Origin of the sequence: Mycobacterium sp. ITM-2016-00318 (assembly GCF_002968285.2) — a bacterium.
Lineage (GTDB): Bacteria > Actinomycetota > Actinomycetes > Mycobacteriales > Mycobacteriaceae > Mycobacterium.
In genome coordinates, this window is record NZ_CP134400.1 from 3357904 (window position 1) to 3415232 (window position 57329).

The 57329-nt window shown below is 65.4% G+C and carries 49 protein-coding genes and 2 pseudogenes (1 of these 51 running past the window's edge); 24 read left to right on the top strand and 27 right to left on the bottom strand.

All coding sequences use genetic code 11. The features are described 5' to 3' along the window. The 4 genes from kasA to C6A82_RS16520 all read left to right on the top strand — a co-directional run. On the top strand, positions 1 to 476 hold the 3' end of the coding sequence (kasA, locus tag C6A82_RS16505) for a 3-oxoacyl-ACP synthase KasA (protein ID WP_105344886.1). 775 nt of this gene lie to the left of the window's left edge; 476 of the gene's 1251 nt are visible here — the last part of the coding sequence; its start codon lies off the left edge, out of view; it ends in the stop codon at positions 474 to 476. A gap of 32 nt (positions 477 to 508) precedes the next feature. Continuing rightward, positions 509 to 1762, top strand: a complete 1254-nt coding sequence (gene kasB / locus C6A82_RS16510) for a 3-oxoacyl-ACP synthase KasB (RefSeq protein WP_105344888.1) — start codon at positions 509 to 511, stop codon at positions 1760 to 1762. A 44-nt stretch (positions 1763 to 1806) separates the two neighbouring features. Then, positions 1807 to 3231: an acyl-CoA carboxylase subunit beta gene (locus C6A82_RS16515; RefSeq protein ID WP_105344889.1), complete on the top strand. Its 1425-nt coding sequence runs from the start codon at positions 1807 to 1809 to the stop codon at positions 3229 to 3231. Positions 3232 to 3334: 103 nt separating this feature from the next. Further along, positions 3335 to 3724: a hemophore-related protein gene (locus C6A82_RS16520; RefSeq protein WP_105344891.1), complete on the top strand. Its 390-nt coding sequence runs from the start codon at positions 3335 to 3337 to the stop codon at positions 3722 to 3724. A gap of 386 nt (positions 3725 to 4110) precedes the next feature. On the opposite strand, the gene C6A82_RS16525 is transcribed toward C6A82_RS16520, so the two are convergent. Then, positions 4111 to 5673 carry a glycerol-3-phosphate dehydrogenase/oxidase gene (locus C6A82_RS16525; RefSeq protein ID WP_105344893.1) on the bottom strand — a complete coding sequence of 521 codons (1563 nt, stop codon included), beginning with the start codon at positions 5671 to 5673 and terminating at the stop codon, positions 4111 to 4113. Then, positions 5670 to 6251 carry a TetR/AcrR family transcriptional regulator gene (locus tag C6A82_RS16530; protein WP_105344894.1) on the bottom strand — a complete coding sequence of 194 codons (582 nt, stop codon included), beginning with the start codon at positions 6249 to 6251 and terminating at the stop codon, positions 5670 to 5672. Before C6A82_RS16530 ends, C6A82_RS16525 begins: the two co-directional genes overlap by 4 nt. 20 nt (positions 6252 to 6271) lie before the next feature. On the opposite strand from C6A82_RS16530, the gene C6A82_RS16535 reads away from it, so the two are divergent. Continuing rightward, a complete protein-coding gene (locus tag C6A82_RS16535; protein WP_311101898.1) occupies positions 6272 to 7852 on the top strand; it encodes an FAD-binding oxidoreductase in 1581 nt (526 codons plus the stop codon). Beyond that, a complete protein-coding gene (locus C6A82_RS16540) occupies positions 7849 to 8778 on the top strand; it encodes a diacylglycerol kinase (RefSeq protein ID WP_255419263.1) in 930 nt (309 codons plus the stop codon). Before C6A82_RS16535 ends, C6A82_RS16540 begins: the two co-directional genes overlap by 4 nt. Before the next feature lie 73 nt (positions 8779 to 8851). On the opposite strand, the gene C6A82_RS16545 is transcribed toward C6A82_RS16540, so the two are convergent. The 5 genes and pseudogenes from C6A82_RS16545 to C6A82_RS16565 form a co-directional block, all read right to left on the bottom strand. Next, on the bottom strand, positions 8852 to 9364 hold the full coding sequence (locus C6A82_RS16545; RefSeq protein ID WP_105347868.1) for a DUF3145 domain-containing protein: 513 nt from the start codon (positions 9362 to 9364) through the stop codon (positions 8852 to 8854). Positions 9365 to 9489: 125 nt separating this feature from the next. Continuing rightward, positions 9490 to 10311, bottom strand: a complete 822-nt coding sequence (locus tag C6A82_RS16550; protein WP_105347860.1) for a serine hydrolase — start codon at positions 10309 to 10311, stop codon at positions 9490 to 9492. Positions 10312 to 10321: 10 nt separating this feature from the next. Beyond that, positions 10322 to 10483, bottom strand: coding sequence for a hypothetical protein (locus tag C6A82_RS16555; protein WP_199193911.1), 162 nt, complete (start codon positions 10481 to 10483; stop codon positions 10322 to 10324). Beyond that, positions 10480 to 11193, bottom strand: coding sequence for a chemotaxis protein CheY (locus tag C6A82_RS16560; RefSeq protein WP_105347858.1), 714 nt, complete (start codon positions 11191 to 11193; stop codon positions 10480 to 10482). The genes C6A82_RS16555 and C6A82_RS16560 overlap by 4 nt, the downstream gene beginning before the upstream one ends. Before the next feature lie 68 nt (positions 11194 to 11261). Beyond that, a pseudogene (locus C6A82_RS16565) lies at positions 11262 to 11534 on the bottom strand (dioxygenase); the annotation flags it as partial. A gap of 53 nt (positions 11535 to 11587) precedes the next feature. Between C6A82_RS16565 and C6A82_RS16570 the strand changes: the two are divergent. Beyond that, a complete protein-coding gene (locus C6A82_RS16570) occupies positions 11588 to 12676 on the top strand; it encodes an S-(hydroxymethyl)mycothiol dehydrogenase (RefSeq protein WP_105347857.1) in 1089 nt (362 codons plus the stop codon). After that, positions 12673 to 13302, top strand: coding sequence for an MBL fold metallo-hydrolase (locus tag C6A82_RS16575; RefSeq protein ID WP_105347855.1), 630 nt, complete (start codon positions 12673 to 12675; stop codon positions 13300 to 13302). Before C6A82_RS16570 ends, C6A82_RS16575 begins: the two co-directional genes overlap by 4 nt. A gap of 44 nt (positions 13303 to 13346) precedes the next feature. Here C6A82_RS16575 and C6A82_RS16580 read toward each other — a convergent pair whose 3' ends face one another. After that, on the bottom strand, positions 13347 to 14081 hold the full coding sequence (locus C6A82_RS16580; protein ID WP_105347854.1) for an SHOCT domain-containing protein: 735 nt from the start codon (positions 14079 to 14081) through the stop codon (positions 13347 to 13349). Positions 14082 to 14129: 48 nt separating this feature from the next. Between C6A82_RS16580 and C6A82_RS16585 the strand changes: the two genes are divergently transcribed. Beyond that, positions 14130 to 15239 (top strand): SAM-dependent methyltransferase, encoded by a 1110-nt coding sequence (locus C6A82_RS16585; RefSeq protein ID WP_396836189.1) that lies wholly within the window; start codon positions 14130 to 14132, stop codon positions 15237 to 15239. 28 nt (positions 15240 to 15267) lie between these two features. Here C6A82_RS16585 and C6A82_RS16590 read toward each other — a convergent pair whose 3' ends face one another. From C6A82_RS16590 to C6A82_RS16605, 4 genes are read right to left on the bottom strand one after another with little or no spacing between them, the layout of a single operon-like run. Next, on the bottom strand, positions 15268 to 17031 hold the full coding sequence (locus tag C6A82_RS16590; protein ID WP_105347852.1) for an acyl-CoA dehydrogenase family protein: 1764 nt from the start codon (positions 17029 to 17031) through the stop codon (positions 15268 to 15270). A gap of 10 nt (positions 17032 to 17041) precedes the next feature. Further along, the gene (locus tag C6A82_RS16595) at positions 17042 to 18802 is read right to left on the bottom strand and encodes an Hsp70 family protein (RefSeq protein WP_105347850.1); all 1761 of its coding nucleotides are present in this window, start codon (positions 18800 to 18802) and stop codon (positions 17042 to 17044) included. Positions 18803 to 18861: 59 nt separating this feature from the next. Next, on the bottom strand, positions 18862 to 19932 hold the full coding sequence (locus tag C6A82_RS16600) for a dihydrodipicolinate reductase (RefSeq protein WP_105347848.1): 1071 nt from the start codon (positions 19930 to 19932) through the stop codon (positions 18862 to 18864). Beyond that, positions 19929 to 20681 carry a potassium channel family protein gene (locus C6A82_RS16605; RefSeq protein WP_105347846.1) on the bottom strand — a complete coding sequence of 251 codons (753 nt, stop codon included), beginning with the start codon at positions 20679 to 20681 and terminating at the stop codon, positions 19929 to 19931. Before C6A82_RS16605 ends, C6A82_RS16600 begins: the two co-directional genes overlap by 4 nt. Positions 20682 to 20739: 58 nt before the next feature. Between C6A82_RS16605 and C6A82_RS16610 the strand changes: the two genes are divergently transcribed. Next, on the top strand, positions 20740 to 21480 hold the full coding sequence (locus C6A82_RS16610) for a 3-oxoacyl-ACP reductase family protein (RefSeq protein WP_105347844.1): 741 nt from the start codon (positions 20740 to 20742) through the stop codon (positions 21478 to 21480). A gap of 6 nt (positions 21481 to 21486) precedes the next feature. On the opposite strand, the gene C6A82_RS16615 is transcribed toward C6A82_RS16610, so the two are convergent. After that, a complete protein-coding gene (locus C6A82_RS16615) occupies positions 21487 to 22041 on the bottom strand; it encodes a hypothetical protein (protein ID WP_105347842.1) in 555 nt (184 codons plus the stop codon). 114 nt (positions 22042 to 22155) lie between these two features. Between C6A82_RS16615 and C6A82_RS16620 the strand changes: the two genes are divergently transcribed. Together C6A82_RS16620 and C6A82_RS16625 are read left to right on the top strand one after the other, a co-directional pair. Beyond that, positions 22156 to 22857 (top strand): sensor domain-containing protein, encoded by a 702-nt coding sequence (locus tag C6A82_RS16620; protein WP_105347840.1) that lies wholly within the window; start codon positions 22156 to 22158, stop codon positions 22855 to 22857. Beyond that, positions 22841 to 23380 (top strand): septum formation family protein, encoded by a 540-nt coding sequence (locus C6A82_RS16625; RefSeq protein WP_233217102.1) that lies wholly within the window; start codon positions 22841 to 22843, stop codon positions 23378 to 23380. The genes C6A82_RS16620 and C6A82_RS16625 overlap by 17 nt, the downstream gene beginning before the upstream one ends. Here the strand turns inward: C6A82_RS16625 and C6A82_RS16630 are convergent. Beyond that, positions 23377 to 24000 (bottom strand): TetR/AcrR family transcriptional regulator, encoded by a 624-nt coding sequence (locus C6A82_RS16630; RefSeq protein ID WP_105347838.1) that lies wholly within the window; start codon positions 23998 to 24000, stop codon positions 23377 to 23379. The genes C6A82_RS16625 and C6A82_RS16630 overlap by 4 nt on opposite strands. Continuing rightward, positions 23997 to 24548, bottom strand: a complete 552-nt coding sequence (locus C6A82_RS16635; protein WP_105347836.1) for a TetR/AcrR family transcriptional regulator — start codon at positions 24546 to 24548, stop codon at positions 23997 to 23999. The genes C6A82_RS16630 and C6A82_RS16635 overlap by 4 nt, the downstream gene beginning before the upstream one ends. A 164-nt stretch (positions 24549 to 24712) precedes the next feature. Here C6A82_RS16635 and C6A82_RS16640 point away from each other — a divergent pair, with 164 nt between their 5' ends. Then, positions 24713 to 25930 (top strand): cytochrome P450, encoded by a 1218-nt coding sequence (locus C6A82_RS16640; protein ID WP_105347835.1) that lies wholly within the window; start codon positions 24713 to 24715, stop codon positions 25928 to 25930. Between the two features lie 6 nt (positions 25931 to 25936). Here the strand turns inward: C6A82_RS16640 and C6A82_RS16645 are convergent, their stop codons facing one another. Together C6A82_RS16645 and C6A82_RS16650 are read right to left on the bottom strand one after the other, a co-directional pair. Then, positions 25937 to 27025: a dihydrodipicolinate reductase gene (locus C6A82_RS16645; RefSeq protein ID WP_105347833.1), complete on the bottom strand. Its 1089-nt coding sequence runs from the start codon at positions 27023 to 27025 to the stop codon at positions 25937 to 25939. Continuing rightward, complete coding sequence (locus tag C6A82_RS16650) at positions 27022 to 28077, bottom strand: Rieske 2Fe-2S domain-containing protein (protein WP_105347831.1); 1056 nt, start codon at positions 28075 to 28077, stop codon at positions 27022 to 27024. The genes C6A82_RS16645 and C6A82_RS16650 overlap by 4 nt, the downstream gene beginning before the upstream one ends. 187 nt (positions 28078 to 28264) lie before the next feature. On the opposite strand from C6A82_RS16650, the gene C6A82_RS16655 reads away from it, so the two are divergent. The 4 genes from C6A82_RS16655 to C6A82_RS16670 are packed head-to-tail and all read left to right on the top strand — an operon-like array spanning position 28265 to position 33279. Beyond that, entirely contained in the window at positions 28265 to 29800 is a 1536-nt protein-coding gene (locus C6A82_RS16655) for an ABC transporter substrate-binding protein (protein ID WP_396836818.1), read from the top strand. After that, positions 29797 to 30756 (top strand): ABC transporter permease, encoded by a 960-nt coding sequence (locus tag C6A82_RS16660; protein WP_105347828.1) that lies wholly within the window; start codon positions 29797 to 29799, stop codon positions 30754 to 30756. Before C6A82_RS16655 ends, C6A82_RS16660 begins: the two co-directional genes overlap by 4 nt. Then, positions 30753 to 31658, top strand: a complete 906-nt coding sequence (locus tag C6A82_RS16665) for an ABC transporter permease (RefSeq protein WP_105347826.1) — start codon at positions 30753 to 30755, stop codon at positions 31656 to 31658. The genes C6A82_RS16660 and C6A82_RS16665 overlap by 4 nt, the downstream gene beginning before the upstream one ends. A gap of 7 nt (positions 31659 to 31665) precedes the next feature. Then, the gene (locus C6A82_RS16670) at positions 31666 to 33279 is read left to right on the top strand and encodes an ABC transporter ATP-binding protein (RefSeq protein WP_105347862.1); all 1614 of its coding nucleotides are present in this window, start codon (positions 31666 to 31668) and stop codon (positions 33277 to 33279) included. A 45-nt stretch (positions 33280 to 33324) separates the two neighbouring features. Here the strand turns inward: C6A82_RS16670 and C6A82_RS16675 are convergent, their stop codons facing one another. Both C6A82_RS16675 and C6A82_RS16680 read right to left on the bottom strand, forming a co-directional pair. After that, positions 33325 to 33825 (bottom strand): DUF427 domain-containing protein, encoded by a 501-nt coding sequence (locus tag C6A82_RS16675; protein ID WP_105347825.1) that lies wholly within the window; start codon positions 33823 to 33825, stop codon positions 33325 to 33327. Then, positions 33809 to 34690, bottom strand: a complete 882-nt coding sequence (locus tag C6A82_RS16680) for an oxygenase MpaB family protein (RefSeq protein ID WP_105347823.1) — start codon at positions 34688 to 34690, stop codon at positions 33809 to 33811. The genes C6A82_RS16675 and C6A82_RS16680 overlap by 17 nt, the downstream gene beginning before the upstream one ends. 45 nt (positions 34691 to 34735) lie before the next feature. Between C6A82_RS16680 and C6A82_RS16685 the strand changes: the two genes are divergently transcribed. From C6A82_RS16685 to C6A82_RS16695, 3 genes are all read left to right on the top strand, one after another. Then, positions 34736 to 35086, top strand: coding sequence for a sigma factor (locus tag C6A82_RS16685; protein WP_233217101.1), 351 nt, complete (start codon positions 34736 to 34738; stop codon positions 35084 to 35086). Further along, positions 35086 to 35625, top strand: a complete 540-nt coding sequence (locus C6A82_RS16690; RefSeq protein ID WP_233217100.1) for a sigma factor-like helix-turn-helix DNA-binding protein — start codon at positions 35086 to 35088, stop codon at positions 35623 to 35625. The genes C6A82_RS16685 and C6A82_RS16690 overlap by 1 nt, the downstream gene beginning before the upstream one ends. 112 nt (positions 35626 to 35737) lie before the next feature. After that, positions 35738 to 35959 (top strand): hypothetical protein, encoded by a 222-nt coding sequence (locus tag C6A82_RS16695; protein ID WP_105347821.1) that lies wholly within the window; start codon positions 35738 to 35740, stop codon positions 35957 to 35959. Here C6A82_RS16695 and C6A82_RS16700 read toward each other — a convergent pair whose 3' ends face one another. Together C6A82_RS16700 and C6A82_RS16705 are read right to left on the bottom strand one after the other, a co-directional pair. Beyond that, the gene (locus C6A82_RS16700; RefSeq protein WP_105347820.1) at positions 35960 to 36970 is read right to left on the bottom strand and encodes a prenyltransferase; all 1011 of its coding nucleotides are present in this window, start codon (positions 36968 to 36970) and stop codon (positions 35960 to 35962) included. Next, complete coding sequence (locus C6A82_RS16705) at positions 36967 to 37263, bottom strand: WhiB family transcriptional regulator (RefSeq protein ID WP_105347818.1); 297 nt, start codon at positions 37261 to 37263, stop codon at positions 36967 to 36969. The genes C6A82_RS16700 and C6A82_RS16705 overlap by 4 nt, the downstream gene beginning before the upstream one ends. Positions 37264 to 37385: 122 nt before the next feature. Between C6A82_RS16705 and C6A82_RS16710 the strand changes: the two genes are divergently transcribed. The 3 genes and pseudogenes from C6A82_RS16710 to C6A82_RS16720 all read left to right on the top strand — a co-directional run bounded on the left by C6A82_RS16710 (position 37386) and on the right by C6A82_RS16720 (position 51511). Continuing rightward, positions 37386 to 48128, top strand: coding sequence for a BTAD domain-containing putative transcriptional regulator (locus C6A82_RS16710; RefSeq protein WP_311101901.1), 10743 nt, complete (start codon positions 37386 to 37388; stop codon positions 48126 to 48128). 603 nt (positions 48129 to 48731) lie between these two features. Then, positions 48732 to 49262, top strand: a pseudogene (locus C6A82_RS16715) (ABC transporter permease); the annotation flags it as partial. 149 nt (positions 49263 to 49411) lie between these two features. Continuing rightward, a complete protein-coding gene (locus C6A82_RS16720) occupies positions 49412 to 51511 on the top strand; it encodes an alkaline phosphatase family protein (RefSeq protein ID WP_105344065.1) in 2100 nt (699 codons plus the stop codon). Here the strand turns inward: C6A82_RS16720 and C6A82_RS16725 are convergent. From C6A82_RS16725 to C6A82_RS16750, 6 genes are all read right to left on the bottom strand, one after another. Further along, the gene (locus tag C6A82_RS16725) at positions 51508 to 52173 is read right to left on the bottom strand and encodes a class I SAM-dependent methyltransferase (protein WP_105344067.1); all 666 of its coding nucleotides are present in this window, start codon (positions 52171 to 52173) and stop codon (positions 51508 to 51510) included. The two genes, C6A82_RS16720 and C6A82_RS16725, sit on opposite strands and share 4 nt — an antisense overlap. 79 nt (positions 52174 to 52252) lie before the next feature. Beyond that, entirely contained in the window at positions 52253 to 53293 is a 1041-nt protein-coding gene (locus C6A82_RS16730) for an alpha/beta fold hydrolase (protein ID WP_105344077.1), read from the bottom strand. Positions 53294 to 53421: 128 nt separating this feature from the next. Next, entirely contained in the window at positions 53422 to 54066 is a 645-nt protein-coding gene (locus tag C6A82_RS16735; RefSeq protein ID WP_105344069.1) for a dihydrofolate reductase family protein, read from the bottom strand. Positions 54067 to 54154: 88 nt separating this feature from the next. Next, positions 54155 to 54901 carry an SDR family oxidoreductase gene (locus C6A82_RS16740; RefSeq protein ID WP_105344072.1) on the bottom strand — a complete coding sequence of 249 codons (747 nt, stop codon included), beginning with the start codon at positions 54899 to 54901 and terminating at the stop codon, positions 54155 to 54157. 161 nt (positions 54902 to 55062) lie between these two features. Further along, complete coding sequence (locus C6A82_RS16745; RefSeq protein WP_105344074.1) at positions 55063 to 55530, bottom strand: glucose-6-phosphate dehydrogenase; 468 nt, start codon at positions 55528 to 55530, stop codon at positions 55063 to 55065. 81 nt (positions 55531 to 55611) lie between these two features. Continuing rightward, positions 55612 to 56520 carry an SPFH domain-containing protein gene (locus C6A82_RS16750; RefSeq protein ID WP_311101388.1) on the bottom strand — a complete coding sequence of 303 codons (909 nt, stop codon included), beginning with the start codon at positions 56518 to 56520 and terminating at the stop codon, positions 55612 to 55614. A 413-nt stretch (positions 56521 to 56933) separates the two neighbouring features. On the opposite strand from C6A82_RS16750, the gene C6A82_RS16755 reads away from it, so the two are divergent. Continuing rightward, complete coding sequence (locus C6A82_RS16755; protein WP_105345224.1) at positions 56934 to 57173, top strand: DUF1918 domain-containing protein; 240 nt, start codon at positions 56934 to 56936, stop codon at positions 57171 to 57173. Positions 57174 to 57329 lie beyond the last annotated feature (156 nt).

Sequence of the window (57329 nt, forward strand, 5' to 3'; positions counted from 1 at the left end):
CCACCATCCTGGCACGATTGATGGGTGCAGGCATCACGTCCGACGCCTTCCACATGGTGGCTCCGGCTTCCGACGGCATGCGCGCCGGCCGGGCGATGTCGCGGGCGATGGAGCTCGCGGGCCTTGAACCCAAGGACATCGACCACATCAATGCGCACGCCACGGCAACTTCGATCGGTGACGTCGCGGAGGCCAACGCTATCCGCGTCGCCGGATGCGCAGACTCCGCGGTGTACGCGCCCAAGTCGGCGCTCGGCCACTCCATCGGGGCAGTGGGTGCGCTCGAGTCGGTGCTGACCGTGCTGTCGCTGCGCGACGGCGTCATCCCGCCGACACTGAATTACGAAACTCCGGATCCTGAGATCGATTTGGATGTCGTCGCGGGCGAGCCGCGGTACGGCGACTACAAGTACGCGATCAACAACTCATTCGGATTCGGCGGACACAACGTGGCACTTGCCTTCGGCAAGTACTGAGTGTTCGGGGGGAAAGGAACGATCTCGGCGAAATGACAGGGTTGGCTACGGGGAGCGGACTCCCCAATGTTGTCGTCACAGGCGTTGCCATGACGACTGCCCTGGCGACCGATGCGACAACCACGTGGCAGAAGCTGCTCGACGGGCACAGCGGCATCCGTAAACTCGACGATCCCTTCGTCGAGGAGTACGACCTCCCCGTGCGCATCGGTGGGCATCTCCTCGAGGACTTCGAGGACGAGCTGACGCGTATCGAGCTCCGGAGGCTGTCGTATCTGCAGAGGATGTCGACGGTGTTGAGCCGGCGGGTCTGGAAGGACGCGGGCGACCCGGAGGTGGATCCGAAGCGGCTGATGGTGTCGATCGGCACCGGTATGGGTTCCAGCGAGGAACTCCTCTTCGCCTATGACGGCATGCGGCAGAAGGGCCTGCGCGCGGTTTCGCCGCTCGCGGTCCAGATGTACATGCCCAACGCGGCGGCAGCCGCAGTCGGTTTGGAGCGCAAGGCGAGGGCCGGGGTCATCACCCCCGTCTCGGCCTGCGCCTCCGGCTCAGAAGGCATTGCACACGCGTGGCGCAACATCGTGCTCGGCGAGGCCGACATGGCGATCTGCGGCGGCGTCGAGACGAAGATCGAGGCGGTGCCGATCGCAGGATTCGCTCAGATGCGAATCGTGTTGTCCACCACCAACGATGATCCGGCCGGGGCATGCCGCCCGTTCGACAAGGACCGCAACGGGTTCGTGTTCGGCGAGGCGGGTGCGCTCATCGTCATCGAGACCGAGGAGCACGCAAAGGCGCGCGGCGCCACCATCTTGGCACGGTTGATGGGTGCCAGCATCACCTCGGACGGCTTCCACATCGTGGCGCCCGACCCCAACGGTGAGCAGGCCGGCCATGCGATGACGCGGGCCATCCAGCTCGCGGGACTCAAGCCCACCGACATCGACCACATCAACGCGCACGCCACCGGCACCAGCGTCGGCGACGTGGCCGAGGGTCAGGCGATCAACAACACGATGGGCGGGCACAAGCCTGCGGTGTACGCACCCAAGTCCGCGCTCGGCCACTCGGTAGGCGCGGTAGGTGCCGTCGAATCGATCCTGACGGTGCTGGCACTGAAGAACGGCGTCATCCCGCCGACGCTGAACCTGAAGAATCTGGACCCGGACATCGACCTCGACGTCGTGTCCGGCTCGCCGAGACCCGGCAACTACAACTACGCGATCAACAACTCGTTCGGATTCGGTGGGCACAACGTGGCGCTCGCCTTCGGGAAGTACTAAAGGTACTGCGCGCCCCGATAATCCGGCCGTATCAGGAGGTTTCGATGACAATCACGGCCCCCGAAGCAGTCGGCGAATCAACCGATCCCCGCGACCCGCTTCTGCGCCTCAAGACGTTCTTCGACGACGACTGCGCCCTCGAGCTCCTGCATGAGCGGGACCGCTCCGGCGTGCTCGCCGCGGCAGGCACCGTCAACGGCATGCGCACCGTCGCGTTCTGCACCGACGGCACCGTCATGGGCGGCGCGATGGGCGTCGAAGGCTGCGCCCACATCGTCAACGCATACGACACCGCCATCGAGGAACAAAGCCCGATCGTCGGGATCTGGCACTCCGGCGGTGCGCGGCTCGCCGAGGGCGTCAAGGCGCTGCACGCGGTCGGTCTGGTGTTCGAGGCGATGATCCGGGCGTCGGGCTACATCCCGCAGATCTCAGTCGTCGTCGGATTCGCCGCGGGTGGCGCGGCTTACGGGCCCGCCCTGACCGACGTCATCGTGATGGCTCCCGACAGCCGGGTCTTCGTCACCGGGCCCGACATCGTGCGCAGCGTCACCGGCGAGGACGTCGACATGGCGTCGCTGGGTGGCCCCGATACCCACCACAAGAAGTCCGGCGTGTGTCACATCGTCGCGGACGACGAACTCGACGCGTACGCGCGTGGCCGTCGGCTGGTCGGATTGTTCTGCCAGCAGGGTCATTTCGACCGCACGAAGGCCGAAGCGGGCGACACCGACCTGCACGCTCTTCTGCCCGAGTCGCCCCGCCGCGCCTATGACGTGCACCCGCTCGTCGAGGCGCTGCTGGACGCCGACGCTCCCTTCGAGGAGTTCCAGGCGAAGTGGGCGCCGTCGATGGTGATCGGCCTCGGCAGACTGTCCGGGCGGACCGTCGGCCTGCTCGCCAACAACCCGCTCCGGCTCGGCGGCTGCTTGAACTCTGAGAGCGCCGAGAAGGCAGCACGTTTCGTGCGGCTGTGCGACGCGTTCGGCATTCCGCTGATCGTCGTGGTCGACGTGCCCGGCTACCTCCCCGGTGTCGACCAGGAGTGGGGCGGCGTGGTGCGCCGCGGCGCCAAGCTGCTGCACGCCTTCGGTGAGGCGACTGTTCCCCGAGTCACGCTGGTCACCCGCAAGATCTACGGCGGTGCCTACATCGCGATGAACTCGCGCTCGCTGAACGCGACGAAGGTGTTCGCATGGCCGGACGCCGAGGTCGCGGTGATGGGCGCCAAGGCCGCCGTCGGCATTCTGCACAAGAAAAAGCTGGCCGCCGCGCCCGAAGACGAGCGCGAGGCGCTGCACGAGGAGCTCGCCGCCGAGCACGAGCGCATCGCGGGCGGGGTCGACTCCGCCATCGAGATCGGTGTGGTCGACGAGAAAATCGACCCTGCGCACACCCGCAGCAAGTTGACCCAGGCACTGGCCGAGGCGCCGGCCCGCCGCGGACGGCACAAGAACATCCCGCTGTAACCTCTAGTCGTTTCGGACCTCTGAGGATCTCGCATTCCGTACTGTGGGTAGCGGCCCATTGAGTTGGGGGACATCGACAGGGCCCTGACAGAGGAGTTGAGGTATGCGAATTTCTGGAATGACGATGCGCCGTGGGATCGTCGGCGTAGCTGCCGCCGGAGCGCTGGCGGGACTGACCGGCGCGGTCGCAATGCCGACGGCATCCGCTGCACCCCCGTGTGATGCCGCCGGCCTGAACACCGCGGTCAGCCAGGTTTCTGGAGCTACAGCCGCGTACCTGTCCAGCCATCCCGGTGCGAACGACGCGATCACAAATGCGGGTGGTGCGGGTGGCAACGCCGAGGCCGCGATCCGCAACTACTTCGTGGCTCATCCGACGGAATGGGCCGATCTGCAGCGCATCGCAAGTCCGCTGCGAAACTTGCGGGCGCAGTGCGAGGTTGATGTGGCACCCACCGAGATCGCACGGCTCTTCGACGCGATGGCGTCGTAGCGAGTCAGGCTTGCGCGATGCCTGCCCATCGCGGGCGCGAGCAGATCGGCGAGCGCTGCCCAGGCCACGGTCTTGGTCTCGGGCAGCGCTATGCCGAATTGATAAGGCGCGAAAAGAATCTCCAGACCCTCGGCTGTGGGTAGCCAGTTCACGAAGTTCTCCGCCCTCGGCTCGGCCCCGCACAGCTCGGACAGCCGGTTAACGCTGGCTGCTCGCGGTGAACAGGTTCGTGAGCATGATCGGGTCGGCGCTTCGGGTGTCGATCACCAGCGCTGCGACCATCGACGCCATACGCCTCATCTGATGGCCAGTCCAGATATCCGTAATCCTCGAACACCACGCCTAGCCGCGCAATTCGGTCACTTCGGCGCGACCGTGGGCAAGACTCATCGCACCCCTTTCGCGAGCAGTTCCTCCGCCACAGTCAGCACCGTGTCGCGGTCGGAGTCGACCAGACCTATGCGGGTGCGGCGGTCGACGATGTCGTCGACGGTCATCGCGCCCTCATGCGTCACCGCATACTCGAACTCGGCCCGGATCACGTCGACGCCCTCGGCCACCGGATCGGTGGGTCGCTCGCAGGTGGCCTTGGCGATGACATTCGGCGCCTCGGCTCCGAACCGGGCGACGAGCGACGACGGCAGGTTGGTGGGAACGCGCAGGGTCGCAACCGGATTCGAAGGTGCCCCGACGAGCGGCAGGTTCCTGGTCCGGCACTGGTCGGCCCGTAGACCGCGCAACTCGACTGCCTTGTCGAGCACATCCTCGGCCATGTACCGGTATTCGGTCAGCTTGCCGCCGATCACGCTGATCACGCCCGACGGCGACTCGACGACGGCGTGGTCGCGCGACACATCCGCCGTGCGCCCCGAGCCTGTGTCTATCAACGGCCGCAGCCCCGCGTAGGCGCCGATGACGTCGTCGCGGCCGAGCTTCGTGTCCAAGGCCGTGTTGACGGTGTCCAAGAGGAATCCGATCTCCTCCGAGGTCGGCTCGGGAACGTCGGGTATCGGGCCCGGCGCGTCCTCGTCGGTCAGGCCGAGGTAGATCCGGCCCAATTGTTCGGGCATGGCGAAGACAAATCGGTTGAGCTCGCCGGGAATTGGAATCGTAAGCGCCGCAGTCGGATTGCCGAACGCCTTGGCATCGAACACAAGATGGGTACCGCGGCTGGGCCGCAAGCTGATCGACGGCTCGACCTCGCCAGCCCACACCCCGCTGGCGTTGATCACCGCGCGCGCGGCCACGTCGAACGACTCCCCCGTCAGCTGGTCGGTCAGGCGCACGGACGTGCCGGTCGCCTCCGAGGCGGCCACCCGGGTCAGAATCCGTGCACCGTGCTGGGCAGCCGTCCTCGCCACGGCGGCGACCAGGCGGGCGTCGTCGATCAGCTGGCCGTCGTAGGCCAACAGCCCGCCGGAGAGACCGTCGCGCCGAACGGTTGGCGCCATGTCGACGACCCGATCGGCGGAGATGCGACGCGACCGGGGCAGCGTCGACGACCGGGTACCCGCCAGTCGGCGCAGGCCATCCCCTGCCATGAACCCGGCCCGCACCAGCGCCCGCTCAGGGGTGCCCATCGCAGGCAGCAGCGGAACCAACTGCGGCATGGCGCTGACGAGATGCGGCGCGGTGCGCGTCATGAGAAGTCCGCGTTCGACGGCGCTGCGCCTGGCGATTCCGATGTTGCCGGTTGCCAGATACCGCAGGCCGCCGTGCACGAGCTTGGAACTCCACCGGCTCGTCCCGAACGCCAAGTCCTGCTTTTCCACCAGCGCCACGGTCAACCCGCGCGAGGCGGCGTCAAGGGCGATGCCCGTTCCGGTGATGCCGCCCCCGATGACGAGGACATCGAGCGACTGAGGCGCACGCGAGGAGCCGGGCCCGTCGGCGAGCGCGGCCAACTCGCGACTGCGGCGAGAGGCGTTAAGGGCGGCCGAGTTCGTCATGGTCGGAGGTATCCGTTCAATGAGTGGGCGAGTTCGACGGCGAGTGCGTCGGCATTCAGGATCGGTGCCACGATTTGTGCGGACTGGATGGTCGACTGGGTGATCAACAGGCACATCGCGGCGAGTTGGCGCGGGTCGCCCGCGCGCACGCTGCCGTCGCGCTGGGCGGCCTTCAGTTCGGAGGCCACCGCCTCGATGAGGATCTGCTGGCTGGTGCCGAGGCGTTCGGCGATGTAGACCATGGCCAGTTCAGGGGCGGTGTGGAACACCGACATGACGACCTCGTCGTGCCGTAGCCGTTCGGCGACGCCGACGATCCGCTCGACCAGCGCTTCGCGTCCGCCACCACGCGAGGGCACCTCGCGCAGCACGCGGATGATCCGCGAGGTCAGCAGCGCGGCCAGCAGCGCGCGGGTGTCGGGCCAGCGGCGGTAGATGGTCGGCCTGCTCACTCCGGCCCGGCGGGCGATTTCGGCCAGCGTCACTCGGTCGACGCCGTAAGCCAGCACGCAACTCGCGGCCGCATCGAGGATCCGGTCCCCGAGGTCCGGCGATGCATCGTTACTGATTGACAGCATATGTAATACTGTAACGCATGATGAAGTGGGATGCATGGGGTGACCCGGATCAGGCCAAGCCGCTCTCCGACGGGATTCGGACCCTGCTGGAGCAAGCGCTCGGCGTCGGAGATTCCCCGCTTCCCGAACTGAGGCCCGAGCAGGTCAAGCTGCGGCCGTCGGCACTGTCGGCCGCCGACCGCGACGCGCTGGCCGACATCGTCGGCGCGGAGAACTGCGGCGTCGACGACGAAGCCAGATTGCTTCGGGCGGGCGGCAAATCGACTCTCGATCTGCTGAGGCGCCGTGATCCCGGCGTGCAGGACGCCCCCGACGCCGTGGTGTTGCCCGCCTCGGAAGACGATGTCGCCGCCGTCCTCCGGGTGTGCGGGCAGCGCAGCATCGCCGTCGTTCCCTTCGGGGGTGGCACCAGTGTCGTGGGCGGCCTCGATCCGCTGCGAGGGCAGTTCAAGGCCGTCATCTCGCTTGACCTACGCAGGCTGAATGAACTGCACTTCCTCGACGAGGTGTCCGGCGAGGCTGACCTCGGGGCGGGCGTCACGGGTCCGGAGGCCGAACGGCTGCTCGGCGAGCGTGGTTACTCGCTCGGGCACTTTCCGCAGAGCTTTCAGTTCGCGACGATCGGCGGATTCGCCGCAACCAGATCGTCGGGTCAGGACTCGGCGGGCTACGGGAGGTTCAACGACATGGTGCGCGGACTCCGCGCGGTCACACCCGCAGGGGTTCTCGACCTCGGCCGGGCACCGGAGTCCGCCGCGGGGCCTGATCTGCGCCAGCTGCTGATCGGTTCCGAAGGCGTGTTCGGCGTCATCACCCGCGTCCGCGTCAAGGTTCATCCGACGCCCGCCGCCAGCCGTTACGAGGCTTGGTCGTTTCCCGACTTCGCCACCGGCGCAGAGGCTCTGCGCGCGGTCACTCAGACAGGCACCGGCCCGACCGTGCTGCGACTGTCCGATGAAGCCGAAACCGGAGTGAACCTGGCGACCACCGAGAACATCGGCGAGAACAGCGTCACCGGCGGATGCCTGGCGATCACCGTTTTCGAGGGCACCGAGGACCACGTCGAGAGCAGGCACGCCGAAACTCGGCGATTGATGGAGGCGAAGGGCGCCACCTCGCTGGGCGAGGGGCCTGCGAAAGCGTGGGAGCACGGCCGCTTCAACGCGCCGTATCTGCGTGACTCGCTGCTGTCGGCCGGCGCGCTGTGCGAGACGCTCGAGACGGCCACCAACTGGTCGAACGTCCCCACGGTGAAGGCCGCGGTCACCGAGGCCCTGACCACCGCGCTGGCCGAAACCGGCACGCCGGCCCTTGTGCTGTGCCACATTTCGCATGTGTATCCCACGGGAGCGTCGCTGTACTTCACCGTCGTCGCGGGGCAGCGCGGTAACGCGATCGAGCAGTGGCGCAAGGCGAAGGCCGCCGCATCGGATGCGATGGTGCGGACCGGCGCCACCATCACCCACCATCACGCGGTCGGCGCCGATCACCGGCCGTGGATGCGCGATGAGGTCGGCGATCTCGGCGTGCAGGTGCTGCGGGCCGTCAAGGCTGCACTTGACCCGGTCGGAATCCTCAACCCGGGCAAGCTGATTCCGTGAGTGCCGCGCACGCGAGGAGCGAAAAGGCTGTCGGCCGTGTCACGATGCTGACCAACCCTGCGTCAGGGCACGGCAGCGCGCCGCATGCGGCAGAACGCGCGGTCGCCCAGTTGCACAAACGGGGTTTCGACGTCGTCGCGATAGCGGGCACGGACGCCGAGCACGCGCGGCGCCTCGTCGACGGCGCGCTCGAGCGCGGAATGGATGCGCTTGTCGTCGTCGGCGGCGACGGCATCATCTCGCTCGCGCTGCAGGTGCTCGCGCAGACCGACATTCCGCTCGCCATCATCCCAGCGGGCACCGGCAACGACCATGCCCGCGAATTCCGTATTCCGACAGGGGATCCGGAAGCGGCAGCCGACGTAGTCGTCGATGGTAGGGCCGAAACGGTCGACCTCGGCCACATCGTGGGCGCCGACGGCACCGACCGATGGTTCGGCACCGTGATGGCCGCGGGTTTCGATTCGCTTGTCACCGACCGAACGAACAGGATGCGCTGGCCGCACGGCAGGATGCGCTACAACGTGGCGATGGTCGCAGAACTGTCCAAGCTGCGACTGTTGCCGTTCCGCTTGTCGTTCGACGGCGACCAACTCGAAACAGCGTTGACGCTGGCCGCCTTCGGCAACACCAAGAGCTACGGCGGCGGCATGAAAATCTGCCCCAACGCCGACCCCACCGACGGACTGCTCGACGTGACCATGGTGGCCTCCGCCTCGCGGACGAAGTTGATCCGCCTGTTCCCCACCGTTTTCAAGGGCACCCACGTCGACCTCGACGAGGTCCGCACCGCACAGGCGAAGACGGTCACCGTCGACTCCCCCGGCATCAACGCCTACGCCGACGGCGAGTTCGTCTGCCCGCTGCCCGTCGAGGTGTCGGCGGTCAGCGGAGCGCTGAAGATTCTGCGGCCGACCGTCTTGTAGCCCGACTGTGCGCCTACGGACGCGGCTCGCCGACACCGCGTCCGAAACCGCACATTGGCGAGCGACCGTGGGGCTAGCCGACGCCTCGATTGAGCCAAGAGACATCGCCCGTATCGCCGCCGCTGCGATACGGCTCGAGGGCTTCGTCCCATGCGGTGCCCAGCACCGAGTCCAGTTCGGCGGCGAGCATGTCGGCGCCTGATGACATCAACGAGCGCAGCCGCATTTCGCCGACCATCACATCGCCGTTGGCGCTCATCGTTCCGCTCCACAACCCGAGCTGCGGTGTGTGGCAGAAGCGCTGGCCGTCGACTCCGTTGCTCGGATCTTCGGTGACCTCGAATCGCAGCACCGACCAGGAACGCAGCGCGTTGGCGAGCTGCCCGCCCGCGCCGACCGGGCCGACCCAGTTGGTGACGGCGCGCAATTGTCCGGGCATCGCCGGCTGGGGTGTCCAGGTCAGATTGGCCCTCGACCTCAGGGTCGACGACAACGCCCATTCGACATGCGGGCACACGGCCGCTGGTGAGGCGTGGATGTAAACCACGCCCATCGTCGAGTCGGCGAATTGGTTCGACGCACGCATCTGCTGCTCCTTCGGCTCCACGAGGGACGTCTTCCCCAACGACCTGGTGGTTGAAATGAGCTGCAGTTGTGTCGTACGTGTCTATTGTGCCTTGTGAGGCCCCTGTTGCGCTAGTCCCAGTCCTGTTAGCTGTCGAATTCGGCGATCACCGCATCCGACAGCGCCGGCCAGCGCTCGTAGGCCCAGTCGCCGAAATTCCGGTCGGCCAGCACAACAAGGCCCAGGTCACGGCGGGGGTCGACCCAGATGAACGTCCCCGACTGGCCGAAATGCCCGTAGGTGCGACCGGAGTTGGTCGACCCGGTCCAGTGCGGCGATTTGGCGCCGCGGATCTCGAAACCCAGGCCCCAGTCGTTGGGCCGCTGCACGCCGAAGCCCGGCAAAACGCCGTCGAGGCCCGGAAACTGCACCTCGACGGCCGAGTCGTGCATTTCCGCCGACACCAGCGACGGTCGTAGCAGTTCAGCGGCGAAGGCCCCGAGATCGGCGACCGTCGACGTGCCGCCGTAACCGGCCGCCTCGGCACCGCCCTCGAGGTCGCTGGAGGCCATTCCGAGCGGCTCGAAGACAGCCTCGGCCAGATATCGGCCGAATTCGATGTCGGCTTCCTTCCCGACCGCCTCCGCGGCCACGCCGAACCCGTAGTTGGAGTAGATTCGCCGTTTGCCCGGCGGCGACATGACTTGATCGTCGTGCATCGAGTAGCCCGACGCGTGGGCCAGCAGGTGTCGAATCGTCGAATCGGGCGGACCCGCGGGCGTGTTGAGTTCGACGACACCCTCTTCGATCGCGATCTGCACGGCGCGCGCCGCCAGTGGCTTGGTCACCGACGCCAGCGCGAACCGGTGCCCGAGGTCACCGTGCTCGGCGACGACGCCGGCGGGATTGACCACCGCCGCGGCCACATTGGAAACCGGCCAGTCGGCGATGACGTCGAGTGCAGACACCGAAGGGAGCCTAGTTCGCCGTCCATGCCGAGACGATCGCGGCCACATGGCGGGCGTCGGTGCCGCAGCACTCGCCGAGGACCCGGACTGCGGGCAGCCGGTCGCGCATCGAGGCATGCTGGGCGCCGAGCTCAGCCGGGTCGCCCTCGGTCAGCTCTGTCGCCGCCGTCACGTGTCGGCCATGACCACTCCGGTGACGACCACCCACCGCCGCATCGACTCGGTCCACGCCTCGCGATGCCGCGCATCGACGTGTCTGCCCGGTCGCAGCACCAAACGGTAGACGTCGCCGGCCCATTCGAGCGGAAGTCGTTCGTCGAGCATCGGAACCAGCGCGTCGTCGAGAAGCCGGTACCCGTCGGCGGCGCGCGACTCCAGCAGCGCGGCGACTCCGTCGACGACCCGCATGAGCGTGGCCAGCGTCGCATCACCGGTGCTCGAGGCCGCTTCCCGCAACACGGTCGAGGCGCGGGCCAGCGCGGCGGCGTCACCGGCGGCGACCGCGGCCGCGGAGTCGAGGTAGGCCAGATAACCGTGCGTTCCGCCGGCTGTTGCGTCCACGAGCAGTGCCCTGGCCCGGTCCGCCCACAGTCGCGACACCACCAGGTGGTCGCGGGCATGCCACAGAAGAGCGAGCACGGCCGCCTCCATCGCCGCGGCGGGGGGATCGGTGCGTATCAACCGGTCGAACGTACGCGCTGCCAGGCGGACCGCCTCGCTTCCGTGGCCGAGCCGCCAGGCGGCGACGCTGTAGGCGTCCAGGTCGTCAGTCGGCATCGGCCCGAGGCCGTCGGCTCGCACGAATGCGGCGTAGCTGGCCGCCCAGTCGTTGCGCCGGTGGGCGGTGCGGGCCTCGCTGAGGTAGTCGATCAGGGTGTCCATCGCCTCTCCATCACACCAGTTGGATCGACCGCTTCGCCAGGCCCATCCAATAGCCGTCGACGACCTGCCTCGGCGGTCGTGGCCAGTGCCGGCGCACCAGGAGCGTCGTAGGTGACGGCGTAGTAGCGGTCCGGAAACCCCCAGAAGTCGTAGGTCAACGGCGTCTCGACGGTGGTCGAGCCGATGGTCAGAGGTGCGGCCTCCCAGTGAGCGGAGATGACGAGGATCGCTTTCGGAGCAGGCAGCTCCCCTGCCCAGGCTGCGAGCTGCGACACCCACAGCTCGTCGTCGACGAGTGGCGGGGCGCCATGGCTGAGATACAGCACCGGAGTGGCCGTCATGGTTACAGGCTTGCACTATCGGGCCGCCGACGCTGCCCGCTAAGGTTTGACTCATGGGTCAAACAGTGCGCGGAGTGATCTCGAGAAAGAAGGGCGAACCGGTCGAGGTGACCGATGTGGTCATTCCCGATCCTGGTCCAGCCGAGGTGGTGGTCGATATCCAAGCCTGCGGCGTCTGCCACACCGATCTGACCTACCGCGAGGGCGGCATCAACGACGAGTACCCGTTCCTGCTGGGCCACGAGGCGGCAGGCACGGTCGAATCCGTCGGGGCCGGTGTCACGAATGTGGAGCCCGGCGATTTCGTGATCCTCAACTGGCGCGCGGTGTGCGGGCAGTGCCGGGCATGCAAGCGCGGCCGCCCGCACTTGTGCTTCGACACCTTCAACGCCGAGCAGAAGATGACGCTGACCGACGGCACCGAGCTGACCCCGGCTTTGGGCATCGGGGCCTTCGTCGACAAGACGCTGGTACACGAAGGCCAGTGCACGAAAGTCGATCCCGCTGCCGACCCGGCCGTCGCCGGGCTGCTGGGCTGCGGGGTGATGGCCGGTATCGGCGCGGCGATCAACACCGGTGCGGTCAACCGCGACGACACCGTCGCGGTGATCGGCTGCGGTGGTGTGGGCGACGCCGCGATCGCCGGAGCGGCGTTGGTCGGTGCCAAGCGGATCATCGCGGTAGACACGGACAACAAGAAACTTGACTGGGCGCGTCAGTTCGGTGCCACGCACACGATCAACGCGCGCGAACTCGATCCGGTCGCGACGATCCAGGACCTCACCGACGGCAACGGTGCCGACGTCGTGATCGACGCTGTCGGCAGACCCGAAACCTGGAAGCAGGCGTTCTACGCCCGCGATCTGGCGGGAACCGTTGTGCTGGTGGGTGTTCCGACGCCCGACATGGAGCTCGAGATGCCGCTGGTGGACTTCTTCTCCCGCGGCGGTTCGCTGAAATCGTCGTGGTACGGCGACTGCCTGCCCGAGCGCGACTTCCCCACGCTGATCAGCCTGTATCTGCAGGGCAGGCTGCCGCTGGAGAAGTTCGTCTCCGAACGCATCGGACTCGACGACATCGAGGACGCCTTCCACAAGATGCACGCAGGCGAGGTGCTGCGCTCGGTGGTGGTGTTCAAATGAACGGCGGACCGATTCAGCGCATTGTCACCCACGGCACCTTCGAACTCGACGGCGGCAGCTGGGAAGTCGACAACAACATCTGGATCGTTGGCGACGAGAACGAGGTGGTGGTGTTCGACGCGGCACACGACGCCGGGCCGATCGTCAACGCCGTCGGCGGCCGCAATGTGGTCGCTGTGGTGTGCACCCACGGCCACAACGACCACGTGACGGTGGCGCCGGAACTCGGCGACGCGCTCGACGCGCCGGTGCTGCTGCATCCGGCCGACGACGTGCTGTGGCGAATGACGCACCCCGACAGGGAGTTCCGCTCGGTCGGCGACAGCGAGAAGCTGCGCGTCGCAGGAACCGAGATCCGCGCCCTGCACACGCCGGGCCATTCGCCCGGCTCGGTCTGCTGGTATGCGCCCGAGTTGGGCGGCGTGTTCAGCGGGGACACGTTGTTCGAGGGCGGACCTGGCGCGACGGGCAGGTCGTACTCCGACTTCCCGACGATCCTCGAGTCGATCGCCGGCAGGCTCGGCAAGCTACCTGGCGAAACCGTCGTCTACACCGGCCACGGCGACTCCACCACCATCGGCGACGAGATCGTCCACTACGACGAATGGGTCGCACGAGGCCACTGATCTTCCTTCGCGAGCGGGTGGGCCCGCGGGAGAAGGAAGGACAGCTAGCCGTCGAGGATTCGGCGCTTCTCGGCCTCGAACTCGTCCTCGGTCAACGCGCCGGAGTCCCGTAACGCGGCCAGATTCTTGAGCGCCTCGATGCGGATGCCGTCGTCGGTCGGGGTGTAGGGGTCCCTCACCTCGTGCAGGTCGCCGACGCTGAACGTCGCGCCGACCGGGGTCGCCGGCGATGGGCGCTTGCCGCTTCTCACCGCATAGATGATCGCCGCCGTCAACTCGATCAACCCGAGGACGAGCACGCCGCCGAACACCCACGCCAGCGTGGCGTTCGACGAATCCTTGCCGAATGCCAGTTGCGGGTTGAGGTAGCCGTTCACCTGGCCGTCGGTGCTGATGTCGTAGGTGCCGTCCGCCGGGATCTGCACCGTCCACACCCTGATGTGGACATCGTTGTTGATCGACGTCGTCGTGCCCCAGTTCTCGTCGACCTTCGGTTGCGGAATGCCCTCGGGGGGAGTCATTGTCAACCCAAGGGACGGCACCGGTAGGCCGCCTCCACTCGGACTGCCGACGGTCTGGGTGTGGAAACTGACGGTCGCTTCGCCCGCAGGCAGATGCAGGCTGCTCGAGCCGGGGATCGGCACCTCGCCGTAGGCGTCGTACTCGTCGAAGATGAACGCGTTGAGCACCAGGGTGACGATGAGGCCGACAATGGCTACGGCCAGCGTCAGCACCGCCGCGACGATGAAGATTTTGGGCGCCGTGCGTCCGCCAGCCATTCGCGCAGTCTGTCACGCGGCGACCGGCAAGACTACTACCGTGGTCGCATGCCCGAGAAGCCGTCGGCGGTGCCCGAGTCGAGCGTGGTCGTTCGACCCGAGCCGATGGACAGCGAGAAATTCACCGTCAGCTCTCGGCTCCAGGCCGCCGGATTGCGTCCGGCGATAGAGCTTTTCGAACGCGCAGCCGACACCGTGCCGTTGCCACGGTCACCGCAGCCTGTGGTGATCGCCGACTACGGCGCATCAACCGGACACAACTCGCTTGCCCCCATTTCGGCTGCGCTACCCGTGCTGCGCAACCGGATTCGGCCCGAGCATTCGATCCTCGTCGTGCACACAGACGTGCCCGAAAACAACTTCACCGTGATGTTCGAGACGCTGGCCGAGGACCCCGACACCTACCTGCACAAGGACGCGGCGACGTTCGCCTCCGCCGTGGGAAGGTCGTTCTACAGCCAGATCATCCCGTCCAACAGCGTCCACCTCGGCTGGTCGTCGTGGGCGATTCAGTGGCTCCGCCGGGTGCCCGCGCCGGTGCCCGATCACGTGCAGGTGACCTACAGCGCCGACGAGGGCGTGCGTGCCGCGTACGAGAAGCAGGCCGCACACGACTGGCACGAGTTCGTCGCGTTCCGAGGTCGCGAGCTGTGTCCCGGCGGACAGCTGGTCATCTTGACCATGGCCCTCGACGAGGACGGCGGCTTCGGTTACCGGCCACTGCTCGACGCCCTCGTCGACGGGCTCGACGAGTTGGCCGCCGCCGGCCTGCTGACCGAGGACGAAGTACGTCGGATGTGCCTGCCGACCGTCGGCAGGCGCGAGTCCGACTTCCGGGCGCCGTTCGCCCCGTCCGGCCGCTTGGAGCGCCTGGCGATCGAACATCTCGAGGTGTTCGACGCCGAGGACAGGTTTTTCACGCAATACCAAGTCGACCACGACGCAACCGCTTTCGGCGCGCTCTGGGCAGGCTTCGTGCGGGCATCGGTCTTCCCGACGTTGGCGACCGCACTGGCCGACGGCCGCGAAGATGCTCGGTCACCGGAATTCTTCGACCGCCTCGAGGCCGGCATCGTCGAGCGGTTGGCTGCGGCACCCGAACCGATGCATATCCCGTTCGCGAAATTGGTGCTGACGAAACAACGGAGTGCGAAATGACCTCTGCCGCTGCGGTCGGGCCGCTGGTCTACGGCCGCATCTCGTAGGCGCCGTCGTAGGCCTTCACCCGTTCCCACACCCTGCCGAAGCGTTCGGTATCCGACACCGGTTTGCGGACCGCGCCGAGCGCCCAGTCCTGCTGAGCCTGCGTCGAGCTCGACTTACCATGCAGGGCAACCGCGTACGCACTGAAGTCGCGTACCTGGAAGTCGAAGATCTGGTCGACGATGTCTGCCATATCCGAGTCCATGCCCGTCAGCGCCGCCTGCTCGAGAATCAGCTGGCCGTAGACGATCAGCGAGAAGAGGTGGCCCACGTTGAGCAGGAAGTCCAGATCCTTCTGTTGGCCGGCATCTGGAGCGGCGGTGAAGAGGAACTCCCTGAAGGCCTGCGCCTGCTCGTAGAAACGCGCGACGTTGGGGATGGTCAGGTGCCGTTCGTAAGCCGGCGTCCAGTCGGCGAACTGAACTTTCCCCGCACCGCGCGTCGGACCCTGCTTCCAGAAGAAAACGTCGTCGGCGGGATCGTTGCGGCTCGGAATCTCCGGATACTGGGCCGGATTGAGCATGTAGTTCGGCATGAACTTCAACACGAGACCGACGTTGACGTGAACGGTGCCTTCCAGACGGGGCAGTGCCCCGATGAGCTGCGCCACCTCGCGGAACATCGTGTTCTTCTCATACCCCTTGGCGGCGACGACATCGTGGAGCGCCCGCACGACGTTCTCGCCCTCCATCGTGACCTTGGCCTTGGTCACGGGATTGAACAACAGGTAGCGCCGATCGTCGAGGCTCGCGCTGCGCAGGTAGTCGACCGAGCGCTGGCTGAACAGTTTCATCGCCACTATCCGCGCATACGAGTCGACGAAATTGGCCCGCACGTGGGCGAAGTCGGTCACCGGGTTGCCGTACAGGATCCGATTCTGCGCGTGGGTGATCGCCTCGTAGAAGGCGTGTTCGACCATGCCGATGGAACACGTGCACAAATTGAACTTGCCGATGTTGACCGTGTTCAGCGCCGCCGCAAAGGCTTCCACGCCGGTATGCAGGATGTCCTCGGCGCGCACCGGATAGTTCTCCAGCCGGAACGTCGATACGTAGATCTGCATGTGCACGACGTTGTCGACCAGGTGGTAGTTCTCGTGACGGCTGTCGGCGACGAAGAACACATACCCTTCCCCAGCGTCCGCCTCACCGACGTCGCCGCGCCGGCCGAACACCGAAACCATGCTCGCCACATTGCCGTTGCCGATGTAGTACTTCTCCCCCGTCGCCCGGTAGAGGATGCCGTTGGCGACGTCCTCCTCGCTTGCCGGTGTGAGGACCATGTCGGTGTTGTAGACGTCGGCGCCGTGCTCGCGCTCGGACAGCCCGAACGCCATCACCTCGCCGGCCGCGAGATCGTCGGCGGCCTTGAGCTTGGCGTCCTTGTTCTCGCTCTGCCAGATCGGCCCGAGACCCAGGATGGTGACCTGCTCGGTGTACCAGTAGGTCAGCCCGTAGAACCCGAGGATCTCCGACAGCGCAGCGTTGCGCGCGGCATCCCATCGCTTGTTCTCGTCGCCTGCGGCGAACTCCGACGGCGTGAGGAACGTCGCGAAGAGACCCTCGCGCTTGACGAAGTCGACGAAGTCGCCCGGCCACACCGCCTTGAGGTCGTCGTCCAGCAGCCGCTTCTTGCCCTGGCCCTCGAAGAAATCGATGGTCGCACGCAGCAACCGGCGGGTCTCGGCGTCGAACCGCTCCGGATCGTAGGTGTTCGGATTGAACAGCAGGCCGTCCATCTTGGTCATGGACGAGAGCCTAGGGGGCCGGCGGTACCACCGGCGCCGGAACGAATGGCAGGCCGGGGATGGTCGGGTACGGCAGCGTCGGAATGAGCCGCGGGGGCGTCGACGCCGACGACGGCGCCTCCGACGACGGCGGAGGCGGTGGCGGGGCCTCGCTCGTCGGCGGCGGTGGCGGTGGCGCCTCGCTCGTCGGAGGCGGTGGCGGTGGCTCCTGCGAGGCGGTCTGGGGCGCCTCGGTGATCGTCTGGGTCACCGGCGGTGGCGGTGGCGCCTCGCTGGTCGGCGGTGGCGTCTCGCCGACGGCAGGCGGCGGTGCGGGTGCGGTGGTGGTGGTGGTGACGGTCGTCGAGGACGGCGACGGCGTGCTCTCGTCGTTGCGCAGCACGAACCACAACGCCAGCGCAATCGCGAGCAGAACGATGACCAGACCGGCGATCAACAATGCGAAGGGGCTCCGCTTGCCCGCTTCCTCGTAGTTCTCGGTCTCCGGTTCGAACTGCATCAGCGGACGGGGGCCGGCGCCCATCGCGTCGGTGCCGGCCGCGCCCGCGTAGTCGTACGGATCGGTCACTGCGACGACGTCGGGCACCTCGTCAGCCTCGGACCACGCCAGTCCGGAGGACGAGCCCGACCCCATGTCGTCCGGGTGCACCTCCGGTGCCATCTGGGTGGCGCCCATCGCGGCGAGGGCCGCTGCGGTCGGCGGACTCAGAGCGCCTGCCATGGCGGTCGCGCCCTCTTCTGCCGTGCCGCGGATGGCGTTGAGGCCGCCGCCGATCGCCGCGGTCAGCTCGGGGTGCGGGGTGGTGATCACCGGCACCCCGAACCGCTCGGACAGCGTGGTCGTGACGAGCGGTATGCGCGCCCCGCCGCCGGTGGACGCTACCGCGGCCAGTCCTCGGGCGCCGTTGCGGTCCAGCGTCTCCTGAACCGCGGCCGTGAACTCGGCGAGCGGCTGCCGGATCGCGTCGTCGAGCTCGTTACGGGTGAGGCGGACCTCCCCGCGATGGCCGGGCAGATCGGCGACCAGGGAGGTGGCCGCCGACGTCGACAGCCGTTCCTTGGCCCCGCGGCACTGGGCGCGGAGCCGGCTGAGCTGACCGATCGCCGACGTGCCGGTCACATCGATCGAGCCGGCTTCGGACAGTCCCTCCATGACCTGCGTCAGTACCGCCTTGTCGATCAGGTCACCGGACAGGTCGGGGTAGCGGACTGTGTGGCCGATCACCTCATTGCCGTTGCCCGCGTCGACAAGCGTGATGCTGGTTCCGCTGCCCCCGAAATCGCACAGCGCGATCACACCGCTGGTCGGCAGGCCGGGGTCATCGTGCAGCGCGGTGACGGCCGCCCTCGCGTCGGAGACCAACGCGGTGCCGGCGAACTCAGGCATGGGCGCCAGTGCTTCGCGCAGTGCGTCAACGGTGCCCGCACTCCAATGCGCCGGGTGTGTCACGACGAGCGGGTCGACAGCGCCTCGCCCGCTGGTCACTTCGTACAACAGCTCGCGCAGCGCCTCGGCAAGCAGCACCTCACCTCGGTGACTGCTGCCGTCGAGCGCCACGATGCCAACCGGATCGCCGACCCGATCGACGAAGTCGGTGATGATCAGGCCGCGTTCGTCCGAGTTCAGCCGGGGATTCTCGGACGGCACGCCGACCTCGAGGGGCCGGTTCCGAAAAAGGGTCACCACCGCGGACCGCGTCACCGCAGCCCTGCCTACCGCAACAGCCGTCAGGTTGGTGGCACCAACCGACAGCCCAACCCCATCAGCCATCACTTCCCCATCTCACGGGCAACCTTATCGTCCATCTCAGATGCAGTCGCGGGCGTTACTCAGCGAATGGTGCCTGCCCCGGCGATCAGGGGCAGATCCAGAGCGGTCACCCAGCCCGGCGACAGAGCGTTGACTGCTGGTACCGCGTTGAGTGCGCGCATTCCTGTGGCCAGGCAACCCGCGGCCGCGGCGTCTCTGCCGGATCCGTCGGTGAACCGGAAGGCCGTCTCCTGAAAGATGCTTGGCGTCCCTTCGATGTCGACGCGGTACACGTCGTTCTGGCTGCCGGTCGGCCAGTCGGGCGCCGCGTCGTCGCCGATGCGGTTGACGTGCTCCAGTTGAATTCGGGTTTCGCCCTGGTAGATCCCGTTGATGGTGAACCGCACCGCAGCGACGTGGCCTGCCGGGATGACGCCCTTTGCCGACGTGCGTTCGGTGGGAGTCACCCACTTGTCGTAGGTGGTGGTGATCTCGTCGAGCATGATGCCCGCCGCATGCGCGATCATGGGAACCGTTCCGCCCCAGGCAAAGACCAAGATGTCCGGCGTTTCGAGCATCGCCTTCTTCTCCGGCGCCCTGCCGATTCCCATCTCGCGCTCGTAGTCGCCGGTGTAGTTGGTGTAGTCCAGCAATTCGGATGCGCGCACCTTGCGTACCTCCGAGCACAGGCCCATCAGCGTCATCGGAAACAGGTCGTTGGCGAAGCCCGGATCGATACCGGTGGTGAAGCACGATGCTTCGCCCAGCTCGCATGCCTCGGTGATCGGTGCAATCCAGTTCGGCGGGTTCAAGTGCATCGTCGGCCACACCCACGGCGTCATCGAGGTGGAGCAGACGTCGATTCCCGCCCGCAGGAAGCGCACGATCAGCGCGATGTTGTCCTCGGCGTGGGCGGCCGTCGGGCCGTAATGCACGAGCGCGTCGGGTTTGAGGTCGATCAGCGCGTCGACGTCGTCGGTGGCTGTCAGACCGATCGCGGGAAGACCGCAGATCTCGCCGACGTCGCGACCGACCTTGTCGGGACTGCTGACGCCGACCCCGACCAGCTCGAAACCCGGGTGTTTCACCACTTCTGCGATGACCATCTTGCCGACGAAGCCGGTGCCCCACACCACAATTCGCTTGGTCATCGATCGCCCTTCGGTTGTTGATCCGCTCTGTTGTCGCGCAAGAATTCTGCGAGGCTTTGCACCTCGGCTCGCAATTCCGCGATATGAGCCGCGGTGGCGGCCTGGTTCGCCACGTCCTCCTCGCCGACACGCTGCACGATCCAGGACGCCAGCGTTGCGGTGATGATGCCCAGCAAGGTGATGCCTGCGATCATCAGCGCCACCGCGACCAGCCTGCCCTCGGCGGACACCGGCTTGAGATCGCCGTATCCGACCGTCGTCACGGTCGTCATCGCCCACCAGAGCGCATCGCCCAGGTTGTCGATTTCCGAGTTCTTCTCGGGATGGTTGCCCTCGACGTCGAGGATCGCCAGCGACGCCGCGTAGACGATTGCCACGGCACCACAGGCCGTGTAGATGATCACCCGACCGCGGATGGTGTGACCGACGGCGCGCTGAAGCGCGTTGATCACCACCGCCAGGCTCAGCAGGCGCAACGGTCGCAGGAACGGCAGAAGCAGGATCGGCAGCTCCCACATGTGCTTGAGGAACCACGGGCCTCGTGGCTGCGCAAGTGTGAGCCGGACGATGTAGTCGACGATGAACACCGAGAAGATTGCCCACAGCGCCAACTCGATGGCCCGCTCCGCGTCCCCGTGCGGCTGGGCCAGAACTCGGACGGAGTACAACGCGAGGAAGGAGAGCGCGACCGCCACGAGCGGCCACTCGGTGCGCTGCTCGTAGCGCTCAAGCCGGATCTTCGGGCTCATCAACCGCTGACCCTAACCCAGCGGGAATTTCCGTCCTCGTGGTTGGCTTTAACGCAACATGACGAAACTTCAAGATCGACGTGCTCTGGTCACCGGCGCATCGCGTGGCATCGGAGCCGAGATCGTGCGGCGCCTCGCCGCCGACGGCGCCGCCGTCGCCTTCACCTACGGCAGGTCGGCCGCCGAGGCCGAGAAGCTGGTCGCCGAGGTGGCCGCCGACGGCGGGACAGCGGTGGCGATCCAGGCCGACAGCGCCGACGCCGCCGAGGTGGCGAGATCGGTCGACGACGCGGTTGCCCAGCTCGGCGGGCTCGACATCCTGGTCAACAACGCCGGTGTCGCCGTACTGCGGGACATCGAGTCGTTCACCCTCGAGGAGTTCGACCGGCAGCTGGCCATCAACGTCCGTGCGGTCTTCGTCGCGATTCAGCGCGCGGTCCCCCATCTGGGAGCCGACGGCCGCATCATCAACATCGGCAGCATCAACGCCGAGCGGGTGCCCGGGCCTGGCCTGGCGCCTTACGCGATGACCAAGGCCGCGGTCGCAGGCCTCACGCGCGGGTTGGCGCGCGAACTGGGTCCGCGCGGCATCACTGTCAACAATGTGCAGCCCGGCCCCGTCGACACCGATATGAACCCCGATGCGGGCGAATTCGCCGCGCTCGCCAAGCAGCTCATGGCGACGGGCAAGTACGGCCATCCGAGCGACATAGCCGGTGTGGTGAGTTATCTGGCGGGTCCGGACACCGGTTACATCACCGGCGCGAACTGGAACGTGGACGGCGGGTTCACCGTCTAGCGCGATTCACCTACACAGGCGGTTGCCCGCCGGCTCGCACACCAGCGGGTACCTGTCCACGGGGATGGGCAACGGCCTGTCGAAAGTCAGCGTGAACGGCGACTTCTTCATCCCGGCGGGAATCCCGCAGACCGAGTTGTTCAGTGAGGTATGGGTCCCCGTCAGCGTGACGTCGTCGAACTTGTAGGTGTCGACGGTCGGCATGGTGGTGCCGTCCGGGCACATGAGGCCTTCCGCCTTGTTCGTGCTGAGCGTCCACTGTCCGCCGGTGAGGCGGGCGTCGCCGCCCCAGTTCAGGTTCGTCAGGTCGAACGACGACTTGTTTTTCGTCGCGCTGACGACCTTGAGGGTGCAGGCGACCGGCAACTCGAGCGGCTCGCGCAGGTCGCCGACGGTCGGGACGCAGATCGGGTAGATCGTCCACTCCGCGTGCGGCATGCCAGGGGTGTTGAAGGTGTAGATCCCCTCCATGACCTGGTCTGCCGACGAGGGGCCTGCGGTCGCCACGGCGACGCCCGCCAGCACCACGGCAACACCCAGCAGACGAGCGATCGTCCCCATGTCCCTCCTCAGGCCACTGCAAGGAGTATCACAGCGACGCGGGATCGGCAGCAAGGATCGGCCACCGTCCGGCAATCATGACCGCCCGGGGCCGCGTTCTTCTAGACTCCCGCCATGACAAGGCCGCTACCGGTGTTTGCGCTCTGTGTGGCCGTTGCCTTCGCCGTCGTGACGACCGCTTGTACGAGCACCGTGCAAGGCGCCGCTGTCAAGCCCAGTTCGTCCGTGCCGTCGGACGACGTGCCGCCGCTCGAGGAGTCCGCCCTCGACGGCCTCATGCTCAGCAACAGCGCGCTGAACAAGATTTCGGGCGTCGAACTGGAGTCGTTCTATGACTCCGAGGAGATGAACGACAACGCCGATCTGATCTCCGATGTCGAATGTCTTGGCGCGGTCTACCCGGGCGAGGACGCCGTGTACGACGGAATCGACTGGACCGCGATACGCGACGAGTTGCTGCTGGAGGCGAACACCGACGACGACGGCCGGCTCGTCGAGCAGACCCTCGTCCTGTTCGACACCGCCGACAAAGCCGTCGAGTTCTTCGAAGCTTCCGAGGCGAAGTGGCGGGACTGCTCGCAGCGCAAGGACATCGAGGTCGAGAACGGCGGATGGCTGCCCGCCGAGGTCCAGAATGTCGACGACCGGTCCATCTCGTTGAAGGCCGATGTCAGTGGCACCCTCGACGGAACATGCCAACACGCAATGGGTGTCGTATCCAATCTGGTCGTCGAGGGCTTCTCGTGCGATGTGAACGATCATGACGACGCACAGAAGATCGCGTCTCAGCTTCTCGAAGATGCGGGCGAGAAGTAGGGCGGCCGCGCTTTGCGCGTCGTTCGCGGCACTTGAGCTGCTGTCGGCTTGCGCCGCAAAGGATTCGGGCGAGGCACAGCGTGCCGCGTCGGAGTCGACGACGACACCGTCCACGATCGCGTCGTCACCGGCGCCTGCGGGCCCGCGATCGAAGAACTGGTTCGACCTGAAGGTCGGCGACTGCCTGACCGAAATCCCTGCAGTCGATACCGGTGCGGTGACCACCACGGTCGTCGACTGCGCGACACCACATCTGGCGGAGGTCTTTCTGCTGGATCTGGCGGAGGTCTTTCTGCTGGCGCCGCTGGCGGTCAACACGGCGATCGATCAGGTGGCCATGGAGAAGTGCGCGAAGGGATTCGTGGACTACACCGGGCAGCCGTTCGTCGGCGGCCCTTTCGCGGTCACCTACCTGATCGACTCGAATCAGGATCGGACGGCGAACAATCCGAACCCGAGCACCGCAATCTGCTTCCTGCGCAACCCGAACGGTGAGCCGCTGACGGAGTCCGAGCGCTTCTAGGTCGTCCGGTGGCGGTCGACGTAGGTGGCGACCACGTCGGTCAGGGCACGCAACTCGCGACTGACGTCGACGGGCCCCGGCACCGCCATCTTGGCGACCATCGCTCCCATCAACGTCGTCCAGATCACATTGCCGACCGCATCGGCGCGATCGGGCTCGAGCCCGTCTGCGGCGTACCTACCGAGCCGGGTGAGCGTGGTGAACAGCTCGAGCAGATGCTTCTGGTCGGGGTCGGCACGTCCGGAACGGGTCGCGATCAGGATTTCGAGTGCGGCGATCGACGTCGGGCTCAAAAATGCGTCCGCGACCGCGCTGACGACGAGTTCGGCCCTTGCGGGTCCCGCCGTCGACGCCAACTCTGGCTCCATCGCCCGCAACGTCTCCGCCAGCTGGCCGAACCCCTTGTCCACTACGGCCATCAGCAGACCGTCCCTGTCGCCGAAGTGATATTGGATCACGCCCCACGTGACGCCCGCGCGCTCGGTGATGTGCTTGGCGCTCGCGGCACCGAAGCCCTCCTCGTTGACACACCGCACGGTCTCATCGATGACCATCGCCCGTGTTCGGTCAGCCCGCAGTTGCTTGCCGTTGACCGGCCGTCGCGGCGAGATGCCCGTCATGACCCGAACGCCGGGGAGATGAACCTGTCGATCATTTTCTGTTCTATCCCGGGATCCGCGACAGGCCAGTGCAACAGGGACAGCACGACGCGGACTATCCACTGCACCGCCTCGGTGTCGTCGTCGGTCAAGCCGTTGAGGTCGGTGGCCAACCGGGCGACGATCGGTGATTCGGTGAGCCAGGTTTGATCCTGCCCAGCCCGTACCGTGCCGAATGTCGATCGGCCCAGCGGATCCGAGCGAATCTCCTTCAGCGCCACACCGATCGCAGTGACAATGCGTGTCGAACCGGTCATGCCGTCGACGGCACGACGAACCGCCTCGACGATCCGCGCCGCCGACCGTTCCATGACCGCATCGCGGATCTGACGTTTGCCGCCGGCGCACCGGTAGATCGTGGCGCGGGAGCAGTGCACCCGCGACGCGAGAGCGTCGATGTCGAGGGCGTCCATACCGTCGCGCGCGACGAGTTCCGTGGCGGCGGTGTAGATGCGTTCGGCGGCCGCCGTCCGCCGGTCACCGCCGACCAGCCAGTCACTGCGAGTCACGGCTCCAACTTTCTCATGGTGAGACGGATTCTGCTGAAAATCTCAGTCGCCTCCCTGGTCGGGATCGCGACGTGAGAAACCCCGGCTGACGATTCCCGAGCAGCGCTTTTCATGTTTCTTCGACACCATTGACGGCGGTGGCCGGGCGCGCTCAGCCTTGACGAATGCATGAGCGCGACGGCCGTCTGGGCCGTGACCTGTTCGACGACCGCTTCGTCGAGGATCCCTACCCGCTGTACGAGCGCATGCTGGCCGAGGGACCCGTCCACCGGATCGGCGATTCCGTTTTCCATGCGGTATGCAGTTGGGACGCCGTCAACGATGTCGTCGCCCGCCCGCAGGAATTTTCGTCCAACCTCACCGCCACCATGACGTTCCAGGACGGCAAGGTCGGCGAGTTCCCGATGGGCGAACTCGGTGGAGACATTCAGGCGCTCGCGACCGCTGACGATCCGGCGCACGCGGCGCACCGCAAATTGCTGGTGCCGCAACTGGTGGCCAAACGCATCAACGCGCTGGAGTCGTTCGTCGGTGTGGCCGAGGACCTGCTGTGGAACGACGGTGCGAATGACGGGGCCATCGAGTGGATGTCGACGATGGCCAACCGGCTGCCGATGATGGTGGTCGGCCGGTTGATCGGCGTCCCCGACGAGGACAGCGATCAGCTCGGGAAGTGGGGATACGCTGCCACGAAAGTGGTGGAGGGTCTCGTCAGCCAAGACGAACTCTCCGCTGCAGGCGTCGCGGTGATGCAGCTCGCCGGCTACATCATGGACCGCTTCCCGTCGGCGGCCGCCGACCCGAAGGACGACCTGTTCAGCGACATCGCGTTGGCACGCGAAGGAGGAGAACTCGCAGATCTGACGGCACTGAATATGATGGCGACCCTGTTCAGCGCCGGCGGCGAATCGACCGCATCGCTGATCGGATCCGCCGCCTACCTGCTCGCGACCCGACCGGACATTCAGCGGCGGATACGCGCAAGCCCGGATCTGCTGACCGCATTCCTCGAAGAAGTGCTGAGATACGAGCCTCCGTTTCGCGGTCATTACCGGCATGTAGTCAACGACACGTCGCTCGCAGGGGTCGACATTGCTGCGGGATCGCGCCTTCTACTGCTGTGGGGTGCGGCCAACAGGGACCCGTCGCATTTTCCGCATGCCAATGACTTTCGGCTTGACCGCGTCAGCGGCAAGGCGCACATCTCGTTCGGCAAAGGCGCGCACTTCTGCGTCGGTGCCGCGCTCGCGCGCATGGAGGCGAGGATCGTCATCGGCCGGCTGCTCGAGCGCACCACGTGGGTCGAAGCGCAGGCGGCAAGCCGCTGGCTGCCCAGCCTGCTGGTGCGACGACTCGAGCATCTGGAACTCACCGTCGCTTGAACCTGCTCACAGTTTGAACCGACCGGCGAACCCGCGCAGCGGCAGCTCCGCACTGGTCATCAGTCCGGGCGGCGCCGCGACCACCGACCTGACCGCGGCGAGCGCAGGCATCCCGGTGACGGTCATTCCTATCGACGCGAAGTTCTCCGGGTTGGACAGGTCGACACCGGGTTTCGGGAAGATCATGTGCTTGTTGTAGATGCACGGGTCGCCCTTGATCTGGGTGATGTAACAACCCTTGATTTCCCAGCTCGGGTCCGTGTGCGGAGTCATCTGCCATTCGAGGTGCGTTTCGACCCTCGGCACGCCGTCGACCATGCCTTGGTACTTGATGTAATTGCCACCGAGTGAACCCTTCGGCAACGTGTACCAGCCGAGGTCGACGTCCTTGGTGCAGGCACCCAGCTCGTAGCTGAACTTCACCTCGTCGAGTGCCAGGTCGAAGCAGTCGGCCATCATGAGCACGCTGTCGGCGAAGACGCGCGTGTACTTCTCCAGCTTTCCCGGGATGCTCGGATCGTCAACGGGCAGACCGTAACCGACCTCGATCCAGGTGTCCTTGCTGTGATGGCAGGAAACGTCGACCGATTCGATCGTCGTGACGTTCTCGATTTCGGCGACATCCGCCGAACACACGACACCGAGGATCTGATTCAGGCCGGGATTCATCCCCGTGCCGTAGAACGTGGCCCCGCCCTTGTCACAGGCCTCGGCCAACAGCTGCGAGACCGGCTTTCCCGACGGATGCGGATGGTTGGTGTCGCGGTGCCAGCCGGTGATCCAGTCGGCTGTGGTGACGATGTCGATCCCCGCCTCGAGTACCTGTACATACAGATCCTCGTCGGGGAAGACGCCGTGGAACGTCAGTACATCGGGTTTCGCAGCGATGATCTCCTCGACGGTGCCGGTGGCTGTCACACCGTTGGGCGCGAGTCCCGCGAGTTCGCCTGCATCTCTGCCGACTTTGTCCGGCGAGTAGCAGTGCACGCCGATGAGTTCGAGATCGGGTCGGTCGGCGATGCGCTTGATCATCTCCGAGCCGACATTGCCGGTCGCGACCTGAAACACCCGGATCGGCTTGTCGGTGGGACTCATTCGGTTCGGCCTTTCTGTGCATACACTTCGGCGGCGCTACCGCCGATGCAATCGTTTTCAGTGCTCCTCGCGTCCGCGCTGGGATAGAACTGCTTGGCCCAGTTGCGGATGGCGGTGAAGCCCTGCTGTTCGGCGCCTGCGAGCGCGGGTGGGTCCGAATAGCGTTGGTGGCACCAGATGTGGATGTCCTGGGTGAACTGGCGGATGATCTCGTCGCCGAATTCGCGCGCCTTGACTTCGGCCTTCGGCGAGTCGTCGCCTGCTCGCCTGCCGATGTAGACCATGAAGCGGACGTCGGAGGTGCGGTCGTCGACGGGCGTGATGGCCGAGATCGTGCGGTTGTCGACCATGCCCCAGCTCTTCGTCACGGCGATGCCGAGGCCGCCGTTGATCGCCTCGACGCCGCTGCGGACATCGTCGATGGTCTGGTTCTCGTCGCCCTCGAAGGTGATCGTGAAATCGACGTAGGACACCGGTTCGTCGAAATCGTGGCGGGTGAACACCGGGACGATGGGAGTCTGGTGCACATATTTGAAATGGGCGAAGTCGACGCCGTTTTCGAGAACGTACTGCGGATGCATCTCCAGCCCTTCGCGGTACAACCGTTGCTGCGGGTAGTAGTCAGCGGCGCTGCTGCCGTCGGAGAAGCCCGCGAAGATGTCGGGTGCGTCGAAGTACGGATCTCCCCCGTCGACGTCATGCCAGATATAGACCGACTCGTTGCGCTCGACGACCGGAAATGTTCGGATGCGACGACCGCGGTTGGGCCGGTCCTGATACGGGATACAGACGTTGCGGCCATCGTGATTCCACTGCCATCCGTGGAACGGACACTGCAGGACCTCCCCCACGACGTGTCCGCCGTAGCCGAGGTGGGCGCCGAGGTGTTCGCAGTAGGCGTCCATCACCGTCAGCTGTCCCGACTCTGCGCGCCACGCCACCAGTTCGCGCCCGAAGTAGGTCATTCGGTGTACATCGCCGACCTTGACCTCGTCTGACCAGGCAACTTGGAACCATCCGGTGGGCGTCATCGACAGCGGAGGTTTGGCCATGGCTCAGAATCATAGAGCATTCAATGTAAACGGTGAACCCCTCACCAGACCGCGCCGAAATGGCATTCCAGCAGCAGAAGTTCGAGTGAGGCCCTGCGTATACGCAGTTTCGCGGAAGTGAGTGCGCGTTACGATCCCAGTCCATGCCGGGTAGTTACCGGCGGGCCGACGATTCGGGGTGATGACCATGTGGAGAGCGGCGATGTGGTGCGCCGCCGTCTTCACCGCATGGCTGATGCTTGCCCTCATCGCCTGCTCACCCGGCGAGAAGGTCGATCTCGGAGGCGACTCCTCTGGCCGCCTCATCGCCGCGATCGGCGGTGAGCCCGACCAACTCGACCCGAACAAGACGAGCGCCTACTTCTCCTTCGAGGTCCTCGAGAACGTTTACGACACACTGGTCGAACCGGACGCAGGCTTGCAGATGCGACCCGCGCTAGCGGAATCATGGGATGTCACGCCGGATCAGCTGACGTGGACTTTCCGCTTGCGGCCGGGTGTCACATTCCACGACGGCAGCCCGCTGACCGCCGACGACGTCGTGTTCACCTACCGCCGCATCATCGACGAGGAACTGTCGAACGTCGACAAACTGAGCGCCGTCGCCGACATCCGTGCGACGAACCCGTCGACGGTCGTCATCCGGCTCAAACAACCCTCGCCGAACCTGTTGACCAACCTCGGCGGCTTCAAGGGCATGGCGATCGTGCAACGCAAGAACGTCGAAAGCGGTCAGATCGCCACCCACCCGATCGGGACGGGACCGTTCTCGTTCCAGCAGCAGAAGAGCGGCGACTCCATCACGCTGAACGCCAACCCCGACTACTGGGACGGCGCGCCGAAGGTCTCGGGCGTCACGTTCCGATTCATCCCCGAGAAGTCGACCGCGCTCTCGGCGCTGCAGGCAGGCGAAATCGACTGGACCGACTCGATTCCCACCCAGCGCGTCAACCAGCTCTCCGACGACGACTCCGTCAACCTCGCGGTCGTGCCGAGCAACGACTACTGGTACCTCGCGCTCAACGAGGCGCGCAAACCGTGGAACGACGTGCGCGTCCGACAGGCGATCGCCTACGCGATCGACCGGGAGGCGATCGTGACGGCCACCAGCTACGGCACCGCCGCCAACAACCAGCTCGCAATACCCAAGGGCAATTACTGGTACACCGAATACAGCCGGTACCGCTACGACATCGCCCAGGCCAAGCGCCTACTCTCCGAGGCCGACGCGTCACCGCAGGATCTCGACATGCTCGTTACCAACGAGTACCCGGAGACGGTGACCGCCGCGCAGATCATCGCCGATAACCTTGCCCCGCTGGGCATCACGGTGAACATAAGAACGGTTGACTTCGCCACCTGGCTGGATGAACAGAACAGCGGACACTTCGACATGCTCATGATGGGCTGGCTGGGCAACATCGACCCCGACGACTTCTACTACGCGCAGCACCACACAAAGGGCACAAGCAATGCGCAGAAGTTCTCCAACCCCGAGGTCGACAAGCTGCTGGATGCCGGTCGCGTGGAGACGAACCAGGATGCGCGCGCAGCGATCTACCGCAAGGCGGCGACCACCATCGCCGACGAAGTCAGCTACATCTACCTGTACAACCCTTCGGTGATCCAGGCGTGGAACAAGAACATGTCCGGGTATGAAGCGCGTCGCGACAAGGCGATTCGGTTCCGCACCGCAAGCATCAGCGAAGGTAGGACCCAATGATGTCCAGTCCAGTGCTGCGGTTCGTGGCGCGCCGATTGCTGTATTCGATCGTCGTGATGATCGGCGTTCTCATCGTCGTCTTCATGCTCGTGCACCTGGTGCCTGGCGACCCCGTCCGAATCGCGCTCGGCACCCGGTATACGCCGCAGGCATACGACGCACTGCGCGCCGCAAGCGGTTTGGACCGGCCGATCGTCGAACAGTTCTTCGGCTACATCGGATCGGCGCTCACCGGAGACCTCGGTGTCAGCTTCCGCAACGGCGACCCGGTCACGCTGACCTTGCTCGAACGCCTGCCCGCCACGGTGTCACTCGCGGTCGTCGGCATAGTCATCGCACTGCTCATCGCGCTGCCCGCGGGGGTCTGGTCGGCGCTGCACGAGGGCCGCGTCAGCGACGCGATCGTGCGGATCACAAGTCAATTCGGAGTTTCGGTTCCGGACTTCTGGATGGGGATTCTGCTGATCGCCTTGTTCGCATCGACACTGCACTGGCTTCCGACGTCTGGATATCGACCGCTTTTCGACGACCCTGGCGGCTGGCTGCGGCACATCGTTCTTCCCGGCCTGACGGTCGGGCTCGTCGCCGCCGCCATCATGACCCGCTACATCAGGGCCGCGGTGTTGGAAGTCGCCGCCATGGGCTATGTGCGCACCGCACGGTCGAAGGGTCTGTCGCCGCGGGTGGTCACGATGAGGCACACCGTGCGGAACGCCGCCATACCGGTGCTGACCATCACCGGCATCCAGCTCGCGACTATCTTGGGAGGCGTCATCGTCGTCGAGGTGGTGTTCGCGTGGCCGGGGCTCGGCCGGCTGGTGTTCAACGCCGTTGCCGCGCGCGACTATCCGGTGATCCAGGGCGCGGTGCTGCTCATCGCCGCGCTGTTCCTTCTCATCAACCTCATCGTCGACCTGCTCTACGCCGTGGTTGATCCCAGGATTCGGCTGTCATGACGGCGACTCCGCCCACCGACACGTCACCCGTCGACGAGCGGGCCCGGCTGTCGTCCTGGCGGCTGCTGGCAAGCAATCCGATCACGGTGGTGAGCGCAGTCGTTCTCGCAATCGTGGCCGTCGTCGCATTGACGGCCCAATGGATCGTGCCGTTCGGGATCAACGACGTCGACGTGCCGAACGCGCTCCGGCCGCCGAGCGGTCAACATTGGTTCGGCACCGACGAACTCGGCCGCGACGTGCTGTCCCGAGTGCTGGTGGCGGTGCAGGCCTCGATGCGGGTCGCGGTGGTCAGCGTCGCGTTCGCGGTGATCGTCGGCGTGACGATCGGCGTCATCGCCGGCTACCGCGGCGGCTGGCTCGACACGGTCGTGATGCGGATCGTGGACGTGATGTTCGCCTTCCCTGTGCTGCTGCTCGCGTTGGCGGTCGTAGCGATACTCGGTCCCGGCGTGACAACCACGATCCTCGCGATCGGCATCGTGTACACGCCGATATTCGCCCGCGTCGCACGAGCCAGCACGCTGAGCGTGCGAGTGGAGCCCTTCGTGCAGGTGTCACGCACGATGGGCACCGGCCACCTGTACATGCTCGTCCGCCACATCCTGCCCAACATCGCCGGCCCTCTGGTCGTGCAGACCTCGCTGTCGCTCGCCTTCGCGATTCTGTCGGAGGCCGCACTGTCGTTCCTGGGCCTCGGCATCCAGCCGCCTGAGCCCTCACTGGGCAGGATGATCTTCGACTCACAGGGATTCGTCACACTCGCCTGGTGGATGGCGGTCTTCCCCGGAGCCGCCATCGTCGTCACCGTGTTGGCGTTCAACCTGCTCGGCGACGGCTTGCGTGATGTTTTGGATCCCAAGCAGCGCACAATGATCGAAGCTCGGAGGCGAAGTGGCTGACCCGGTCATGAGCGTCAGCGACCTCGATGTACGGATCGGCGGGCGCGAGATCGTCCGAGGCGTCTCGTTCGACGTCGAGCGCGAGTCGACGCTTGGCATCGTCGGCGAATCGGGTTCGGGCAAGTCGATGACCGTGCTGGCCGCGACGGGACTTCTCGACGCTCCAGGCGCGAGGGTCAGCGGTTCGAGCACGATCATAGGCAAGGGCGACTCGGCGCCGACCCAACTCGTCGGCGCCTCGGCGCGTGTGCTGCGCGAAATCCACGGCGGCCGGATCGGTTTCGTCTTCCAGGACCCAGGTACCTCACTGAACCCTCTGCTGACGGTCGAGCGGCAGATCACCGAATCCCTCGAAGCCCATCGCAAAATGAGCAGACGGCAGGCGAATGGCCGCGCGCTGGAACTGATCGAGGCGGTCGGCCTACCCGACCCGCAGACGCGTCTGCGGTCCTACCCCCACCAGTTGTCGGGTGGACAGCGACAGCGGGTGATGATCGCGATCGCGCTGGCCTGTGACCCGGAGCTGCTGATCGCCGATGAGCCGACCACCTCGCTGGACGTCACGACGCAATCCCAGATCATCGACCTGGTGCGCACTCTGCAGCGGGATTTCGGCACCGCGGTGGTGTGGATCAGCCACGACCTCGGGGTGATCGGCCAGGTGGCCGACGACGTGACCGTGCTGCAGAACGGCGACGTCGTCGAGCAGGCGCCGATCCTCGACGTTTTCGACAACCCGCAGCAGGCCTACACTAGGGAACTCCTGGCCGCGCGGCCAATGATCGGTGCCTCCATGCCACCGGCCGCAGACGCCGACGCGCCGGTGCTGCTCGAGGTTCAAGGACTCGACGTGCGCTTCCCCGTGAGCACTCCGACCGGCAGGTCGACCGTCCACGCGGTGAAGGACGTCAGCTTCGGAATCCGACGTGGAGCCACGCTGGGGCTGGTCGGCGAGTCAGGTTCGGGCAAGTCGACGGTGGCGGCCGCCCTGACCGGACTCGTCGCACCGGACGGCGGCACAGCGTCGTTGGACGGAATCGACGTGTTCGATGTCCGCGGCAACGCGGAGAAGACACTGCGCAGACGCATCAGCCTCGTGTTCCAGGATCCGTTCTCGTCGCTCAATCCGAGGGTTCGCGTCGCAACGGCAGTCGCAGAACCCCTTCGTGTGCATCGTCTCGCGAAGGGGAAGCAGGCGCGCCGGGAGCGGGTCGAGGAGCTGCTGGAACTGGTCGGCTTGTCCGCACCGTTCGCGTCGCGCTACCCGCACGAGTTGTCCGGCGGCCAACGTCAGCGCGTCAGCATCGCCCGAGCCCTGGCCACCGAACCAGACTTGTTGATCCTCGATGAATCGACCGCATCACTTGATGTATCCGTCCAGTCGCGCGTACTCGACCTGCTCGCCGACCTGCAGCGCGATCTGCATCTGACCTATCTGTTCATCGGACACGACCTTGCGGTCATTCAACGGATGAGCCATGACGTGCTCGTCATGCGGGACGGCGCTGTGGTCGAGTACCGGCCTGCGACGGAGATCTTCGCCTCCCCGGAGCAGGAGTACACCCGCGCGCTGCTGGCAGCGGTACCGCCGGCCCGACCCCGCGCGGCGACTTCCGGCTGATCGGTCCAGACGCACGGGGCCATGTCGCGCGGCCAGCAGGCGTGGTCACCAACCCATCGATCCCGGGATGCCCTTGAACGGCCCTGTGATCGCGCTGGTCACCCAGCCGCCGTAGAAACCCCCGGGCTGCGGTGTGACGGTCTCGCCGTTGACTGTGCAGCGATCGACCGCACCGGCCATCACCGCTACGCCACCGGCAAGCGGTTCGAACCCGGCGGTCGGATGTGGATACGTCCAGGCGGCCTTCAGGGCGACCGTGGTGTCGCTCAGCAGGTGGAAGTAGCTCGCCTGCCCCTTCCATTCACACCAGGACGAGCCCGATGCAGGGCGCAGCACTCCCGGCGAAAAGCAATCGCGGGGCAGGTAATAGGTCGGCGGATGACTGGTCTCGAGGACCCGCCATCCTCGGTTCGTCGACGCGACGGTGCGCCCGCCGAGTTCGACCGTGATGGTGCCGCCGAACTCCTCCAACCGAGGAGGACGCGGATAGTCCCAGACCGATTCCCGGCCCGGCCCGGGCTTGTCCGGCTCAGGCCGCCGAATCATTGTCCGCCTGAGCCGGTGTCATCACCCATCGGATCCCGCCGACGACGACATTGCCCGCCATCTTGATCACGGTGGCCTCTACCGGAGGAACGTAGGGCAGCCACAGTGGCGCGCGCGCCCATGCCGGTAACAGCGAGATCGAGGTCGCGGCCAGAACTCCGTACGGTCCGCGCATCACCAGCGGCAGCGGAGGCGTCAGCAACAAGAACTTCGCAGCATCCCTGGCCGACGCCGTGCTGCGGAGCTCGGGACGATAGGCGGAGATTCGTTGCCGCAGTTGCGCTTCGGTACGCGGCGGATCAGCGACACCGAGCGCTTCGGCGACGCGCGCGGTGTCGGCCACATAGCCGTCGCGGCCGTCCTGGTCCAACGGAGCAGCGCCGTAATGCTGGTGTGCCTGCAGGAAGCTGTCGACTTCCGCGATGTGCACCCACTCCAACAGGTGCGGGTCCGACGCGGCATACGGCGTGCCGTCGGGCGCCACACCGTGCACCCGCCGATGTATTCCGCGCACCTTGTCGACCGCGCGTTGGGCGTCATCTGCGGTGCCGAAGGTCGTGACGGCGAGGAAGGTGCTGGTGCGCTGCAATCGGCCCCACGGGTCGCCCCGGTAATCGGAGTGTTCGGCAACGCCGGCCATGGCGAGCGGGTGCAGCGATTGAAGTAGCAACGCCCGCAGGCCGCCGACGTACATGGAGGCGTCGCCGTGTACGCGCCGGATGGGGCGGTCCGCTGCGAACCAGCGCGGACCAGGAGTGTCGTGGATGCGGGCCCTGTTCACGGCGCCGTCCGGTCCCGCGACCAGTCCGAACAGGGCCCGACCCAGGCCGGCACGCACTCCGCCGAGATCGTTGCGCAGGGACATGCCTTCGACGGTACCGTTCGGCCTTCGGCGTGCTTGGATGACCGTGTGGCTGCCGACGACATCTCGTCAGCTGATCTGACTCAGGCGACGGCCGAGTTCGTCGCGGTTCGCGGACGCCTGTTCGGCATCGCCTACCGCATGCTCGGCAGCCGTACCGAAGCCGAGGACATCGTGCAGGAGGTCTGGCTTCGCTGGCAGCGCTACGACCGGAGTTCGGTCATCGAACCCGCCGCTTTCCTGGCCACCACGACGACACGGCTGTGTATCAATGCGCTGCAGTCGGCGCGGGCGCACGCGAAACCTACATCGGTCCGTGGATTCCCGAGCCCGTCGACACGAGTGCCGATCCCGTCCTCGGCGCCGAGCGTGGCGAAGCGCTCGAGTTGGCGACGCTGATGCTGCTCGAAAGGCTCTCTCCCACAGAGCGTGCCGCCTATGTGTTGCGCGAGGCCTTCGACTATCCCTACGCCCAGATCGGCGATGTGCTGCAGATCCAAGAGGGTAATGCACGGCAACTGGTCACCCGCGCGCGTAGGCACATCGCGGCGGAGCGCAGGGCGCCGGTCGACTCGGCGCAGCAGAAGCGGCTTCTGGAAGCGCTTGTGGCTGCGGCAGAGCAGGGCGACCTGCACCGGCTGGAACGACTCCTCGCCGAGGACGTCGTCAGCTACACCGACGGCAACGGCATGCGCGGAGCGGCCCGCGTGCCCGTGCACGGAAGACAGACCGTCGCTAAGTTCATGCGGGCGTTCGCGCCGAACTTCTGGCCCGGCACCGCGGTTTCCTTCGTCGAGGCGAACGGCGCGTCCTCCGTGCTCGTCTCGCGCAACGGCACCGTTGTCGCGGTATTGGCGATGAGCGCATCCATCGACGGGATCGATCGACTGATGTGGGTGTTGAGTCCCGACAAACTCGGCGGATTCCCACACGTGTAGTAGCCCACGGTGACGTAGATCTCGTCGGGCGGCAGTCACGAACGCGCAGTACATCCGGTCTTAGCTGGTAACCGCAGGCAACGACGCCGCGGACCGCACCGGAAGGCTCATCATGGAAATCCGCAGGCCAGTCAGCTCGGGCATCAGAGCGATCGCCCTCCTTGTCTTCTCGATCACGATCACCGCTGCCGTCCTGACAGTCATGGTCATCGACACGCTGGCCGTCCCGTCGTTGTCGGCATCGCCCACGCTGCACTGCACCGAGAGGATCCAGCTCGAACCGCTGACCCTCGACTTCTTCGAGGACTGCCGAGCAGGGTCGAATCTCCGGTAGTCAGACGATTTTCAGCACGGCGCCAATCGCCAGACCGAGCACCAGCAGCGCGCCGGCCTGCCGCACGTGCAGCCAGGCCAGCGCCGCGTACCACAGCGGCCAGACCGGGTAGTCCGGCGGCGGCTCGTCCGGCGGTGGCCGAAGGAACCGCGGCCACACCTTCCAAAGTCGCGGCAGCGCCCCAAGAACGAGCAGCGCGGGCCACGGCATCGCGCCGAGCACGACCGCAAGCGCGACCAGTACGTAGAAGCCGACCATCATCGCCAGCGTCGCGATCCGGGCTCGCCGCTCGCCGAGAATGACTGGAAGCGTGCGGATTCCGAGCGGTTCGTCGAACGGAATCTTATCGATGTGCTTACCCATCAACACCGTCACGCACAGCAGCCCGTACGGGATCGACGCCAGCACGATGTCCCATCCGACTGTGCCGACCGCCGAATAGTAGGTGCCGCACACCATCAGCGGGCCCCACACCACGAAGACGTCGGGCTCACCGAGGCCGCGCTTCTTCAACCGCAGCGGCGGCGCGGTGTAGGCGACGCTGAGCACGAAACCCGCGAGCGCGAAGGCGAGCACCGGCCAGCCGCGTGCCAGCGTCAGCACCACGAGGATGGCGAGGTCGGCGATGTTGACCAGAAGAATCGAGATGACCAGCGTCCTGCGGGCCACCAACCCGGACAACACTGGGTGCGGAGCGTAGAGGGCGCGGGGGTAGCTTGCGCTGTCGGTGCCGACCTGGGTGTCGAACAGGTCGTTCATCAGATTGTTGGCCACGTGCGCGAGCGTGATCCCGATCAGCGCGAGGACCAGCCAGCGCCAGTCGAGGCCCGGCTCCCCGATCGCCAACAGCGCGGCGACGAGCCCGGAGACCAGCGTCATCGGCAGCACTGCCGCTCTGGTCACCACAAGCCAGCGCGTGACCGCATCGACCGGCGCGTCGGGCGGCGGATTGGTGGTGCGCAGGGCGTAAGCCCAGGACGACAGCTTCGAGCGGGATCTGACCTCTGTCATTCCCGAATCGTATGCCCGGCGAAGTACGCCGACCAGGACTTGACCTCCGGATGCTGTTTAACGAGCTTTCGGCGTTGCCGCTCGGTCATCCCGCCCCAGACTCCGAACTCGACCTGGTTGTCGAGGGCGTCGGCAAGACATTGGGTCACCACCGCGCATTGACGGCAGATGACGGCCGCCCGTTTCTGGGCCGCGCCCGTCACGAACAGTTCGTCGGGATCGGCGGTGCGGCACCGCGCTTGCGCGACCCATGCGAGGCGGCGCTCGCCTGCTAGAGGAGCCAACAGCATCATGAGGACATCTTGGGAGAGACTCGGGCAGCCGAGGTAAGTAGTCGACTACTTCATCTTTACTCGATCTTGACCGCGTGTTGAATCGGCCCACCGACGATCGGCGAGTGACTACGCTGCAAGCGGTGGAACTGCGGGTTTTGGGACCTCTCCAGGCCCGACAAGGCGGGGCGCCGGTGGCGATACCCGGTGCCAAACCGCGCGCAATTCTGACGATGCTCGGGCTGCACGGCGGTTCGGTCGTATCGGCTGACACACTTCTCGAGCTCCTGTGGGGCGACGATCCCCCGCGCACTGCGGGCAAGGCCCTTCAAACCCACATCTCGGCTCTGCGTCGAACCGTCGGCGACGGCATCGTGCTGACCCTCGGCACCGGCTGGATTCTCGCCGATGCGGACGTGGACGCAACGCGGTACAAGATCGCGGCGAGGCTGGGGCGCGACGCTGCTGCCTCCGGCGACACCACCGCGGCGGTGGCCGCATTCGAGGAAGCGCTTTCTCTGTGGCGGGGAATCCCCGAACTGCCCGACAGCCACCGCGGATCGTCTGAGAAGACGCGCTGGATCGAGGCCCACGCCGCGCTCGTCGAGGACAGAGCGGACGCGTTGCTTGCGACGGGCCGGGCCGCGGAGATCGCCGGCGAACTCGAGGCGGCGGTCGGCGACGCGCCGCTCCGCGAGAGGCGTTGGGGCCAGCTGATGCTCGCGCTCTACCGGGCGGGCCGACAAGGCGAAGCGCTCGGCGCGTATCAACGGGCGCGATCGATGTTGGCCGACCAGTTGGGTGTCGACCCCGGCCCGGAACTGCGGCGACTCGAAGCGGCCATCGTCGGGCAGGATGCCGCGCTGGAAATGCCTGTGGCACAGCAGGCGTCGAGTATCACCAGAGCGGTGACCTTCCTGCTGACCGATATCGAGGGGTCGACGGCCGCGTGGGAATCGGACGCCGACGCCATGGCGGTGGCCCTCGCGCGCCACGACGAGCTGGTCGAGCAGGTGGTGACTTCGCGTGGTGGGCGCCTCATCAAGGCGCGTGGCGAAGGTGATGCAACGTTTTCGGTCTTCGATCGGCCATCCACGGCGGCCGCGGCAGCCATCGAGCTTCAGGATGCGGTCGCACACGAACCGTGGCCGACGGGTGAGCCCTTGCGGATTCGCGTGGCGTTGCACACCGGTGAGGTCGAGCTTCGTGACGGCGATTACTTCGGCCGGGCGGTCAACCGCGCCGCACGGCTGAGATCCTTGGCCTCCGGTGGGCAAATCCTGTGCTCGGGGGCGACGGCCGAGCTCGTCATCGACTCGCTGACCGATGACGTCGTACTCGCCGATCTCGGAGTGCGCCAGCTACGCAACCTGGCACGGCCGGAGCACGTGTTCGAGCTGCGGATGCAAACCGCCGATGACGAAGCGTCCTCCCCAGAGGGCGACACCCCCGTCGAGCGGCCCGATCTGCCGGCCCTCCTGACGGGCCACGGCCCGTTTGTCGGTCGCGGTCAGGAACTCCAACGGCTTTCGTCCACTTGGCAGAGCGCCGTGCTCGGCGGCATGCGCGCGGTGCTGATCGCCGGCGAGCCGGGCGTCGGCAAGACGCGCCTCGCAGGCGAATGGTCTCGACGGGCCTACGAGGACGGTGCCGTTGTCCTGTACGGCCGCTGCGACGAAGATCTCGGCGCACCGTATCAACCGTTCGCCGAAGCATTGCGCTCGCTCGTGCCGTGCCTCAGCGCCACTCGGTTGCGGGCGCTACGCGGCGTCGAGGCGCTTCTCCCGCTGGTACCCGGGCTCGCCGACGTCCTTCCCGACCTCGCCGCGCCGACACGGGCCGATCCCGACACCGAACGCTACGCGCTCTTCGACGCCGTCGTTGCGCTGCTGGAGTCCGCATCTACAGCCGCGCCAGTGGTGTTGATCCTCGATGACCTCCACTGGGCCGCCAAGTCCACGCTGCTGCTGCTCCGCCATCTGCTGCGTTTCGGCGACCAGGCGCAGGTGCGAATCGTCGGCACGTACCGGAGCACCGACCTCGACCGCTCTCATCCGCTGGCGGCGACGCTCGCCGACCTTCACCGCGACGGCACCGCCGAGCGCCTGCAGCTCGGCGGACTCGATGAGGACGACGTCACGGCGTACGTGGCCGAGGCCGGCTATGACGACGAAGAGCTGGGCCGGGCACTGGCTTCGGTCACCGGTGGAAACCCGTTCTTCCTCATCGAGGCGCTGCGTCACGTTGATGAAAGCGGTGGCGTGTGGGATCAGAGCACCCTGCCGCAGGGGGTGCGCGAAGCCGTGAGCCGCCGGCTGTCGCGGTTGCCCTCAGACACCAATAAGGCCCTGGCAGCGGCAGCGGTTGTCGGCAGCAGGTTCGCCGTCGATCTGGTCGAGCGCGTGGTCGATCAGGATCTCGTGGATGCGTTCGACGAAGCGTGCAAAGCCGGAATCGTCATCGAGGAGCCGGGCGGCCGCTATCGGTTCAACCATGCACTGATCCGGCAGTCGTTGCTTGCCGAACTGCCCTCGGTGCGGCGCATGCGGCTACACCAGCGCATCGCAACGACTTTGGAGAATGAGCCGGGCGCCGAGGATGAACTGCTGGCCGAGTTGGCACATCACTACTTCGAATGCGCGTGGGCCGGTAACGCGGCCAAGGCCGTCGAGTACTGCAGGCGGGCCGCCGACCAGGCGATGGCCCGCCTGGCCTACGAGGGCGCCGCCGACCTGTACGACCATGCACTGCACGCACTCGAGGAGATCGACGACGAGCTGCCCGATCGCGAGGATCGGGCCACCGAGTTGCTGGTGGCCCGTTGCGAGGCGCTGCTGGCCGCGGGCGACGTGGTTTCGGCGGCAGGGGCGGTCACTGCGCTGCAGCGGGCGACGCGCGATTCGGCTCGGATCGCGGCCTGGGCGGCATGCTACGAGGGTCAGCTGTCGATGCTCGTCCATCCCGAACGATTGGATTCGATTGAATCGACTGTCAGCGCGGCAGCCGACACACTTGCCGAATTAGACGACGCTGCAGGCGAAGCCACGGCGCACACCGTGCGCGCTCTCTGTCTTGCCCGACTCGGGAGGATCGGTGATTCCGAGATCGCGCTGGATCGTGCGCTCACGGCGGCACGGCGCGCGCGTCAACACCGTCGGGTGAATGCCGTGCTCGCCGTCGCGCCACTTGCGGCGCTGTGGGGTCCGAACCCGGTCCCACGCGCGGGCGGACGGTGTCTCGACGTGGTACGCCTGCTGCGCATAACCACAGACTCCCCCGCCGTCGAGGCGACGTCGACGCGGTGCCAGGCCGTGCTGGAGGCCTTCCGGGGACGCGCGGCCGCGGCCCGACGGATGATCGAGTCTGCCCGCCGCACCGTCAGCGAACTCGGTTTACGTCATGCGTTGCTGGAGGTCGAGCAGTTCGCAGGCATCGTCGAGTTGGTCGTCGATGATTCGGCCGCCGCTGAGCCATATCTCCGCAAGGCTTACAACGGCTTTCGGCGACTGGGCCTCGATGCGGATACCGCCGAAACGGCAGCGCTGCTTGGCCGCGCATGCCTGGCGCTGGACCGCGAGACCGAGGCAGAAGAATTGTGTTCGGAGAGCGAGCGACTCGCAGGCCACGCGCTCAAGGCATCGATCGCCTGGCGCACCCTTCGGGCGCACCTGCTCTCGCGCAGTGGAGCACACGACGAGGCACGGCGATTTGCCGAGGCGGCGATCGCCCTTGCCGAGCGCACCGACGCGTTGGTCGACCACGGCGATGCCTGCCTAACATTGGCGACGGTCCTCAATGCAGCCGGCGATGACGCCGGGGGTCGAGCGGCAGCCGGGCAGGCGATCGATCTGTATGAACGCAAAGGTGCACCAGCACTTGTCGAAATGGCGTCGCGCGTTCTAACCGGTACAAGCAAACCTGTGCCTTCGGCTCCCGCGCCGGAGAGCGGCCGCCCCGAGGTGGCCAATGAATGCACGCGAGTGGGCGAGCAGATGCTAGCTGCCGTGAATCGCGAGGACTGGTCGGCGGTCGAACAACTGTTGGCGCCCGACGTCACTACCGAGAGCCGTCGGAAGATCGTCGGCTTCGAGAAGTTTCAGATATCGGCCAGCCAGTGGCCCGTCGAAATGCGGCGGTACTTCAAAGCGGGCATCGTGCAATTCCGTCACGAGTTCGTCGCGGTCCGTGGCGAAGGTTGGGCGCTTGCCCGCTTGCAAGCGGGCACTGGCGATGCGGGTTCATCGGCGCCGCGGGACGAACTGCTCCAGGTGATTGGTCTTGATGCCCAGGGTCGAATCGCGCAGCAGGTGTGGTTCGACATCGAAGACATCGACGCCGCCATAGCCGAACTCGACGCGATGCACCTCGCCCCCGACCACACGATCCCGCAGAAGCGGCGTCTCGAGAACGCAGCAACCCGCGCGTCGGACCGTCATGGTTCGGCCTTCGTCTCACGCGATTGGACTGCCGTCGAAGCGCTGCTGGCCCCGGATTTCTATATCCAGGATCGGCGACCGACCGTGAACGCCGGGCTGCGACGTGGCCGAGACGCCGAGATCGAAGACTTGCAGGCGTCGGCCGCCGTCGGGTTCGAACACGCGACAGCTGCTGTTATCGCAACCCGCGGCCGGCACCTCGCACTCACCCGTGGCCGCTATTCAGGCGGTCATGATCGGCCGTTCGAGAATGAAGTGCTTCACGTCGTCGAGATCGACTCCGATGAGCGCATAGCGGCAGTCGTGGTATTCGAAACCACCGACATCAATGCAGCTTTCGAGGAGCTCGACGCAAGATACATTGTGGGAGAAGCTGCGCCATATGCAGGGACGTGGCAGGCTGTCACACAGGCGTATAGCGCACTCAACCAACGCGAAATGCCCGTGCTCGCAGCCGGCTGGGTCGATACCGACCATCGATCACTCGCCGCCATCGGACCAGGTGACCTTGTCGCATACATACGCGCCGCCTGGGACGACCTCGCGTCTGGGGGCGGCGAGCAGCGCGTGGAGGCCGTGCACCGACTGGACACTCTGGGAGGAGTCGTCACCCACACGGCGCACGGTATCTCGCATGAGGGCGTCGACGCAGAGTGGCGCATGATTTGCGTTTTCACGGTCGCCGACGGCTTGCTCAATCGCCTGGAGATCTTCGACGAAGCGGACCTCGAGAAGGCGCTTGCGCGCTTCGACGAACTGCATCCAAGGCCGCGAGAGCTTGAAAACGCGGCAAGCCGATCGGTCCAACGTTATTTGGCGCACTACGCGGCACGCGACTGGGACTCGATGGCGGAAGCGCTGGCTGATGCAATCACCACGGATGACCGTCGGCGAGTGCTGGGTGCAGGGTTGCGACACGGTCGGGAGGCGGCGATTGCGGATCAGCGAGTAATCGCCGACCTCGGTGTTGATGACATCGTGACAACGGTAGTTGCGATCCGCGGTGAGCATCTGTCGCTTCTACGGACGCAATTCATAGGCGGCGACCTCGGCCAAGAGGCGATCAATGAGACTCTCGCGGTTGTCGAGACAGACACCGAGGAGCGCATTGCGGCGCATATTTCCTTCGATGTCAATGACTTCGTCGTCGCAATAGCCGAGCTCGAGTCGCGTTACCTTGCGGGAGAGGCCGCACCGTTTGCCGACACGTGGTCGCCGATCACCCGCGCTTTCGCCGCACTGAACCGCCATGAACTCGACGGACTACCTCGCACGACGCCCCAGTACCAGGTCGTCGACCACCGACTTCATGCCACGATCGATGCAGCGGATCTGGTCGATTTATTCGGCATCACATGGGATCTGACGCCCGATCTTGTCATGTACGTGGAGGCCGTGCATCGGCTTGACGACCTTGGCGCCGTCATCACGCAAGGGGCTTACGGAACGTCTCCTCAAGGCTTCGACGCGCAATGGCGCATGATTCAACTCCTGACGGTGCAGGACCAATTGGGCACCTTCTGCGAACTGTTCGACGAGGCGGACCTCGATGCCGCGCTCGCCCGTTTCGACGAATTGCACACGCATGAGCCGCGGCTGGAGAACGCGGCCAGCCGAGCGCACGAACACGCAAACGGGCTTTTCGAGAAGCGGGACTGGACCGCTTTGGCGGAGACTCTTGCTCCGGATGTTTGCGATGACGATCGTCGACGTATCACGAACAGTGGCCTTATCCGCGGCCCCGAGCACATAATCGCGAACTCCAAAAATGCCGCCGCACTCGGGGCGACCCATATCTCGATGGATGTCATTGCAACGCGCGGCGATCGCCTCGTACTCGGCCACCTCTCCTACTATGGGGACCAGGGGCCTGAGGCATTCAGCATCGATGTCTTGTCGGTAACAGAGATCGGGCTAGACGGCCGCTGCGTGGCCTATGTCGCGTTCGACCCCGAGGACTTCGAAGCGGCTGTTGCCGAACTCGACACGCGATACCTCGCGGGCGAAGGCGCCGCGCATGCGTGCACGTGGTCGTCAGTCGTGCGTTGCTTTGCATCAATCAATCGACGCGAGCTTCCCGAGACGAGACCCGACTGGGTGAACGTCGATCACCGACGAGCGGCGAGCATCGAATCCGGAGAGTTGACGACTTTCCTCAGCACGACATGGGATTCAACACCCGAACTCACGAACTACATCCAGACCGTGCATCGACTCTCGGACATCGGGACGGTCATCACTCACGCGGCGCGGAGCACCTTCGAAGAGGGGTTCGATGCCGAATGGCGAGTGGTCAACCTGTTCATATTTGAAGGCGAGCAAGTGCGCCATCTGGAGCTCTTCGACGAAGCGCAACTCGACGAGGCGCTCGCGAGGTTCGACCAGCTGTGTCGGCCGGAACCTCGGCTGCTGAATTCTGCAAGCCAGGTCGCAGAGCAGTTCTACGGCTGCTTCGCGGACCGCGACTTGGACGCCTTGGCGAAAATGCTGGCGGGCGATATGTATTTGGACGATCGCCGCAAGGTGGTCGGCGCCGGGATCCAACGCGGGCGTGAGGCGAACCTCGCGGACCTTCGGGTGATCGCCAAACTCAAAGCGCAAACCATCAAGCCGGTCGCGCTCGCGACTCGCGGCGAGCGCCTGGTACTCAGCCGGGTTCATTTCGCGATCTACAAGGAAGAGCTGCCTGAGTATTTTAATACCGAGGCGCTCCGTGTTGTCGAACTAAACGCCGACAACCGGATCACGGCGGTCGTCATCTTCGATCTCGACGACCTTGACGCAGCTTTCGCCGAACTTGATGCGCGGTACCTCGCTGGAGAGGCTGCCGAGTATAAGGGAACATGGTGCGCGGTCACGGAGGCCTACGCGGCATTCAACCGTCACGAACTCTTCGCGACGACGCCGGATTGGGTGAACGTCGACCACAGGCGTGGAATTGGATTCGCCCCCGGGGAGATGGTTTCTTACCTCCGTGCTTCGTGGGACGTCACGCCGGACATCATCATCAGAATCGAGGCCGTGCATCGGCTCAGTGACCTCGGAGCCGTCGTCACCCACGCGACGCAGGGGACCTCGCAGGAGGGCTTCGATGCCGAGTGGCGTGTGATCAGCCTTCTGACGGCCAAAGGTGGACTGATAGACCGTTGTGAGCGATTCGATGAGAACGACCTCGACGCCGCGCTTGCACGGTTCGACGAGCTTGAGGCGAACCCGCGACGGCCTGAGAATTCGGCAAGCCGTGTGGATGAACGTCTTTGGAGCACTTTCGCTCGGAGGGACTGGGCCGCAATGGGCGGACTGATGATCAATGAGTTCGTATCGCGTGACCACCGACGCGTGGTGAATTCGGGCATCCTTTGTGGGTCTGAAGCCATCGTGGCGAATATGCGGGCAGTCGCCGACGTAGGCGTCCAGCGCATGACCTCCACCGTCATTGCGACGCGTGGGGAACGTCTTTGTCTCACTCGCGTTCGCTCATTCATTCGCGGCGCGCCGCCCGACGAGTTCAGCGGCGAGGTGCTCAGCATCCTCGAAATCGACGCGGACAGCCTCCTCACATCTGGCGCACTTTTCGACGTTAATGACCTCGTCGCTGCCGCCAAAGAGCTCGACACCCGATTCCGAGCGGGCGAGGGGCGAGCTCATGCACATACCTGGTCGCTCATCACGCGGGCCTTCGAAGGATTCAATCGAGGCGAGCTTCCCGCCTGGGCCGAAGACGGGTTCAACGTTGACCATCGGTACGCGGCCGCGATGGCACCGGGTGACGGAGTTGCATACTTCCACGCTTCGTGGGAGCTCGCCGCACAGCTCAGCGTGTACATCGAGTCCGTCCACCGGCTGACTGACCTCGGGGCAGTCTTCACTCATGTGGGTAATGGGACATCGAGAGAAGGCTTCGAAGCTGAGTGGCGGACAGTCGGCATAATGACGGTCGTCGGAGACGTCATCCGTCGGGGTGAGCTTTTCGATGAGGCTGAACTGCACGCGGCGCTCGCACGGTTCGAAGAATTGTCGCCATCGACTCCTCGCCTGGAGAGCACGGCGAGTCAAGCCTATGAACGTATTCGAGCGATGTTCTCGGTCCGCGACTTCAATGCGATAACCGAGCTCCTGTCCGAGGACGTCAGCACGGATGACCGTCGTCGCGTCATCAACTCCGGTATTCGCAAGGGCCGCGATGCGGTATTGGCTGAGCTTCATAGCTTCGCCGCTATCGGCGCCCAGACGATAGCTTCAGACGTCGTCGCCACCCGGGGCGACCGCCTTTCGCTGCAACGCTCTGAAATCAAGGGCATAGATGGCCAACCGGGCAAGTTTGACACCACGGTGCTCGATATCATCGAAACCGACGCAGATAAGCGCGTCCTAGCGCGAATCGTATTCGATGTCGACGATCTTGATGCTGCCATAGCGGAACTCGACGCCCGTTACCTCGCCGGTGAAGGTGCCGCACATGCGCAGACGTGGTCGGTCATCACTTCGAACTACACGGCCTTCAATCATGCCGAAGTTCCGATGTCGAATTGGGTGAACATCGACCACCGGAAGGGCACGCCATTCGCAGCAATAGAACTCAGTGAAATGATCAGGGGCGTTAAGGCTCTCACACCTGACCTCTGTGTACGCATCGAGGCTGTGCATCGCTTGGATGACTTCGGGACCGTCATTACGAACATCTCGCGCGGGACGTCTGAAGATGGGTTTGACGCCGAATGGCGGATGATCCAAGTCATCATAGTCGACGGTGACCGCGTGACGAGATGCGAACTATTCGACGAAGCCGACATCGAGGCGGCTCTGCGCAGATTCGAAGTATTGCGTTCGCAGGAACCGCGCCTTGAGAACGCCGCAACGCGAAACTGGACACGGATGGCTGACGCCTACAACCGAAGAGATTTGGATGGATTCTTATCCCTCGCAGCGACGGATGGCTCATTGCTCGACTGTCGTCAAGGCCTACATTCCGTACAAAAAGGACCGGCGATGCGTCAAAATCTTCAAGCGATGCTGGATGTTTCGCCGGATAGCTGGCGAATGGTATTGGAACCCATCGCAGAAAGAGGGGCGAGGCTTTCGCTGACCTATGCACGTTGGGTAGACGACGACCAGGCCGACCACCCGGCCACAATTGAGCTCTTGAGCCTGATGGAAGTCAACGATCACGGACTGATGCATGCGACCGTGAGCTTCGATCCCGGCGACATGGATGCAGCCTTCGAAGAACTGGAAGCCCGATACGGCGCGGGCGAGGCGGCTGACCACGCGCATACCTGGTCAGTCATCACACGAGGCTATGCCGCGCTCAATCGCCACGAGCTAGCCCCGACGGCAGACAATTGGGCGAGCCTGGATCACCGACGTGGAGTGGCGTTTTCACCCGGCGATCTGCCTGCGTACCTCCGAGCGGGCAAGGAAACCACCTCGGACGGCCGTATTCATATCGAGACTGTGCATCGGATCAGTTCCTCCGGTGCCGTTGTGACCCAAATCGTTAAAGGGACTTCCCAGGACGGCTTCGACGCAGAGTGGCGCGAGATTTGCGTGATGATCATCGGGGATGATGCGCTCAATTGCTTGGAACTGTTCGATGAAGGCGCCCTCAGCGCAGCGCTCGAGCGTTTCGACGAACTGCACATACACGCAATGCAATTGGGAAATTTAGCCTCTGAAAGTCTACGGCGTTTCCGCGACTGCTTCTGTGCCCGTGACTGGGATGCGATCGCCGAGACCGTCGCGCTCGATTTCGCCATTGATGACCGCCGTCTCGCCGTCAACTCTGGGATCGAGCGAGGCCGGAGCGCGGTGATCGAGAGGATGCGTGTGACCGTCGATCCGGACAACACGAACGTGAACTCGACCATCATCGCGACTCGCGGCGAGCGCCTCGTTCTCACCAGCGCCGGCTACTCGGGTAGCGGTCAGGAACAAGAAGCGTTCCGGACGGAGTTGCTGAGCGTCGTCGAGACCGACGCCGACGGATTGCTGACGGCGCAAGTCATCTTCGACCGCGACGACATGGACGCCGCGTTCAACGAACTCGAGGCGCGTTACCTCACTGGCGAGGCGGCAGACTACGTCGACTTGTGGTCGGAAATCACGCAGAGCTACGCCGCGATGAACCGCCACGAAATTCCCGCAACGATGGCCGATTGGGTGACGACCGACCACCGAGTTCGCCAGTCATTCGAAGGGGGTGAGCTGACCGCGTACGCGCATTCCGCCTGGGATCTGATACCTGACGTCACCATTCGTATTGAGACCGTGCACCGACTGACCGACTTCGGTGCCGCGTACACCCACGTCGCCTGTGGCACCTCGGAGGACGGCTTCGATGCCGAGTGGCGCATGGTCGTGCTCCTCTCAACTCGTGATGAAAGGAGGCGCTGCGAGCTTTACGACGAGGCCGATCTGAGCGTCGCACTCACCGCGTTCGGCGAGAGCTGACCACGCGAGCCGCTGCGCTTCGCGGGTGACGCCAGCAAATCTGGCGCGGCCATCCCACTAACCAGCCAGGACATTTGCTGAATCAAGTTCTTTCGCGGAAATCCGCTGGTCGACTCAAGCCGCTCGACGCCCCTATTTCGCTCGCTGGATAGCGAACCCATAGTGAGCTGACAGAAATTGACGCCTGTGTTCATGATCGGCAAAAGAGGCAGCTCATATCGCTCTACGGCGCTTGATCGTTACATCAGCTGGGTTATGCCTGCAACCACTCCAGCGTGAGCTCAGAGCGCGTATGCGTGAGGCGGTTGCGGTTTTCCTGAACCGGTCGCTCGCAATTTGCGAGGAACCGGTGAGAAGGTGCTAGATTGCTTCGCAATCTGACTGGCGTTCGGAAGGCAGCGTCGGCGAAAGCATCCCACGACCCTGACCGACGGTGGCGACGCCGTCGGCTTCCAGCGGCGCGGGTAACGGTCCGACGGGAAGAGGGGATCCGTCGAACGACGCGTCGTGATGCGGGGTGGGGCGCCGGCACCCACCGTCGGCGCCCCACCTCGCTCCCCCGTGTTGAGCAGAATGCGTTATAGCCGCAAACCGCTGCTTGCGCGTCTGTCTACCTGGGCCTACCTGATGGCGAAGGTGGTCGTGTACTGCGCTGCCGCCGTCATTCAATCGGCGGTGATGGTGGGGATCGTGCTGTACGGCAAGAACGGCCCGACCCGTGGCGCGGTGTTACTGCACAGCGCCCCGGTCGAACTGTTCGTCACCGTGGCCGCAACCTGCGTCGCGTCGGTGATCCTCGGTCTCGCACTGTCCGCGCTCGCCCGGTCGAACGAGCAGATCATGCCGCTTTTGGTGGTGGCGATCATGGCGCAGCTGGTGTTGTCCGGCGGGCTGCTGCCGGTCGCCGCCAGGGCGGGGCTCGAGCAGCTGTCGTGGATCACCCCAGCGCGGTGGGGCCACGCCGCCGCCTCGTCCACCGTCGACCTGCGAGTGCTGGAGCCCGCCCCGGGCCCACAGGATGCCCACTGGGCGCACACGCCGGGCGCCTGGATGTTCGACATGGCGATGCTGGCCGGGCTGTGGCTTATGTACGGAAGCTTCGTGCGGTGGAAGCTGCGCCTCAAGGCCGCCTGATGTGACGCCTGAGGCGTGGCCCACGTAGCCGGCAGGTAAAACTTCGATTCCTGGCAAACGGCTGTGCGGAGAGGCGTAATTTACGCCGTGGTCATCCCAAAAGGTGCGGCGGGGCCCTTTGGGGGTTCAGCGGCACGGAAGGAATTCCCATGGGTTATGCCAGGCACATCGGTCGGGTCGGAGCGCTAGCGGTGACTCTTGGCGTCGGCGCGGCTATCGCCAACGCTCCGGGGATCGCGTACGCCGATACAACAGGCGCCTCAACGGGCGGTGACTCCTCGCAAAAGACCACCACTTCGACGACGGACACGTCCTCGACAACGGGCCAGACGTCCTCGACGATTGACGGCGCCGCTGCCGACGCCGGCGACTCCGGGTCGACGACCTCGGATCCGACGTCCCAACGGAGGTCGGTGCTGCGCACCGTCGTCGGAGCCATCCGGGACATCGCTGACGACGCTGTTGCCGCGGGCAACGCCGCTGGGGCCACCACCAGGCTCGGCAAGCAGGATCCGGCGGGCGGCGACTCGGCCAACCGCCAGACGTCGAACATCACGACGACTGTCACCAATACCCGCACGCGCGCAGACACTTTGGATGACGCGGCCGAGAACCTGCAGTCGACGGTCGACACGTTCACGCAACGTGTCGAGCAGGCCGTGCAGAAATACACCGCACCCACGCTCGACAGCACGCCGAGCCCCGCGGCCACGGCTGAGCCCCAACCGATTACTACGGCTGCGGTGACGCCGCTGTTCGAACCACGGCAGCGGACAAGCGTTGTCCCGCTCTTCACCAACGCACTCGGTGCGGTGCTGCAGCCGGTGATCTACGGGGACGGGGTCCCGGGCCTGCCGCAGTTGCCGACGCTGATGGCGGTGATTGCAGCCGTGCGCGACGAATTGGAGCGGACTCTGGGAGCCCGCCCCCCACAGCCCGTGTATCCGCCGACCACCAGTCAGCCCATCGGTGATCCAACCCTGCCCGCCCCTACAGATCAGCATGTCCTGGTGATCGCGGTCGACGGCACCAATATGAGCGAGGTGCTGCAGGAGGATTTGACCCCCAACACGAACTTCATCAATCTGATGAACACCAGCACCACCTCCGCGCCGAGCATCGTCGGCCACACCACGGTGTCCAACCCCTCGTGGACGGCCGTCTTTACCGGAGCCTGGGATAACAAGACTGGCGTGATCAACAACGTCTACACCCCGTGGACCTACGAGAGATGGCCGTCTGTTTTCACCCAACTCGAAACGGCCAACCCGGACATCAGGACGAAGGCCATCGCCGACTGGGACGTCATCGCGGCCATCTCTGACTCGGGCGTCGGCGCCGACGAAGTGGTCTACATAGCGCAGAAGCCGGACGACCCCACTTGGGAGAAGACGGATAAGGCGGTCACGGACGAAGCCGTGGCCACCCTCAAGGGCCCGAACGGAAATTACACCGGCGAGGCGCCGAATTTCACGGTCGCCTACCTGGTCCAGGTCGATGAGGCCGGGCACCAGTACGGCGGCGATTCGCTCGAGTACGACGCTGCCCTCAAGCGCACGGACGACAACCTCGGCGCGATCCTGGAAGCGGTGGCGGCACGTGAGGCGGCAACCGGCGAGGACTGGACCGTCATCGTCGTGACCGACCACGGCCACCAACCGCAGCCGGGCTTCGGCCACGGTTTCCAGTCGCCCCGCGAGACAGACACATTCGTCATCGTCGACGGTCCGCAATTCGAGAACAAAACTGACACGTGCACAACGGAATGCGGCAGATTCAATCCCGAATATGAGATCGTCGATGTGACACCGACCGTCCTGAGCCTGTTCAACGTCCCGCAGGACCCCAGGTCCGATGGTGTTCCGCTGCAGTCACTGAACGGCAGCAGTACCAATCCCCTCTCGCAGGCCGTGTTGCATGACGCGCTGGAAGCACAGATGGCCTCGAACGACTATCCGAACATCATCGTCAATGCGGCGCTGAGCACGCGGACGATCGTCGCCTTCATTCCGTACTTCGTGTACGACCAGGATCTCCCTGCCCCGCTCGGTGACATCCTCTACGTGGCGACGAACACGCCCGCGCAGGCGGTTGCCCTCGCTACCGGTGTCTGGGGCGCCAGGCTGTTCCAGATCCTGCCGCCGCCGCCTATCGTGATCACCCCTGAGGGGCCGAACTCGCTCGAAGCCGCGTTCCGCACGGACTGCGGGTCCGTCAGCCTCGACCCGGCAGGGTGTGTGGCTGTCTAGGAGCCCAGAGTCGCTCGACCGATGACGATCGGGTGCACCACCGCCGGCATGCCGCGCCACACGGCTTGTTCGGCTGCGACATCGAACCCGCAGTCTCGCAACAGTTCCAAGGTCCGGCGGTTACAGCAGCATCCGCCTGCGAAGGCGCGCCATGGGCGGGAGAGCAACTCTTGATATAACGCGAGGAAGCGGGAACTCGCGCGCACGTGCTCGACGAACAACAGCTGACCGCCGGGACGGAGCACGCGGGCGATCTCGCGCAATGTGGCGCCGGGATCGCCGACGGTGCACAGCACCAGCGTCGACACCACGGTGTCCACTGAGGCTTCATCGAACGGTAGGCGTTCAGCCGGTGCGTCGATGATCCGCGCGGCACGATCATTGCGCTGCAGACTGCGCTGAAGCCGTCGGCGCATCGAGGCGTCGGGCTCGGTGAGTATCAGCTCGGCGATGTCGTTGGGGTAATGTGCGACGTTCAGCCCGGTTCCGGCACCGATCTCGACGACCCGCCCGCGGGCATCGGCCAGCAGCTCGCTTCGCCGCTTGCGCATGCCGGCGATCTCGCCCAGCCAGAGGAATGAGTCGTAAACGAAGGCGAAGAAGCGCATCCATGCCTTGGAGGGCGACGGTATCCGGATCTCGGCACCAACGGTGTCTGTCATTCCGCGAACTTACGAGCGCCCGCCTCGTGCGCGCATCGCCCTAAGCGGCCATCATCTGCAGATGGCCCGTTCCGGCCAGTCAGAGAAGTCCCAGACGCGCGGCCTCGGCGACAGCAGCAGTCCGCGAGCTGCGCCCCAGCTTGCGGCGGATGTTCGCGACATGGCGGTGAACGGTGTGCGAGCTCAGCACCAGCTGTTCTGCGATCTCGTCATCGCTCAGACCGCGGGCGACGCACGCCAGGACCTCGCGTTCACGACGGGATAGCAGGGCCGATTCCGGCTCGCCCGCATGAGGTGTCGTGGGCTGCGGTGCGAGCGCTTCGCGGCAGGCGCGGGTTACGGAATCAACGTCACCGTGCCACGGGAAATGGGCGGTTCCCTGCAAGGGAATGAACGTGGCGCCGGCAATTCCGGCCGCCACCTCACGCCCGAGCCGGAACGGTACGGCGCGGTCGTCGCGACGATGCACCACCGTTGCCGGTGCGCGGACACGGGGAAGAAACTCGCGTACGTCAAGGCGATAGACGAGGCCAAGTAACGCCGCCGCGGCCTCGGCGGTGGCCGCCTCTCGTTGCAGCCGGGCGAAGCGTTCATGCTCCGCGCGGTCAGCGGCGCCGAGAAAGATGTCGCCGAGGACGCGTGAACCAAGGCCCCAATGGGCGCGCACAGCCGCGATGATCGCGTCGCCCACTCCCGGTGCGGTGATCTCCGCACCGTCTGGATACGACCCGTAGAGCACCAGCCGCTCGACTCGCTCGGGATATGTTGCGGCGAAAGCGATTGCAGTGCAGCTCCCACAGGAGCCGCCGAGGAGCGTCACGCGCTCGAGCTCGAGTTCGTCCAAGAGAGCACGGAGCATCGCGACCTCGCCCTCGATGGTCAGATCCGATTCGCGCACTGTGCGATCCGACATGCCGACGCCGAGCCGGTCGTAGCGGATCAGTGTGTAGCCGCCTCCGACGAATTCCCAGAAGCGGCGAAATCCGGGGCTCTGCCAATCGAGTTCAAGGTGGCTCACCCACCATGCCGGGGCGACGAGCGGGGGTCCGTCGCCACGCTTCTCGTACGCCACTCGGCGGGCGTAGAGGGGAAGAAATCTGATCTCGGGATTCTCGAGCATCGTCACGAGCCTACGACGGGCACCTGTCGCGCTCGACGGCTTCGGTTTTGTTGGTCAGCGGCACCACTACATCGCCGAGAGGATGCGATGTCCGCCTCTCCAACCGGTTGATGTAGATGAATACAGGGTCAGTGCCGTCCGACACCGCGGTGGGGTGCGCTCATGTCTCCGGTTCCCGGTGTGCCCTCGGCGAGCCCGTAGCGCAGGAGTACAGACCCTGTCGGACTGGGCGCCGGCGGTTCGAGCAGGGTCAGGTTGGTGGGTACCGCACCACCGTCGAACACCTTCTTCCCGACGCCGAGTGTGATCGGGTGCAACCAGAGGTCGAGGCGGTCGAAGAGCTTCTCGCGCAGCAGGGTCTGGACAAGGTTGAGGCTCCCGACAACCTTCACATGATCGTGTCGGTCGCGAACTTCCCGCACCGCGGTAGCAAGGTCGGGGCCGAGCTGGGTGGACCCGGGCCACGCGAGGTCGGGCCTACCGCGGGAGGCCACGTACTTCGGGACGCGGTTGAAAAGGGTGGCGATGTCATCGTCCTCACCACCCTCCTGGTGCGGCCAGAAGCCGGCGAAGATGTCATAGGTTCGCCTGCCGAGAAGGAGCGCGTCTGTGCCCTCGTAGGCGGCACCGACCTGCGCCCCGGCCACATCGTCCATGAGCGGTGCCTGCCAGCCGCCGAACGGAAAACCATTGTCCGGGTCCTCCTCGGGACCGCCGGGCGCCTGGCCGACGAGGTCGAGGGTTGCGAACAGCTCAATATGGATGAGGCCCATGCCTGACTCCCATTAGTGGTGAGAACTTCTGGTCAGAAAGTGGACCTCAGAGCGCCGGAGATCTCATCGCACGATTGCGAGCCGGCCGCTACTGCCCGCCGGCAGCCAGCCACTGTTCGAAGGTCATCGGGGCGATGCGCATATTGTCGCCGGGCAGCATTACGTTGCCCGCCATGGATTCGTCGAACATCGCCGACCAGGTGGGCACGAGTCGCACTTCGCGCCCGCGCACGGCGTTGGTGCGCCGCACCATGTCGATGAGGTCCTGGGTCTCGGGCCCAGCGACATCGGCGTATCGGCCTTGCGGTTCACCGACGGCGAGCTCTGCCAGGATCGCCGCAATGTCGTCGGGAGCAATCGGCTGCATCAGCAGCGGTGCAATGTGCGACACACCGTCCTTCTCCGCCCAGCCAGAGGCGAGTTCCGCGAAGTCGAAGAACTGGGTGGCCGGAACGATGGTCCACGGCACTCGACCCTCGCTGACCAGGCGCTCCTGCTCGCGCTTACCGGCGTAGTGCGCGTTGCCCTCGACGCGGTCGATGCCGACGATTGACAGCAGCACATGGTGACCGACGCCGACACTCGCCTCGGCATCGAGCAGATTGCGCGTCGTGGTGCCGAAGTAGTCAACGGTCTCCTCGCGGCCCACCGGCGGCGAGCTGATGGTGTCGACGACGGCGTCAACACCCCGAAGCGCCGCCTCCAAACCATCACCGGTAACCAGGTCCACGCCGAGCGATTTGCTGATGCCGACCGCCTCGTGTCCGTCCTTCTCGAGATGGGTAACGGTGCGGGCTCCGATGTTGCCGGTCGCCCCGGCTACCGCGACGCGCATGGTGAGGCTCCTTCGACGACACTCGATTTCGGCAGTCGCCACGGTAGCGCCCGGACACCGGTGATCAGACGACATCACGGAAAACGAAATGCCGTCGCGGGACGGTCGGGTCAAGAAGAGGCGGTTGCACCACGCTGCCGGCAGCCGCGGCGAAGAAACGGCTACGCGGGCAGATCCACCCGCAGCGCCAGGTGCTCATCGAGTATCCGGCGCAGCGCGGCGTCCATGGGATGCGCGGATGCGAGATCGCGGCCGAACCGACTGTCCACCACGACTACCGCGCCCTCCGGCAGTTCGGCGGTCTGGATCTGATCGACGAACGGATCGAACAATTCGGGCGGCGTGGCCAAGTAATACAGCGCCCGGCGCGACTCGTTCAACCCGGCGGCATACATCAGTCCGCGTTGGGTTATCACGAAGAGTTCCGAGGTGATCCTGGCGTTTGGGGTCTCGGCTGCGCCCCATGCCATCGCGGCGCGCCGGGTCTGTGCCAATCGATCCGGGACGTCGTCAGTCAGAGTGAACAAGCTTTCCACCAGTGCTCCACCCATTCGCGGATATGCATCCATGGCGGGTCTGAAGTACCGCTGGAAGATCGCACCGAAAAAGTCGTACAGTTGCTCGCTCATCGCGGCTCCTACGTTCAGACGTACACCTTGATTGTGCGCCCGGGCCGCCAACTAAGCACGAGTTGACAGGGACGAGATTTGTTACTGATCCCTCTCGAATATCTTCGCGATGCGTTTGTAAAATTCCAAGCCGCGGACGTCGTCGGGAATCCGTGGTTGTTCCAGCGTCAAAGTGTCACCCTTGGACGCTGCGCCCGCGTCAGTACCGGTGGCCTCGTCGCGACGCTCGGATCCTTGCGGTGTGGCGCGTTCCAGAAATCGGAGCAGTTCGACAGGGAAGGGAAGTACCAAGGTGGAATTCTTCTCTGCGGCGACCTCGACGACGGTCTCCAGGAGTCGCAGTTGCAGCGCGGCTGGGTGCTCGGACATGACCTCGGCTGCTTGGGCCAGCTTTTCGGACGCCTGAAGTTCGCCCTCTGCGGTGATGACCCGGGCCCGCCGTTCACGCTCCGCCTCGGCTTGGCGTGCAATCGACCGCTTCATCGAATCGGGCAGCACTACGTCCTTGATTTCGACGCGGTCGATCTGAACACCCCAGCCCAGCGCGGGACTGTCGATCATCAACTCCAACCCCTGATTGAGACGCTCGCGGTTGGATAGCAGGTCGTCCAGATTGCTCTTGCCGATGATCGAACGCAGTGATGTCTGGGCAACCTGACCGATGGCCGACACGTAGTTCTGCACGTCGACAGCCGCACGCACCGGATCCGAGACCTTGAAATAGATGACAGCATCCACCCGGACGGTCACATTGTCGCGGGTGATGCCATCTTGGGAAGGCACGGGCATCGTGATGATCTGCATGTTCACTTTTTCGAGGCGATCGGCGATCGGAATCAACATCGTGAGACCGGGTCCGCGGATGACGGATTGCACACGGCCGAATCGGAACACGACGCCGCGTTCGAACTGGTTGATGACCTTGATATTCGTTCCGAGCCAGAGCACACCGACGCCGAACGCTGCGGCCAGTGCGTAGAGGGTGATCATCTCTATCTCCAATCTGCCCGGCTTCGGCCGCCGGTATTCGTCAGCGAGCTCGGGCTGCTATTACCGATGAAACGCCGGTCCTTGCGACAAAGCGAGTGACCTTGCTCGGCTCCTCGGCCGAGCAAACGCCTGTGTTCGCGGCAGTGGAAGCTTCTGGGCTCTGAACTCCGCACGATTAGAGATGCAGCGTTAGCCCGCAACTGCCGCCGCCCTGGCGCGCCTTCGTCCTCGACTGTCTACGGCGACGACAGCCGACAAGATGATCCGCACGACGACGAGACTGTGCGTGCGGCGCCACCGCCGAGGCACACTCCAACACGAGCGACGAATATGCGAGAACCCGGCGGCATGACCTTCCCAGGAGTGGCAGGCGCGCGGACGATGGTAAGCGGAAGCGAAGGAAGGAATGGGCGATGAAGGCGAAGGTAGGCGACTGGTTGGTGATTAAGGGCACGACAGTGGAGCGATCGGATCAGCGCGGGGAGATCACCGAGGTGCGTTCGGCAGACGGCTCGCCGCCATACACGGTGCGATGGCTCACCACCGGCCATGTGGCAACTGTGTTTCCCGGCGCGGACGCGGTCGTCGTCACGTCCGCGGAACAGGAAGCCGCTGACGAGCGGGCGCGGTCCAGATCGACAAACCATCGTTGATCACGGCGAACCGAGCCTGATCTGCAGCCACGCTCAACTCCCTCATCCAGGGAGTGTCAAGGATCAACCGAGGTAGCTGTCAGGCATCACCACCCGGGGACGCATTTCCACGGGCTCTTTAGGCATTTCCCGGGGGTGGGGATCCATTTACCAGGG

Coding starts and splice junctions, on each gene's coding strand:
- C6A82_RS16615 (WP_105347842.1), bottom strand. CDS start 22,041: ATGGGGACGATCGCTCGTCTGCTGGGTGTTGCCGTGGTGCTGGCGGGC.
- C6A82_RS16640 (WP_105347835.1), top strand. CDS start 24,713: ATGCATGAGCGCGACGGCCGTCTGGGCCGTGACCTGTTCGACGACCGC.
- C6A82_RS16690 (WP_233217100.1), top strand. CDS start 35,086: ATGCTGCTCGAAAGGCTCTCTCCCACAGAGCGTGCCGCCTATGTGTTG.
- C6A82_RS16700 (WP_105347820.1), bottom strand. CDS start 36,970: ATGACAGAGGTCAGATCCCGCTCGAAGCTGTCGTCCTGGGCTTACGCC.
- C6A82_RS16675 (WP_105347825.1), bottom strand. CDS start 33,825: ATGATTCGGCGGCCTGAGCCGGACAAGCCCGGGCCGGGCCGGGAATCG.
- C6A82_RS16670 (WP_105347862.1), top strand. CDS start 31,666: ATGAGCGTCAGCGACCTCGATGTACGGATCGGCGGGCGCGAGATCGTC.
- C6A82_RS16740 (WP_105344072.1), bottom strand. CDS start 54,901: ATGCGCGTCGCGGTAGCCGGGGCGACCGGCAACATCGGAGCCCGCACC.
- C6A82_RS16695 (WP_105347821.1), top strand. CDS start 35,738: ATGGAAATCCGCAGGCCAGTCAGCTCGGGCATCAGAGCGATCGCCCTC.
- C6A82_RS16755 (WP_105345224.1), top strand. CDS start 56,934: ATGAAGGCGAAGGTAGGCGACTGGTTGGTGATTAAGGGCACGACAGTG.
- C6A82_RS16665 (WP_105347826.1), top strand. CDS start 30,753: ATGACGGCGACTCCGCCCACCGACACGTCACCCGTCGACGAGCGGGCC.
- C6A82_RS16625 (WP_233217102.1), top strand. CDS start 22,841: ATGCGGGCGAGAAGTAGGGCGGCCGCGCTTTGCGCGTCGTTCGCGGCA.
- C6A82_RS16645 (WP_105347833.1), bottom strand. CDS start 27,025: ATGAGTCCCACCGACAAGCCGATCCGGGTGTTTCAGGTCGCGACCGGC.
- C6A82_RS16735 (WP_105344069.1), bottom strand. CDS start 54,066: ATGGGCCTCATCCATATTGAGCTGTTCGCAACCCTCGACCTCGTCGGC.
- C6A82_RS16600 (WP_105347848.1), bottom strand. CDS start 19,932: ATGACCAAGCGAATTGTGGTGTGGGGCACCGGCTTCGTCGGCAAGATG.
- C6A82_RS16525 (WP_105344893.1), bottom strand. CDS start 5,673: ATGACGAACTCGGCCGCCCTTAACGCCTCTCGCCGCAGTCGCGAGTTG.
- C6A82_RS16750 (WP_311101388.1), bottom strand. CDS start 56,520: ATGATCACCCTCTACGCACTGGCCGCAGCGTTCGGCGTCGGTGTGCTC.
- C6A82_RS16720 (WP_105344065.1), top strand. CDS start 49,412: ATGGGTTATGCCAGGCACATCGGTCGGGTCGGAGCGCTAGCGGTGACT.
- C6A82_RS16570 (WP_105347857.1), top strand. CDS start 11,588: ATGGGTCAAACAGTGCGCGGAGTGATCTCGAGAAAGAAGGGCGAACCG.
- C6A82_RS16575 (WP_105347855.1), top strand. CDS start 12,673: ATGAACGGCGGACCGATTCAGCGCATTGTCACCCACGGCACCTTCGAA.
- C6A82_RS16530 (WP_105344894.1), bottom strand. CDS start 6,251: ATGCTGTCAATCAGTAACGATGCATCGCCGGACCTCGGGGACCGGATC.
- C6A82_RS16630 (WP_105347838.1), bottom strand. CDS start 24,000: ATGACGGGCATCTCGCCGCGACGGCCGGTCAACGGCAAGCAACTGCGG.
- C6A82_RS16560 (WP_105347858.1), bottom strand. CDS start 11,193: ATGGACACCCTGATCGACTACCTCAGCGAGGCCCGCACCGCCCACCGG.
- C6A82_RS16620 (WP_105347840.1), top strand. CDS start 22,156: ATGACAAGGCCGCTACCGGTGTTTGCGCTCTGTGTGGCCGTTGCCTTC.
- C6A82_RS16730 (WP_105344077.1), bottom strand. CDS start 53,293: ATGCTCGAGAATCCCGAGATCAGATTTCTTCCCCTCTACGCCCGCCGA.
- C6A82_RS16650 (WP_105347831.1), bottom strand. CDS start 28,077: ATGGCCAAACCTCCGCTGTCGATGACGCCCACCGGATGGTTCCAAGTT.
- C6A82_RS16660 (WP_105347828.1), top strand. CDS start 29,797: ATGATGTCCAGTCCAGTGCTGCGGTTCGTGGCGCGCCGATTGCTGTAT.
- C6A82_RS16535 (WP_311101898.1), top strand. CDS start 6,272: ATGAAGTGGGATGCATGGGGTGACCCGGATCAGGCCAAGCCGCTCTCC.
- C6A82_RS16545 (WP_105347868.1), bottom strand. CDS start 9,364: ATGCGTGCGTCGAACCAATTCGCCGACTCGACGATGGGCGTGGTTTAC.
- C6A82_RS16515 (WP_105344889.1), top strand. CDS start 1,807: ATGACAATCACGGCCCCCGAAGCAGTCGGCGAATCAACCGATCCCCGC.
- C6A82_RS16745 (WP_105344074.1), bottom strand. CDS start 55,530: ATGAGCGAGCAACTGTACGACTTTTTCGGTGCGATCTTCCAGCGGTAC.
- C6A82_RS16705 (WP_105347818.1), bottom strand. CDS start 37,263: ATGATGCTGTTGGCTCCTCTAGCAGGCGAGCGCCGCCTCGCATGGGTC.
- C6A82_RS16605 (WP_105347846.1), bottom strand. CDS start 20,681: ATGAGCCCGAAGATCCGGCTTGAGCGCTACGAGCAGCGCACCGAGTGG.
- C6A82_RS16580 (WP_105347854.1), bottom strand. CDS start 14,081: ATGGCTGGCGGACGCACGGCGCCCAAAATCTTCATCGTCGCGGCGGTG.
- C6A82_RS16680 (WP_105347823.1), bottom strand. CDS start 34,690: ATGTCCCTGCGCAACGATCTCGGCGGAGTGCGTGCCGGCCTGGGTCGG.
- C6A82_RS16590 (WP_105347852.1), bottom strand. CDS start 17,031: ATGACCAAGATGGACGGCCTGCTGTTCAATCCGAACACCTACGATCCG.
- C6A82_RS16520 (WP_105344891.1), top strand. CDS start 3,335: ATGCGAATTTCTGGAATGACGATGCGCCGTGGGATCGTCGGCGTAGCT.
- C6A82_RS16595 (WP_105347850.1), bottom strand. CDS start 18,802: ATGGCTGATGGGGTTGGGCTGTCGGTTGGTGCCACCAACCTGACGGCT.
- C6A82_RS16610 (WP_105347844.1), top strand. CDS start 20,740: ATGACGAAACTTCAAGATCGACGTGCTCTGGTCACCGGCGCATCGCGT.
- C6A82_RS16655 (WP_396836818.1), top strand. CDS start 28,265: ATGTGGAGAGCGGCGATGTGGTGCGCCGCCGTCTTCACCGCATGGCTG.
- C6A82_RS16725 (WP_105344067.1), bottom strand. CDS start 52,173: ATGACAGACACCGTTGGTGCCGAGATCCGGATACCGTCGCCCTCCAAG.
- C6A82_RS16585 (WP_396836189.1), top strand. CDS start 14,130: ATGCCCGAGAAGCCGTCGGCGGTGCCCGAGTCGAGCGTGGTCGTTCGA.
- kasB (WP_105344888.1), top strand. CDS start 509: ATGACAGGGTTGGCTACGGGGAGCGGACTCCCCAATGTTGTCGTCACA.